Below are 57,671 nucleotides of genomic sequence, written 5' to 3' on the forward strand. Positions count from 1 at the left end.
CCAAACCGCTTACTTGCTCCGGCAACAACAAGCTCGTACACTGAACCGATGTCTGCTATCGGCCAAGAGCGGCCGTTCGCTTGGTCGCACATCTGAACAAAATAACCTAACGGTTACGAACACACGACAGCAGTGGCTTGCTTTCCGCAGACTCAGTATCTTAGCTGAGTGGACAGACCACTCCTAGTGTCATCGATGACCGCTCAAGATAATTTCATTCTGTGTCATGATTCGAAAAATTATACCGTTTGCTCTGCTTCCGCTGCTGAGCGCTTGCATACCCATGCCAATCCAGCAAAAACCAGGCGTTAGGGGGCAGGTGACGAACATCATCAGTCATAAGCCGATCCTAAACGCACGTGTGTGTATACATGAGGCCGAGGAAAGATGCGTTTTCTCTGATGCAGAAGGCAAGTTCGATCTTAGGCCCATCTCTAAGGATAGATGGCAATTTATCTTGATCGAACCTTTGGGCGTTCTAGAAGGACGATTTACTGTTGAGGCGGATGGATATGAAAGGCAGTCTATCGATGCTGGTTACAGAGAAATGGTCTTCGTCGACTTGAATCCTTTGAGGTAACTCTTCGTTCGAAATTTGCCAATGAAAGGGCCGGTTGCGATCGTTCAATGGAGAACGCTTTCGGCCATATGCGGCCGTTCGCTAACCAGGTACGCTAGCGGAAACCATGAATTACTCAACATTTGAAAAGAGCGGCGTTGAGGTCTTGCGATTAGGCATGCAACGCAGTGATGCTGCTGCATGGCCAATCGAACATTGGCAAACGCACAGTGAGCGGTGGCGGCTGTTCAGTCCCGCCATTGATGGCTATATGAATGAGCACTTGGCGGGAAAAGAATACGGTAGCCACGTTACCGGCCTGTTGCTTGTGCTTGAAGTGGCAGATTTTCGTGCATGGCCCCTTGGCCCGTTTCACTGGGAAGTAAGACCTGTATCGTTCGTGCGAAGCGCGCGCCAAATTCGCATTACTGCACAGTTAATGTGGCCGGAAATTGGTAAGCTGACGCTGGCCAATCAGCTTGAAGCTTACGCCGCAGCAGTGTTGGCTTCAGTTGACGAACTGACGAGCCACAAAAGAATTCCCAAGGATTTTAATGCCAAAGCATTTAGGGATGACCTTGTTCTGGCTTTTAAAGAGGCCAAGCCATCCCAGTTAACAAAGACTAGTTTCCTCAAGCGTAATATGTAAACGCATGACAGGAACGACCAGAAGCGGCACGCAGATCACGGGTCGCAATGGCCGCTTCGAGTCGGAAGCGGCCCCTCGTGACAGCCTGCGGCTTTCTCACTTCGGCAACCTGCTATGCTGACTCGACCGTCTGCTACCGGCCAGAAGCAGACACTGGGCCGCAACTGGTGGCGCCAGACGCTACCTCAAGTGCCGCGTTGCAAGACATAGCACATTGCGCAGACGGTATCTTCCGTTCAATGTCGAGCTCAAGCATTATGGCAATCTGTTCAACATTTCTTCCAATGCCATGAGCCACCTGACTTTTATAACTGCTGCCGGCCCGCGTATATGTCTGTTGCTGGCAGGGCTACTTCTCGGCTTGCAAGGATGCGGCGCAGTGCTCGTGGTGCCTTTCGTCGCCACCACACAAGAGTTGATCCGGGATAGAAAGGAAGAATTTGAAAAGGCACGGAACGCCGTCATCGGAAGAAACTTGTACAAGGCCTGCGATTCCCCTCGCTTGCCGGGCCAGCTCGACTTTTGCGGCAAGCACGTTGCGACGCGCAACCTGCAGAGTTGGAAAGAGTACGTCTTTGAGACCGTCCCGCGCAACTGTTCTTATTCTCTTCACGTCGACTCTGATCAGCAGATCGTTGGTTGGAGTTACGTCAGCGAACCCGCAGAATGCTGGAAGTTCTACCTTCCACCACCTTAGTGTACTGCTCAGAAGCGAGAGTCCGCTCCGGGTCGGTTCCGGCCAGTCGTGACCGTTCGTGACTTTTCCGCTCAGCCAAACTGCTATGCTGATCTGGATGGCCGAGATCGGCCAGAACCGGTCCTTCAACGGGCAAGGTCTAAGGGGGCAAATGAAGAATCTCATCTTGGAAAAGACCGACCAGGTCCGCTGGTACACCAACATGCGCGACGTGTTCGAGGCAGCCAACATTGCGCCGCAATACTATGACTGGTACGTCACCGACATCGAAACAAATTGGAGGCCACCAGGATTTGAGCCTCATGACCAATGGTTCACCGGCGACGAACTTGCCGCCTTCCTGCATACCCATGAGATTCAGTTTATCTGGGCAGTGTTTAGTGCAGTACCGAAGGGTCTTCGCCCGATACCTGCTTCGGCGCCACACGTCGAGGACAATCCACGGTATTGGGGTAGTACGGAACCTGAACCGCAGCTGGAAGGCGCATTGTTCGAAATCGCATGCTGGGACAGCAGTGGAACCATTCTGATCAACCTGCCCCCACAGGCCATCGATTCGTTCGTGACCCGATATCCAGACGCGAAGCCGTTGGCGACCGCGCGTTCTTGAGGGTTTCGCTAGGTCCGCTTCGGGTCGGTTGCCGCCGGTCGTGACAGTCGGTGAATTTTTCGGGCTGGCAACCTGCTATGCTGCACCGAACGGCCGAAATCGGCCAGGAGCGGACACTCGAAAAACCCTGAAACATATCTGAATTCTCAATAGGAATGGAAAAGCTGCATGAAAGAATTCGCATTGAAGGGTGATCAGGTTAAGCCTCTTGCAACTGGTCGAGGCGGGTGTATTGCCACGGACAGGATTACCGTTGATGGAATGCCCGTAGGATATATGCTCCGTGAGCCAACGACGTCTCAGCATGACAGCGGATGGTGGTTCATGGCGGGCGACGAGACGCAGGAATACATGGATGACCCATCCCATCATTGCATTTACGATGTGAACACGATCGCCAACTACTCTCCAGATATCACACCCTTGCTCGATGCGCCGCCATGCAGCGCTTTTGAACGTGATGCGGCAACGGGCAAACTAATTGCAGTTATGTATGAGGCACCGCTCGAATAAAGTGACGTTTTTGGCCTATGCGATCGTCCGCTATGGGTCGTAAGCAGACGCTACAATGAGTCTGCAACCGACCACCAGCAGACATTTGGCGGTACTTCATGAAGGGACGTGGTACGGAGCCACACTCTTCCAACGAGAACGAAGGTATGAACCTCAGAAGAAAAACTCAGGAAATTGTCGGGGGGCCGTACCGATACGCCTTGTTTTACAACTTCCCAGGTGGCCTGCGCTTTGAGTTGTCGGGCAGCGGTAGTCCGCTTGACCAGGCGTTGACGGCGCTGCGTAAGGCAACTGTCATTTGCGATGACATTTTTCGCGGAGAGGAAAGAATACTCGTCCACTTAGAAGCGTTCGCTCCCGCGTCCCCCTTTGGGGTGCGAAAGATGCTTCGTGAGCTTCGTATAGCTGGGCTTGTCATCCCAAAGGTCAGAGACGTTTGGCTGGAGGCAGAAGATCACGCAGACGACGCGGACGAAAGCATTTACTGGGTAAGCTGCGCTTTTGAACACTCCACGACCAAGCTGCAAAATCTTCTTTGGTGTGCAGTTGCCGCCGACTTCGGGTCATCGCTACGCCCAAATCCGCAATGCCGGGTCTATCTATTCAATCCGAATAAGGGAATTGTCGTTCATCCATACGACGACCGGGGCATGGACGTCATCAGTCGACGTACGTCGACATTAGCAGGATTGTACGAGCGGCACAAAGATCTATTGCTTGATTACGACATCGAAGCCATGCGCCAAACCTTTGCTTGGTCGCAGGTGCCGCGAACCGCGCAGCGCAAGGCCCATTCTAACGATCACATATCTAAGCTGCATGGGTCTTCCTGAGCATCCGCTTCGGGTCATAAGCGAACTCTACAACAGGTCTGCGATCGGCCGGCAGCAGTCGGTCGCTTAGAAATCAACACAACACTATTCTTCTTAATGACCATTTTAGACGCCGCCAGCAAGCGAACCCTCAAGCGGGAATTTGATCAGCTGTATTCTGTACTCGACTATTCAATGCACGAGTTGCCCGCGGGAGTTCTCTGGAATCCAGACGCAGCTACGCCCGCTCAATGTTTGGAGTTGATGGGTGATTTAAACCGATTTGCAGTGGTATCCGAGCAACTCAGCATAGGGATACACGCGTTCGTGGAAGCATGTCGTTGGCATCTTGAACACTATCCTCACTATCTTTCCCGGCGAAGACATTTTGTCGACTACGCCCGTTACATTTCATATAGAGGGGGGCCGCTGCGTGTCCCTTTGCTCGATAGCAGAGCGAAAGAACCTCGTTGAACGACTGCTTCGGGTCGAAAGCGGCCGATTCAAGGACAGTTGCGTGATCGACGAGCACCGAGCTTGTCACGACGTAGGCTGGCAAATCTTTGAGCAATTTGACGAGACCTTGATGAAGGTCAAACGCTTGTCATGTAGAGCGCGCAATGTAGTTTGATGAACCGCAGATCAGACCGCCTTACAGCTTTACTCATCGACGCCGCCATCCATGCTGCCGCTTCCCATGGCCCAGTTAGCGCAGCAAAAGAATTGGTGGACGCGGGCCTCACCTGGGCAGTCATTATGCGAGTACTTAACAGGCCAACTGAACGGCGAACCTATTCGAGGCCTGTAGCAGCGGATCTTTGATCAAACTTATCAGTTGCTTAGAATGCAACGTCGCGTCGAACTGATTTTGTTAACGGTCTGTTATCGACCCACAGCAGACGGTCAGTCACCGGAACTTCGCACGACATTAATTGCCACGCCTACTCCAGCAGACGGGTTTGAATTCCCCAGTTCGATGCCTATGCTCAATGCAGAGTTGCGGGATTGCGCGGACTCGAGTTCTGCTGCTGCCTTCAACATGAAATTACCAATTGCACGCAGTTCCTCGGGCGACGCGTGGAAATCCACATCAACGATCGTGACGGGATCAATGCCACCTTCTGAATCCGGTTCTTCTGGCCAGCCAACGATGCGCATGAATTTCCTCGATCAACAAATGTCCGCTCTTGGCCGATAGCAGACGGTCGGCACGGCTCAGTGTACTCGGCTGTTGCCTGCTGAGCAACTAGAGGGTTTTGTTGGGCGCTCTAAATGCCGGCGCCGCCGACATCATCGATCGGTATGCCAACCGCAACCCGACCCACTACACCAATTCGTTCACGGGGCTGGGCCAGTGACGCAGCAACGCGCGCTCCAGGCGCTGGGCCGGCTCAAGGTTGGCCAGATGAACAAGACGGAGGCCGCCTACGCCGCCACGCTCGCCCAGCGTCAGCACGCTGGCGAGGTGGCCGGCTTCAAGTTCGAGGGGCTCAAGTCCCGGCTGGCCGACAATACGTTCTACACGCCGGACTTCGCAGTGATGCTGGCCGACGGCGCGCTTGAGGCGCACGAGGTTAAGGGGCACTGGCAAGACGACGCCCGGGCGAAAATCAAGATTGCGGCCGACATGTACCCCTGGCGCTTCGTAGCGGTCCGGGTGAAGGCGAAGAAGGATGGTGGCGGCTGGGCGCTTGAGGAATTCTAGGCCCGCAAGCCGCGCGCCGATCAGCGCACGGCGATCTTGCTAGATTATGCGGACTTCTTGCTACGGCGCGCTACGCCGACTGCGCCGAGCGCGCCGACCGCCAGCAGGGCCAGGCTGCCTGGCTCCGGAACTTGCGTCGGGTCGTAATAAGGAACGTCATACGACAGGCGATAGTATCTCGGGTCATCCGCCCACATCAGTTCTTCATTGCTCACAGCAACCTGCTTTGCGGTGCCCGAATAATACACGTCGCGCGTAGGGATGGTGTCTGGACGGTACGCATTAAAGCCGGGCTTCGTGAATACGTGCATAGAGTAGTTAAACGTGTCATCGGTAGCCCCGGCGCTGAACATTAGCCACATCCGGCTTTCGCTCGACTCATTTATCCAGTTGTAGGCATACAGGTTCGTTGGGCCATATCCAATGAAACTCGTGGTGGTTTCGATTAGCGAGTTGCGGGTCCAGCTGTCGCCGACATCTTGAGTGTAAAACTGACCCTCGCTAGTCGTAATATTGTAGCGCGCTACGGACTTGTCCTGGTCGCGGATGATTATGTAGTTGCTTCCATAGCCGGCGGCAGAAGGACGGGAAAGCTCGTACTTAATATAGCCCGCGTGAGCGCTCATCGAAAACAGTGCAGTTGCGGCGAGAGCCAGAACTTTCTTAAACATGGCGAAACCCTAATTATTGGAAGTCTAGTCTTTCAGCAATTGCCATGCCATGACAAGGTTTGGCTTATTAATCAACAGGTTAAGAAAGCTGATCAGGATTCTCGTCACTGCGATGTAAAGTTATCCGGCGGCAACAGATAGTTAGGCGTATCCAATCTACATATTCACAAAAAACCACACGTTGCAATTTAGAAAACTTCGCGCAAGGCAATTTATTTTGTTGTGATTGGTAAACTTTTCTGTACTGGAACTCAGCTATATTACCGGAGATAGAAATGCCTTTCGAAGACCGCTACCTGAATGCACTGAACAGCACAAACCTGCTGGACGACGACAAGCATCACCAGACCGAAGCCCTCGCGGCGGCGGCGCTGGCGGACCTGTCGGGCGGGTCGGGCAGCATCTTCGGCAGCATGCTCGCGCCCGCCAAGATCGACGGCGTGCCGCGCGAGGCGATCGCATCCGGCAGCCATAGCCTGGCCGTCCTGCTGCGCGTGTGGAAAGAGGCTGTGTTCCAGAAGGGCAAAGACCGCAAGTGGATCCGGGTCGTGCAGCCGTGGGACGTCCCGGCGCTCGAAGGCATCTGCAACAAGATCGCGCTGCAGTCCCTAGCGCACTGGTTGGGCGGGGAGTGCTCGGTCTGCAACGGCATCAAGATCAACGCCGGCCGCGCGTGCGCGCATTGCACCGACACTCCCGGCCGTGAACCGGTCGAAGGCCTGTACCAATCGCACGCCGCGAGGGCCGGCGCAAAAATGCGGAAGGCGGCGTAGTTAAAGCGTTGTCGAAACCGTCAATACAGACGCGGCGCTGATCTGACATTCATATATGTCGGAATCTTTTACATCGCGTTGCTTATGACAACCATAACTCATTGTTTTGTAACCAGTCTCGGCACCTGGCCTGGAAATTGCTGTAACGCAAACTCCATCACACTAGGGATACAAAGCATGAATTGGAAAGTTAGCAGTGCAGTTGCAGCGCTCATTCTGGCAGTAACGCCGTTCGCTTCGGCTACGACTATCTCGATTAACTTCGAGGAGTTTGCCTATGGCGTGAATGTCGGCGACTATTACAACGGCGGACACGACAGTCTTGGCCGGGCGAGTGGCGCATATTATGGTGTCACCATCAATGGCACTGTACGATTCACCCCGCGGGGCGCTTATCTGTCTGGCCTGCCATGGAACCCGACGGCAATTAGTTTTGATACAGAGGCGATTCGTTCGATCTTGGGCACTGACCAGTATTACGTTGCGTTCAATGCAGGTCGCTCCGATATCGACGGCGGCTTCGCATACGTCCAATATGAAAATGGCAGGACTGACGCGCAGTGGATTGCTGGCAACGGCACGCCTAACTGCCAGAGTTTGCCAAGCGGCTGCTTCGACAGATTTTACGGCGCTATGGGTGCCTATAAGTTCGGCCCTTATGATGCGACCTCGCAGATCACCAGTATCACCTTCAATGCTGATCGCGTTGATAACATCTTGATTTCGTCTTCTCCAATCGGAGTATCTGCCATCGCCGGCGGATACGAGATGAACCGAGACATCCCGGAGCCGGCATCGCTGGCCTTGTTTGGTCTTGGCGGAGCGGCGTTGCTGGCGCGTCGACGTCGCAATAAAAATCCGTTGTAAACGAACGGGAACAGGCGTAAACTTAAGTCCTTCCCATTCTCTCGGTCCAATGTAATGTGCGCGAAAGCGCCACCATAACCCGAGGCAGACGAGTACCCAGCGTGCAGTAAAGGCGTCGCTCCTCTGCAAATAAGCCCACCGCTCTGGTGGGCATTGTCGTTTACGCGCCACTGTGCAGATAGCTCTGGGCGTAAGTAAGCGGCACCCTCGAAGCGCAGCGGCTTGGCTCCGCTGTGGTGATGCAGTCATTTACTGATTTCATGGGAGAAAACCCTGCATCATGGGAGCTTCGACGCCTCACCGGCGCTACCGGTGACCACACAAAGCCTTAGAGCGCCTAACAAAACCTCTCGACGTACCGCCAACAGATCAGCGAGCAGGCAAGCGACAAGAACGCCTGATTCATATCTGCTCGCCGCTCATGTCGAATGCGCAGTCTGCGGAAGCGATGTAGCAAACCCAAGGTGCGTTCGACGACCCAATGCCACCGGCCTAGCCTCTCGCGCGACTCCACGCCATAACGCGCGATACGAGCTGCGATGCCTCGACTGCGCAACCAAGCCCGATGGGCTTTCGAAGCGTACGCTCGATCAGCATGCAACTTACCTGGACGTTTGCGAGCTCGGCCTGCCTGTCCTTTAACTGCCGGGATTGACTCTACCAAAGGGATGAGGAAACGCGAGTCGTGTACCTGCGCGCCCGAAATTTGAGCTACTAGTGGAAGCCCACGCTCATCCACCAGCAAATAGTGTTTGCTTCCGAGTTTGCCGCGATCGGTTGGGTTTCGGCCTGTGTGCTCGCCTCCGGCAGGCGCCGGTACGCTTGCAGCGTCAACGCAAGCGCGATCCCACATGATCTGGTCGTGCTCTCGGAGCCGTCGAAGAATCGCCTCGTAGACGCGCTACCAAGCGCCGGCTCGCATCCATATTCGTGAAGGCGACGCCAGCATGTCATTCCAGTGCCGCAGCCGAGTTCGCGCGGCAGGTACTCCCAGGGTATTCCGGTCTTTGAGGACAAACAGAATTCCCGTCATAGGCGCGCGATCATCAATACGTTGCCGTCCGCCTTTAGGCGATCGGTGATGGATCGGCAGATGGGCTTCTATAAGCGACCACAGGTCTTTGGGAAGAAGTGCTCGGGCCATGGCATCAGTCCGTCTACGAACACGGACGCCATGTTAGTGCCCGGACTGAGGCACGTACGTCCGCTATCGGCTGCTCATTCAATGGGCCGACGCAACACAGTCAGCAAATGGATGTAGAGGCGTTTGGTAATCAAGGGTTTTCCTTGGGCGTTCGTTCAGTTGCCTTGCCACGTCATCTAATCGCTCCTGAGAGTACGTTGAGAGATCGAGCCCTTTTGGAAAATATTGCCGTAGCACCCCATTGGTGTTTTCATTTGATCCACGTTGCCGTGGATGGTGAGGATCACAGAAATACGCCTGGATATGGGTGGCTAAGATGAAGCGCCGGTGGTCGGCCATCTCTGTGCCTCGGTCCCACGTTAGCGATTTGTAGAGCTCCTGCGGTAGTTTCCGGGCATTTGCAATAAGCGCATTGATGACTGTCTCAGTGTCTTTGCCGGTGACCTTTACAAGCATCACGTAACGCGTTTGACGTTCGACCAGAGTAGCAATCTGACTGTTATGACTACAGAACACTAGGTCGCCTTCCCAATGTCCAGGTATTGCCCGATCCTCGACAGTGGCCGGACGTTCACTGATCGAAACCGTCTCGACAATTCGACCATGGTCATCCGTTTTTTGAGTGTGATGCCACGACCGACGCATATTCCGGGTACGTCGCAAATGCTCCAATAATTCCTTTTTCAGGGCGCCGCGCGCCTGGATATAGAGGCTACGATAGATCGTTTCGTGTGACACCTGATAGTCCTCGATGCCCAAGTAAATCTGCTTGAGCCAGCCGGCGATCTGTTCCGGCGACCACTGCAGCTGGAGCTTGCTGGCGACAATATCGGCCAGCGCTCAATTCTCTACCGGCTTACACGTCTTGGGACGCTTGGCTAGATCCCAAGCACGTTGGTCGGCGCGGCTTGCACGATAGCCATCCAGGCTGCCATTTCGCCTGACCTCTCGACTGATTGTCGATGAAGCGCGACCGAGAGACATGGCTATGGAACGAATTGATTTTCCTTCGACGACTGATCGTGAAATTTCTTCGCGCTCAACGAGCGTTAGCGCCAAGCGGGACCGGCATCGTTGAGCTGGACAAATGCCGCCGGTCTCAGCCAGAATCCTCTCTACTGATGAGTGGTTTCGGTCAAACAGCTGGGCTATCTTTTGAAGCGAATCGCCTTGCCGCCATCGTTCCCACATCAGTGCCTTTTGATTCTCCGAATAGTAAATGCGGGGTTTCCGTTTCATGTGAACACTCCTCCCTATGTCTTAGAGTGTTGCGTTCACCAGTTGAATCCAAGGTCAATAGCGGACGTACACGACCATCGTCCTGGCGCTAATATGGCGGCAGTGCAGCGCTGACCGGCATCCTGTTCGTCCTCGAGACTGGACTACCCCGGGAATATCTACCGCGTGAACTCGGCTGCGGCAGCGGCATGACGTGCTGACGCCGCCTTGACGAATGGATGGAAACAGGCGTCTGGCAGCGTGTCCATGAGGCGGTGTCAGGGCAGCTCGATCAGTGCGGCCTGAATGCGCTTGCGCTTACTTCTGTACGCATGATTCGATCCCGTGGTTGCCATCCTTGAATTCCGGTTCGAAGTAAAACTTCGTGAACGTCCACTTGCCGTTACCGTTCTTCTTGAAAGTCGCGATGCCGGTGCCGAAATCCCTGGTGCCTGGGTCGGTATTTGCGAAGTAGATCGCAGCGGTAGTCCCTTGTGTAGCGGCATGGCCTGGATAGGTGCCATAGCCGGGCACTTCCAGTTTGAACAGGTAGGCCCCGTTGCTGCCCGAACTGTGTTCCGATACTAACTGCAGGGTGGCAGTCGCGGTGTACTTGCCTTCGCGGGAATCATCGCCTTGACAATTGTATGCCCCGGATAGGTCAGGTCCGGTGAATGCTTCTTTGCCTTGCGCAAACCCGGAAACGACCAGAAAGAAAAGAGCGGTGGCGATTGTTCTCACGAGCGTTTCCTCCATTGATATTTGGTCGGATGTCTGCCCCGGGCATTGCATGCTGACTGAGCAAAAAGCTGTGCGGACTGCGTATGGCCGTAGAGTCCCATTGTCCGCATTCAATATGGGCTCTGTCGGTAGTCGGCGCAGACATGGTGTGTCAGCGCGACTTGCGCCGCAACGAGCCGGTCAGTAAGGCCAGGCCCAGTCCCAGCGTTGCAAAAGTCGCGGGTTCCGGCACGGTAGCATCCGCGTCGTCGATCAATATATTGTCGACCAGGCTGAAATAAGCACTGCCGTCCGGGTTATAGACCAGTTCCATCTCGAACGAGCTCAGGTTCGTGAAGCCGGCAAGCGGTGTCGTCGTCAAGCCATACGGATCGGCGTTTGCCGTTCCATTGATCGAGAATGTCTGGCTGGTCCGGGCACCGTTGATGTCCGTACCCGTGAATTTGACGGTGCTCGTTGCCGATGCAAATACAGTCGCCAGGTCGACGCTGGTGACAGAAAAAGGCTTGCCCGAGACGCTTGTGATATCGACGATGCCACCCAGGTCAAGACTGGTCGTCCCATTGGTGGCGTATCCCGAAGACGAACTCATATTCAAGAAATACACGAGGCCCTGCTGGAGATCGAAATGATAGCCATCGGTCGTGAATGTGGCGCCATCGGTCAGGGCAGTGGTATTGCTGGCAGGGTAATCGTCGAACGTGATGGTCGTCGCCTGCACGACATTGGTTGCGGTAGCTAACACTGCAGCCAGCAATGCGGCTTTCATCATGGACGGCATAACGATTTCCCCTAGTTATTATGTTAACCAATAGTACATTTTTATCGGGGGGAACGATATTTCTTTTTAAAGTGAATATAGGTAGTCGAAGCGGTTTCGCTCCAATCCCACGAAAGCTCTGTCAACCCCCTAAGCGACGTTGATAGCGTCAACCCGGTCAGGATAGAACGCCAGGTAAGAGGCTATCTGTGCTGCTGCAGGAAAGGGCTGCTCATAAGTCCATACGGCGTTCACGCTACGTTGTCCACCTGATGGGATATTGTAGTAAGCACAATCACCTTTGTATGGGCAATACGTTGCATGTGCGGTGCGCTCGAGCTGATCCATGCGAACGTCGTCGCGCGGGATGTACAGGACAGCCGGATAGCTTGCTTCTTTCAGGGATAGCGCTCGGGTGCTGTCCGCAATCACAGTGCCGCCCAGGGTGACGGTAACGCGGCGCGACTCGGGCGTGATCGTGATCGGATGGTCCGGCCCCGGCAGTTTCATTGTCTTGTTCATGCGACACACGTCCAAAGAATTGAAAGAAGAAGCGCGGCAAATAATGCACCTGCCGCATCAAACGTTGACCTCGATGTCACCGGAGCGACTGTCCCCGGTCAAAAACAGCCTACCACGGCCGCCCGCTTCCGATCCAGGTAGTCCCATTCAATCGCGAAATCCACTGGTTGGACAGCGCCCGGCTTTCATGTCGGATCAAGCCTTGTTGTCCAGTTCAGGGATGCCACTGCTACGGTCCGCATACGCGGCCTGGAAGCTCGGACGTTGCTGCCAGCGCTGCCAATAGGCATCCAGGAACTCGAAACGCTCGTCCAGCGGCGTAGCATTCACTGGGAATTTCGAGAACGCGATCGCGGTCGCCAGCGTGATGTCGGCGAAAGTAGGCTCGTCGCCTCCCAGCAGCCATTTGCGTCCGTCCGAAAGATGCTTGTCGACTAGTGCAGCGTGGGCCAACGCTTCTTTGCGGCAGTGTTCGCCCCAAGCTTCATTCTTCGTCAGTTCGAGTTTGAAGCCGAGGCCGGTATGCAGAACGTGAAAGGCCGTGACGATGCGATACAGGATGTGAACCCAGATGCGGTTGTCCCACATGTTGTCCAGGCCCTGTTCCAGCGGCGTGTCCCCCATGATCTTGCGGCCGGGGTAGGACTGGTCCAGGTAACGGACGACCGCTGCCGTTTCGGAGATGGTGCTACCGTCAGCGAGCTCGAGGGTCGGTGTTTCACCCCAAGCATTCATTTTCAAGTGACGCCAGCCACGCTGCTCACCGACTGGCGTCATGTCGTAAATGGTCTCGTGGAACTGATCAGCAATCCCTTTTTCGTGCATGAACAGGCGCAGGCGTTGCGGGTTGGGGAAAGCCGACGGCGAGGTGTAAACGTTCAGTTTGCTAGTCATTTTGAAAGTCCTTCAAGTATGTCGAGGTGTAGGTCGAACCGTGTACTGCTTGAGTAGCGAGGCCTTGGCGCGTTGTCGCTCAAGCAGTGGACGTACTTCAATGCGTTGTTCTACGCTGATAAACCGTGTGATAATCAATTCATTTATTACATGTGGTAATGAATATGGCCGCAGGCAACTCGCTCCAGCTTGGCAGCATTGAACAGTTTTGTAGAGCAGCGGAGACCGGGAGCTTCACTGGTGCAGCCGAGATTCTCGGTTTGACGCCGGCTGCGGTCAGTCGGTCCATCAGTCGACTCGAGCAGCGCCTAGGCGTACGTCTTTTTTTGAGGACGACCCGCGCCGTCAAGCTGACCACTGAAGGTGAGCTCTATTGGAAGGAATGTCAGCGAGCACTTGAGCAAATTGCCGAGGCTGAGCGTGCAATCACGGGCGCGCAAAACGTTCCAAGTGGGCCGCTACGCATTAGTGTCAGTGCTGCTTACGGAACGTTTCGGCTGCTACCTTTGATGCCCAAGTTCACGCAGCTTTATCCGCAGATTGACATCGAGATCAGTATCTCGGACAAAATAATCGACTTTGTCGAAGAAGGCTTTGACCTGGCGATCAGACTGGGCATTCTACAAGATTCACGTCTTGTCGCGTTCAAGCTCGAGGACGCAATGCTGGGGGTATTTGGTACGCCAACCTACCTCGCAAAAAAAGGCGTGCCTCGCGGTATTCATGATCTCAGTGAACACGATTGCATCCAATACATATCGCCGAATACAGGGCGCCCCCTGCAGTGGCTGTTCACCGATGAACAAGGTGCCTTGATCGAGAAACCGATAACAAGCCGGATGCGCGTACTTAACGATGCGCTAGGAGCTGTCGCTTGGGTGAATGCGGGCGGCGGCCTTTATCAAACCTACCGCTTTGCGGTGGGCGACGCCTTGAGGCGTGGTGACCTTGTAGAGGTCCTTCAAGAGTATGGCGGCCGCTCCCGCCCGTTTTCGATTCTCTACCCCCAGAACCGCCACCTATCAGCGCGAGTGCGCGCATTTGTAGAATTCTTGCGCTCGGCAGTGAAATCTTAGGTTGCAGGATGCGTGCAGGATCGAAGCGGTAGCTTTCCAGCCTGTTCAGCCGCACGGTGTACATCCTTCGTCAGCATGCCACACGTCTGCTCCTGGCCGGTTGCCGCCATCGGCTCAGTGTACGAGGTGCTTGTTGCAGCAGCAAGCAAGAGGTTTTGTCATGGCTCCTGAATCGGCACGTCCTTGCCGTGCTCCAGTGTCTCGGAAGCCTGCGTCCGCTGCCGGAACTCCTTTGGCGTAGTCCCGACCAGCTTCTTGAACAGCCGGCTGAAATAAGCCGGATCCTGGAACCCGAGTTCATACGCAATCCCGGCCACGCCGGCCGATACGTAGGTCAGCTTGCGGCAAGCCTCCAGCATCAGCCGCTCCTGGGTAATTTCGAAGGCCGACTTGCCGGCGATTTTCAGGCATAGCCGGTTCAGGCGCACCGGCGGGATACGCAGCCGCTCGGCGTACTGCGGCACGCGCCATTGCTCCTTGTAGTGGCGCTCGACCTCGGTGCGGAAGCGGCTGAACAGCTCGAAATCGTTGCGGCCGGTCTTTTCGGCGATGTGGCGCTCGGCCTGCACCCGCGCCAGCATCAGCAGGATGCAGCGCGCCAGCCAGTCCAGCATCAAGGTGTGGCCCTGGCGTGGCCAGGTCGCCTCGAGGATCAGGTTGCGCAGCAGCGTCTCGATGCGCTCGCGCGCCTCGGCTACCGGTCCGAGGCCGATCGCGAGCGGTTCCACGAACAGGGAGGTGAACAGGTTGCCGTCCTGGCCGGCGGCGGCGAACAGCAGGTTCTGGTCGATCGTCAGCACGTAGCCGTAGGCCTCTTCGGAGAATTCGAAGCCGTGGACCAGCGACGGGTGGATGGTGAGCGCGATCGGGCCGTCCAGCTCGACCACGGCGTCGCCGAGGGTGGCGCGGACCTGGCCGCCGAATAAAAAAAGTACCTGGAACAGGCCGGCGTGGGTATGCGTGCCGATGTGCCAGTCGTAGACGCGGCTGCGGGTTTCGATCAGCTCGATATGGACGCCCTCGACGTCGGCGCCCCAGGTGAGCTCGCCATACAGGGCGAATTGCGGGATGGCGGCAGCTGGCGGGAGAGAGGCGGAAGGCATGGGCAAGACCGTTGAGTCGGAAGCGGAATGAAAAAATAGTACAAGTTTTTTCGGATTTCATCCATTCATATCGGCCGCCGCACGCACTAGGATGGCATCAACAGAACATAAAACGGAGACATCATCATGCGTACCCAGGTCGCCATCATCGGCGCCGGTCCGGCCGGCCTTTTGCTTTCCCACCTGCTTCACCTGAACGGCATCGAGTCGGTCGTCTTGGAGTCGCGCAGCCGCGCCGACATCGAGGCCACCATCCGTGCCGGCGTGCTCGAGCAGGGCAGCATGGACATCCTGAACGAAGCCGGCGTCGGCGAACGCATGCAGCGCGAAGGCGCGCTGCACCACGGCATCGAGCTGGCCTTCGGCGGACGCCGCCACCGCATCGACCTGACCGGCCTGACCGGCAAGGCGATTACCGTCTACCCGCAGCACGAAGTCATCATCGACCTGGTGGCGGCGCGCATCAAGGCCGGCGGCGCGCTGCTGTTCGAGACCAGCAAGGTCGAATTGAGCGGCATCGACGGCAGCAGTCCCCGCGTGACCTTCGAGCACGACGGCCAGGCGCGCAGCATCGAGGCCGACTTCGTGATCGGGGCCGACGGCTTCCACGGCGTGTCGCGCCCGATGATCCCGGAGACCCAACGCCAGGACTACCAGCGCATCTATCCGTTCGGCTGGTTCGGCATCCTGGTCGAGTCGCCGCCGTCGTCCGATGAACTGATCTACGCCCGCCACGAGCGTGGCTTTGCGCTGGTCAGCACGCGCTCGCCGACCGTGCAGCGCCTGTACCTGCAATGCGACCCGCGCGACAGCGTGGACAACTGGTCCGACGACCGCATCTGGTCCGAGCTGCATGCGCGTACCGAGAGCGACGACGGCTGGAAGCTCAAGGAAGGCCGCATCTTCCAGAAGGGCATCATCGGCATGCGCAGCTTCGTGTGCGCACCGATGCGCTCGGGCCGCCTGTTCCTGGCCGGCGACGCCGCCCACATCGTGCCGCCCACCGGCGCCAAGGGCATGAACCTGGCGATCTCGGACGTCAAGCTGCTGGCCAATGCGCTCGACGGTTTCTATCGCCGTGGCAGCGAAGAAGGGCTGGACAGTTACTCGAGCGACGCGCTCAAGCGCGTGTGGCGCGCCGAATTCTTCTCGTGGTGGATGACGCGCCTGCTGCACACCTTCGAGGAGGCCTCGCCGTTCGAGCGCCAGGTGCAGCTGGCCGAGCTGGAGAACATCGTGGCGTCGCGCGCCCTGAGCACGGCGCTCGCCGAGAACTACGTCGGCGCATTCTGAGGCACCCGGCCCGTGCCCGACCCACGGGCTTCCGTATAAATAGTATTATCCAATAAAAATAAACGACCGGCCGCCTCCCGCGGACCGGCAATTTGGAGACACGCCATGCACCAGCAGACCCCTGCGCAAGGACGCGGACCGGGTACGCCCGCCGTCGACGTCCAGGATTTCCTCAACCAGCACCGCTTTTCGCCCTTCCAGTGGAGCATCTTCGCGCTGTGCTTCCTGATCGTGCTGCTGGACGGCTTCGACACCGCCGCGATCGGCTTCATCGCGCCCTCGCTATTGAAGGAGTGGGGCCTGAGCAAGGCGGCGCTGGCGCCGGTGCTCAGCGCCGCGCTGTTCGGGCTGGCCGCCGGCGGCCTCACCGCCGGCCCCTGTGCCGACCGCTTCGGCCGCAAGAGGGTGCTGGTGGTGGCGGTCGCCCTGTTCGGCGCCGCCTGCACCTGGTCGGCGTTTTCGGACAGCCTGACCGAACTGACCGTCCTGCGCTTCGTCACCGGCCTCGGCCTGGGCGCGGCGATGCCGAATGCCGTGACCCTGATGAGCGAGTACTGCCCCGACGGGCGCCGCGCCACCCTGACCAATGCGATGTTCTGCGGCTTCCCGCTGGGCGCCGCGCTGGGCGGCTTCCTGGCGGCCTGGATGATCCCGCAATGGGGCTGGCGCAGCGTGCTGCTGCTGGGCGGCCTGGTGCCGCTGGTGCTGGCCGTCGTCATGCTGATGCGCCTGCCGGAATCGGTGCGCTGGCTGGTCGCCCGCAAGGCGCCGGCCGCGCGCATCCGCGCTGCGCTGCAGCGCATCTCGCCGAGCGCGCGTGACGTGCAGGCCTTCACGATGGCCGAGAAGACCGCCGGCGCAGGTGCGGAGGTCAAGCGCACCGGCTTGCGCGTGATTCTGTCGCGTCCCTTCATCGTCGGCACGGTGATGATCTGGCTGGCCTATTTCATGGGCCTGGTGATCTTCTATTCCCTGATCAACTGGATGCCGATCCTGTTCAAGGAAGCCGGCCTGGATGCGCGCACCGCGACGCTGGCGGCCTCGCTGTTCCCGCTCGGCGGCGTCGGCGCCGTATTCCTCGGCGTGCTGATGGACCGCTTCAATCCGAACCGCGTGATCGCCCTGTGCTTCAGCCTGAGCGCGGTCAGCATCTATGCGATCGGCCTGTCGGCCGGCAACGTGGCGCTGTTGATGACGGTGGTGTTCGTGGCCGGCACGCTGATGAACACGGCCCAGTCCTCGCTGCCGGCGCTGGCCGCCAGTTTCTATCCGACCCAGGGCCGCGCCACCGGCGTGGCCTGGATGATGGGCGTGGGCCGCTTCGGCGGCGTCGCCGGTTCCTTCCTGGTGGCCGAGCTGGCGCGCCGGCAGGTCGGCTTCCAGGGCATCTTCGCGGTGGTCGCGGTGGCCGGCGTGTTCGCCACCCTGGCGCTGCTGGTCAAGCACTGGGCCCATCCGGACCGCCCGCAGGAAGGCTCGCAGGAGGGCGAGCCGGCCGGCCGCCACTCGGCCAGCCTGGGGCATTGACCGGTCAACGGAACGCGTAGTTCACGCTGGCATAGAAGCGGCGGCCGCGCGGGTCGGTGTAGGTGGGATCGTAGCCGGACAGGAAGAAGTAGGCCTGGTTCGAGTACGGCGGGCTGCGGTCGAACAGGTTCTGCACGCCGGCGCGCAGCTTCAGCGCCGGATCGAGCTGCCAGGCCGCCGACAGGTCCCACAGCGAATACGGCTTCACGCGGTTCTGCGCCACCACGCTGCCGTCGTCGATGTTGATTGCCGTGTTCTGGTCTTGGTAGCCGCTCGAATAGGTGTTCGACAGGCTGGCCGACAGCGGACCGCGTTCCCAGTCCAGGGTGATGGTGTGGCGCCAGCGCTGCACCACGCCGTCGGTGACGAACCTGCCCAGGTTGCTGACGTAGGTGTCGCCGGGGCTGTTCTGGATTTTCGAGTCGAGCACGTAGGTCCCGTTGACGCGCCCGCCGAAGCGGCCGACCGCGGTGTCGATGCCGCGCACCGTGACCGCCAGGTCCAGGCCCTTGGCGATCTGGGCGCCGCGGTTTTCCTTGCGCAGGTCGATATAGTCGATGTAGCCGTCTTCGTCGCGGTGCACGAGGTCACCGTACTTGGCCAGGTTGCCGAGGATGACGTCGTCGCCGATCTCGCTGATCAGGTCGGTGCGCTTGATGTTCCAGTAATCGAGCGAGGCGTTCACGTGACGGCCGGCGGCGACCACGGCGCCCAGCGAAAACTGGCGGCTGCGTTCCGGTTTCAGGTCTGGATTGCTGTAGCGGCGCGTGTCCCAGTTGTCGGCGCAGTCGGCATAGTTGTTGTCGACCGTGGCGCAGTAGACCGGGTCAGGCAGGGTGGCGGTGCTGCTGTAGACGGTGGGGCGATGCAGCTCGGTCATCGACGGCGCGCGGAAGCCGCGGCCGGCGGAACCGCGCAGCAGCACGCCGGCCGCCGGGCGCCAGCTCAGGCCGATCTTCGGGCTGGCGGCGCCGCCGACCTGCTGGTAATGGTCGTAGCGTCCGGACAGCTGGGCTTCCCACTGCCTGGCGAAGGGCAGCAGCAACTCGCCGTACACGGCCTGGATGTTGCGGCTGTCATGGGTGGCGCGGCCGCCTTCCGGCGCGGCATCGTTGTTGATGTTGTCGCTCAGGAGCAGGGCGGATGGCGTGAAGTCGTTCTTTTCGCGCCGCACCTCGCCGCCGACGGCCAGCGCCAGGTCGCCGCCGGCCATCTTCATCAGTGCGCGCGAGAACCTGACGTCCCAGGAATCCATCACCCCGCGCGCATGGCGCACGTCGTCGTGCACCTGGATGCTGTCGAGCAGGGCGCGGCCTTCGGCGCCGGACGGACCGAACGGGTTGATGCGGCCGTCGGCGATCCCTTCCAACAGCTCGTTGTACAGCACGTAGCCGTGGGTGTCTTCGTCCTTGACGGTGTTGATGCTGTGGTTGAATGCGGTGTCGTAGTCCCAGCCGCCGAGGTTGCCGCTCAGGCCGACCACCACGCGCACGCCTTCGCTGGTGAGGGTGCTGGTGCGGCGCCCGGCTTCGTTCAGGCGCATGCGCAGTTCGAGTTCGCCGGGCACGTCGTCGTCGGTGACCTGGTCGAGGCCGGTGCCCGCCAGTTGCGGCACCTTGCGGTAATCGATGTAGCCGGTCACGCGCGCCGACGAGCCGGCGTAATCGGTCTTCGCGCGGCTCAGGGCGAGTTCGGCATAGGCCTGATGGCCGGCGCCGAGCTTGATCACGCCGCGGCTCAGCAGGCTGGCCTTGTCCGACTTCGGATACAGCTCGGTGTCGTTCATGTAGTCGTAGGTACAGGCATCGACGCCGCCTGTCCCGGCCGGCAGGTACACGTTGTCCGGCGGCGCGCAGTTCGGCACCGACAGGTTGATCAGGCGGTTGGTGATCGGCTTGCCGTTGATGGTGAAGCCGTTCTCCTGCAGGTAGTCGCGCTGCGCCGTGCTCAATCGGATGTTGGCCGGGCTGGTGTAGCCGGACAGCAGGTGGCCGAGGCGCTGCTCGACCTGCAGGCCTTTGACAAAGCTGCGCTGCGCCGTGCTCAGGGCGTTGGTGCGCTGGAAGTCGGCCACCGCGAACACGTTGTAGCCGTCGCGATCGAGGTCGCCCTTGCCGGCGCCGATGCTGGCAGTGCGCTTGGCGGCGCCGCCTTCGCGGGTCTTGAGGCCGTAGGCATTCAGTTCCAGGCCCTGGAAGTCCTTGCGCGTGATGAAGTTGATGACGCCGCCGATGGCATCGGTACCATACAGTGCGGAGGCGCCGTCCAGCAGCACTTCGACCCGTTCGAGGGCGGCGGCCGGTATGTTGTTCAGATCGACGCCGCTGTCGTCGCCGGGCGAGGCGAAATTGGCCATGCGCCGGCCGTTCAGCAGCACCAGCGTCGACGAGGTGCCGATGCCGCGCAGGTTGGCGCTGTTGAAACCGCGCTGGTCGCCGCCGACGTTGATGCTCACGCCGTCGGTCAGGCCGCCGACGTTGGACGAGATCCGCGTCATCAGTTCGGCGGCGGTGGTTATGCCGGCCTTGTCGATCTCGGCGCGGGCGATGGTCTGCACCGGCAGCGCGGTCTCGGCCTGCACGCGGCGGATCGCCGAGCCGGTGACTTCCACGGTCGGCATCGGCGCGGCCTGCACGGCCTGCGCGTCCGGGGCGATTGGTGTTTCCTGCGCCATTGCGTGGCCGGCGAAGCCGCCGGCTGCCATCCACGTACCCGCCAGCACCACGCCGCGCACGGCGTGGGCAATCCCTGTCATCTTCGTCTTCATGCTGCCCCTTTGTTAATACATTGCATGTTTGACGATATTCAAGGCAGGACGGTCAGGCAAGCGGAACCACCTTGGTGCCGCAGAAACGTTGCAGAACTGATACGGGAGAGCGGTCGTGGCCGCATTGCCTGTCTCGCAACTGGGACATTTTGCCCCAATGCTTGCGCCGCGATTTCCGGTAGCATTAGCGTCCCCGAATACCGGGCCGCCCGCTTTCCGCGGCAGTCTCCGCCGCAGCGCGGCCCGACCTGAGTGCGCGCCGCACCCGTTGCAATGAGAGTTTGACCATGCGAAACCATCCCGCCGCCGAGCTGCGGCCAGAATCCGCTGCCGGCGCCGGCAGCGCCGCGCTGCGTGCGCTCGCCGTCCGTATCCCGCAGTACTGGGCGCTGACCAAGCCGCGCGTGACCCAGATGACGGTGTTCTGCGCCGTGATCGGTAGTCTTCTGGCGACGCCGGGCGCGCCGGACTGGGCGCTGCTGGCCTGGACCGCCGCCGGCATCTGGCTGCTGGCCGGCGCCGCGTTCGCCGTCAACTGCCTGATCGAAGCCGAGGTCGATGCCCGCATGGCGCGCACCGCGCGCCGCGCCACCGCAAGCGGCGCGCTGTCGCGCACCCAGGCGCTGCTGTTCTCGCTGGTGCTGGGCGGTGCCGGCGCGGCGCTGCTGTACGCGCGCGTGAATCCGCTGACCATGTGGCTGACGCTGGCCACCTTCACCGGCTACGCCTTCATCTACACGATCTTCCTGAAGCCGAACACGCCGCAGAACATCGTCATCGGCGGCCTGGCCGGCGCCATGCCGCCGGCGCTGGGCTGGGCCGCGGCCACCGGCAGCGTGCCGCTGCAGGCCTGGCTGCTGGTATTGATCATCTTCCTGTGGACGCCGCCGCACTTCTGGGCGCTGGCGATGGCCCGGCGCGACGACTACGCGCGCTCCGGCCTGCCGATGCTGCCGGTCACGCACGGCATGGCCCATACCGGGATGTGCGTGTGGCGCTACAGCCTGCTGCTGGCGGCCGGCTCGGCGCTGCCGTGGGCGGTCGGCATGAGCGGGCTGCCCTACCTGGGTGCCGCGGCGCTGCTGAATGCCGTGTTCCTGCGTTACGGCTGGCTGGTGCACAAGCGCTATAGCGATGCGATCGCTCGCAAGGCGTTTGCCTGGTCGATCGTCTATCTGGCGCTGCTGTTCGCGGCGCTGCTGGTGGATCACTACCTGCCGCGCTGAGACTTTCCTGGCGGCCGTCAGCGCACCGCTGCCGCCGTCCCCTGCCACTTGGCCGAGCGCTCGGGCGCCACGAAGGCCAGCGCTTCCTCGAACGAACGCAGCACGATGTCGACGTGCTGCTCGACCAGCGGCTGGCTGACGGTCGAGGTGTCGATCGACAGTCGGATCGTCGCCAGCAGCGCGTGCGGCACATTGTCGCGCAGGCGGGTGGCGGCGGCGACCCATGGGTCGAGCTGGTCTTCCAGCGGATAGGGCAGGAAGATCGTCGATACCAGTTCCGACTTGTCCGGGTCCGGGCGCTCGTCGTCGCCGTCGATGGTGGCGCTGCGGGCGTCGACGTCGGCCTCGCGCAGCGAACGCACCAGCAGTTCGCTCAGCACGGCGTCGCGTTCGCCCGGCAGGCCGGCGCACAGCACTACCGAACGCAGCGGCACGTCGAGCGAGCCCTGCCAGCGGCCCTGGCGCGCTTCGCGCATCTGGCGCAGGTGGGCGCCGAGATTGGCGTCCAGCAGCGAGACGTCGCGGCTGCGGCGGCGCCGGTTGAGCATCGGTCCGCGGCCGCCCTGGGTCAGCGCGGCGGCGACGGTGGCGGTCGTGCCCTGGATCGTGGCGACCTGGGTGGCGTCGATCTGGCCGCTGCGGCGGTCGGCCGCTGCAATCGACAGGCCCGGCAGCAGCACCTGGTCGCAATAGCGCGCAAAGCTGGCGCGGCGCAGGTAGGCCTGGGCGTCGCGCAGGATGGTGTAGGCGTCGCCGGTCAGGGCGCGCTGGTAGAAGCGCTGGCCGCCGCTGACGCTGGGGGCGTCGCCGAGCAGGATGGTGACCGGCTCCAGCCCGCGCACGTGGCGGCCGGCCACGACCAGGCACAGCGTCAGCGGGGTCGACAGCAGCAGGCCGACCGGCCCCCACATCGCCCCCCAGAACAGTGCCGACACGATCACCGCCAGCGGCGACAGCCCGGAGCTGTGGCCGTAGACTTTCGGTTCCACCACGTTGGCGACGATGACTTCCAGCGCCACGAACAGGACGATGCAGGACACCGCCAGTTGCCAGCCGGGGTCGATGGCGGCAACGAACATGGCGATCACGATGCCGGCCGCCATCACGCCGAGGTAGGGCACGAAGCGCACCAGGCCGCTGAGCGCGCCCCACAGCGCCGCATGCGGCACCCCGGCCACGCCCAGCACGATGCCGATCAGGGTGCCGAAGGTCAGGTTCACCACGAACTGCGAAAAGAAGAAGCGCGACACGCCCTGGGCGGCGTCGCCGAGCGTCCGGATGGTGCGGCTGACCTCGGTCTGGCCGGCGAGCCGGATCAGGCGGTCGCGCAGCGATTCGTGTTCGATCGAGATGAAGATCAATAGCACCAGCACCAGGCCGGCTTCGCCGATCGGACCCCAGGCCAGCGAGAACAGGCGCGCCAGCTGGTCGCGCGTGGTCAGGCGCGGCGGACGTACCTCGACCGGCAGCGGCATGGTCGGGCTGACCGTGACGGTATTGATGCCGCGCTTGCCGACCGGCGCCGAAGGTGCCTGCGGCGACACTGCGCTCAGTTCGGCCTCGATGCGCGCGAACGGGCGCTCGGTCAGCTCGCGCACGGTGGCGATCTTGGTGCGGATCGCGGCGCGGTACTTCGGCAGGTCGCCGGTGACGGCCACCAGCTGGAAGGCCAGGATGGTGCCGATACCGACCACGGCGGTCGTGACCACGACCACCGACAGCAGGGTCGCCGGGAGCTGGCCGATGCCGACGCGGCGCATGGTGCGGATCAATGGCGCGATCACCAGGCTCAGGATGGAGGCCAGGGCAAGCGGTTCAAGCACGTCGCGGCCAAAATACAGCAGGCCGAGAAAACAGGAAGCCGTTACGAGGGAGCCGGAGCTCAGGTGCTTGAGTAATGGAGAATCGCGCATCGCGGGGAGCGGCCGGGAACCGCCGGGCCACCCCATGTCAATAAAACCTCCAATGTAACGAAAAAATGGCAGCGGATCAATTCGGAAGAACCGCAACTACGCCGCATGTGCACTGCGACTGCGCTCCAAAGGCAGACCGGATACGGTCGAGCCAACCCGGCAGTGCTCCCGCGGCACGCTCGGGTCCGTTTCGGGGCGGGTTCAGGCCCGGCCCAGGGCGGCCGGCGCAGCCGCCGATTTCTGCGCCGCGGTGATGGTCCACAGGTAGATCGTGCGGCCGGACGCGTCCACGGTCTGCTCGGGCGGCCAGTCGGCGCCCATGTCGAAGGCGTGCGACACCACGCGGCTGCCCACGCGCAATTGCTTCCAAAGCTGGGGGCGCAGCTTCACGTTGATATTCGGTAGCAGGTACAGCGTAACCACCGAGGCCGGCGACAGGTCGATATCGAACAGGTTGGCCACGCGCAGATCGACCCGCTGCGAGACCCCGGCCTTTTTGGCATTCGCCCTGGCTTCGGCGATGCGTTCCGGATTGATGTCGATGCCGACCCCGCGTGCGCCGAACTGCCTGGCGGCGGTGACGACGATGCGGCCGTCGCCGCAGCCGAGGTCGTAGACGACGTCGTTCTTGCCGACCTTGGCCACGGCCAGCATGCGGTCGACCACGTCCTGCGGGGTCGGCACGTAGGGCACGTCGAGCCTGGGCGGCGCAGGCGCTATGGACGGCGCCGCCTGGGCCAACGGGGCGCGCCCCGGGACCAGGGCCAGCCCGGCGCCGGCGGCGGTGCCCAGCAGCAGGGTGCGGCGGGTGTGCGATGTCATCGTCGGTTCTCCTTGGCTTGGGTTTCGGTGGGCTTGTTCGTGGATGCGGCGGCGCGCCGGTCCTGCGTACCGCGGTCGGTGTGCGCACCGGCCTGCAGCGCCAGCAGAGCCGCCAGCACCAGCACGCCGGCGGCCAGCACGGCGACGCCGATCCAGGCGGCGTTCAGCCCGCCCAGCGACTGCGCCGACACATACGACAGGCTGGACCACAGCATGCCAGCGCAGGCGATGCAGAACACGGCCGGCAGCAGCGGGTACAGCGGCACCCGGTAGGGGCGCGGGCGTTCCGGCTCGCGCCGCCGCAGCACGAACAGGGCGATGCCGGTGAGCAGGAAGAACAGCCAGAACACCGGTGCCGTGAATTCAACCATGGCGCGGAAGCCGCCGCCGAGCGCGGTGCCGAGTCCGACCAGCGCCAGCGCGGCCGCGCACTGCAGCAGCAGCGCCACCCGCGGTGTGCCACGCGCGCTGTCCCAACCGCCCAGCCAGCCGAGCGCACGCCAGTCGCGGCCCAGCGCATAGCCGGTGCGGGCGCCGACGATCATGGTGGCGTTGATCGAGGTGAGCGCCGACACCGCCACCAGCAGCGCCAGGATGCGTTCGCCGGGTGCGCCGAAGGCCATCCGCACGACGTCGGCCGCGGGCGCGCCCGATGCCGCCAGGCCTCCCATGCCGAGTGCGTGCCAGCAGGCCCAGGCGACCAGCAGGTAGAGCAGGGTGATCAGGGTGACCGACAGCACCAGCGCGCGCACCATGTTGCGGCGGCCGTCGCGCACTTCGGCGCTGATGTAGGCGGCCTCGTTCCAGCCGCCGTAGGCCAGCAGCACGAACACCATCGCCAGGCCGAAGGAAGCCGGCGGACCGGTGCCGGCCGCGGCGGACGGGGCGGCTGGCAAGGGCGCACCGGTCAGCAGCGCGGCCGCGGCCGCCACCGCCAGCAGGGCCGCGACTTCGAGCAGCGTCAGCCCGGTCTGGGCCAGGCTGGCGCCGCGCAGGCCGGCCAGGTTGAGCACCGCCAGCGCCAGCACTGCCAGCGCCGCCCAGGCTGCCGCGCCCAGCGCCGGCGTGGCGGCCGGCAGCGGCAGCACCTGCTGCAGGTAGTCGCCGAACACGAAGGCGAGCAGGGCGATGGAGCCGGTGGTGATCACGGCGTAGCGCGCCCAGCCGAACAGGAAGGCCAGTCCGCGCCCGTAGGCCAGCTGCAGGAAGTGGTAGTCGCCGCCGGGATGGGCGTAGGCGGTGCACAGTTCGGCGTAGCACAGCGCCCCGGCCAGCGACACCACGCCGCCCAGCGCCCAGGCCAGGAACATCCAGGATGCGTCGGCGGTCATACCGGCCACCAGCGCCGGTGCCTTGAAGATGCCGGCGCCGACCACCACGCCGACGATCAGCGTGACCGCTTCGCGCAGGCCGAGCAGCGGACGCGGGCCATCGATGGCATCGAGGGCGTCGGCGCCCGGCCCGTGGCTGGCTGGCGTGGGTGGAATCGGCATTGGTGGCGGCGCATGGATTGTGTGTCCAGTTAGGCTGCCGCAGCCGTCGCGAGTTCCACATGCCGGCGGGCGCTAGACCGGGATCAACCGGGCGTCTGGCGGCGGGAACGCTGGCGGCGGACGCTGGCGGTGCCGATAACCAGGAGTAACGTGCGGCAGTGCAGCAAGAGGCGATGCTAGTCTGTTATCTCCCATGCCGGCCTGCGCCCGGCGTGCACTCTCATTGAAAGGACCACGATGAAAGCCGTTGTATTCCACGCCATTGGCGACATCCGCCTGGATGACGTTCCCGAACCGAAGATCGAGCAGGACCAGGACGCCATCGTCCGCATCACCACCAGCGCCATTTGCGGCACCGACCTGCACTTCGTGCGCGGCACCTTCGAAGGCATGAAGCAGGGCACTATCCTCGGCCACGAAGCGGTCGGCATCGTCGAGCAGATCGGCAACAACGTGCGCAACCTGTCGGTCGGCGACCGCGTGGTAGTGCCGTCGACCATCGCCTGCGGCTACTGTTCCTACTGCCGCGCCGGCTACTATGCCCAGTGCGACAACGCCAACCCGGGCGGCCCGAGCGCCGGCACCGCGTTCTACGGCGGTCCGCAGCCGGCCGGCGGCTTCAACGGCCTGCAGGCGGAAAAGGCCCGCATCCCGTTCGCCAACGTCAACCTGGTCAAGCTGCCGGACAACGTCACGGACGACCAGGCGATCCTGCTGTCGGACGTGTTCCCGACCGGTTACTTCGGCGCCGACATGGCCGACATCAAGCCCGGCCATACGGTGGCGGTGTTCGGCTGCGGCGCCGTCGGCCAGTTCGCCATCGCCTCGGCCAAGCTGATGGGCGCCAGCCGCGTGCTCGCCATCGACCACCTGCCGGACCGCCTCGAGATGGCGCGCCGCCAGGGCGCGGAAGTCATCAACTATGACGAGGAAGATCCGGTCGCGACCATCAAGGCGCTGACCGGCGGCGTCGGCGTGGACAGCGCGATCGATGCGGTCGGCGTCGATGCCCAATGCCCGCACCACGGTCCGGCTGCCGCCGAAGCCGCGCAAAAGAAGGACGAGTTCGCGGAAGAAGTGAAGAAGGTCGCGCCGCACCAGCATCCGCACGGCGACAACTGGGTGCCGGGCGACGCCCCATCGCAGGCCCAGCAGTGGGCCGTGCAGGCGCTGGCCAAGGCCGGGACCCTGTCGATCATCGGCGTCTACCCGCCGGCCGACAACAGCTTCCCGATCGGCGCCGCGATGAACAAGAATTTGACCATCCGCATGGGCAATTGCAACCACCGCAAATACGTGCCCGACCTGGTCGAGCTGGTGCGCGTCGGCGCGATTGACCCGACCGGCGTCGTCACCAAGCGCGAGCAGATGCCGTCGGTGATCGATGCCTATAAGGAGTTCGACCTGCGCCATCCGGGCTGGATCAAGGTCGAGCTGATCGAATCGCGCGAAGGCCGGGTGGGCTGAGCCTCGGCTCAGCGCAGGCGCGCGAGTTCCTGCTCGAGCGCGTCGAGGAAAACCTTGACGCGCGTCGGGACATGGCGCCGGGTGGGCGTCATCGCCCAGACCGACAGGTCTTCCATCGCCGCGTCCTCGAGATCGATGTCCAGCAGCGTGCCGTCGCGCAGCTGCTGCTGGACATCCCAGTAAGTCAGCATCACCAGTCCCAGGCCTTGCTCGGCCGCTGAACGTGCCGTGGCGACATTACTTGTCGTGATGCGTGCGTTCACGCGGATGCGTTGCAGCTGCCTGTCGATCACGAAGGGCCAGCGCGGCACTGCCTGCAGCACGACGCAGTCGTGCCCCTCCAGGTCGCCAAGCGTGCGCGGCCGACCCCGCCCTTGCAGGTATCTTGGCGAAGCCACCAGCACGCGCGGGTTGGCGGCGATCTTCCTGGCCACCAGTTCCGAATCGCCCAGCGTGGCGATGCGGATCGCCAGGTCGAGGCCCTGGCCGACGATATCGACGACGCGATCGGACACGTCCAGTTCGATCCGCAGTTCCGGATGCCGCGCGAGCAGCGTGGGCAGCAGGCCCAGCACGATGGTCTGGCCGAACACGCTGGGCGCGGTCAGGCGCAGCAGGCCCGACGCCTTGGTGGCCGACGGCCGTAGTTCGCCCAGCGCGCTGTTCTCGGCCTCGACCATGGTCGTGGCATGCGGCAGGAGCGCTTCGCCCTCGGCGGTCAGCGCGACCGAGCGCGTGGTGCGGTGGAACAGGCGCACGCTGAGCTCTTCTTCGAGCACGGCGATCCTGCGCGACACCTGCATCGGACCGATGTCCAGCTGCCGCGCCGCCGCCGACAAGCTGCCCGCAGACGCCACGGCCAGGAAGATGCGGAGATCCGCTATCTGCATTTATAACCTTTTTTGTTAAAGCGGTTTCACACTTGCAGCGCTTTTTCTGGCGAACAAGTGCCCCTATTATTGCATTCATGACTGCACCCGCAGCACAATCCTCACGAGAGAGTCGACCATGAACCAAGCACTATCCGCGATTTTATCCAGACATGATAAGAACGGCGTGTCCGTCAAGAACCGCCTGGCAGTGGCGCCGATGACGCGCGTGACCGCGACACCGGCCGGCGTGCCGACGGCGACGATGCGCGACTACTACGCGCGTTTCGCCAAGGGCGGGTTCGGCCTGGTCATCACCGAAGGCCTGTACACGGACAAGGCGTTTTCGCAGGGCTACCGCAACCAGCCCGGCATCACCGACGACGAGCAGGCCCAGGGCTGGAGCGCCGTGACCCGCGACGCCCATGAGCAGGGCACGCTGGTGTTCGCCCAGCTCATGCATGCAGGCGCCCTGAGCCAGGGCAATCCCTACCGCGATCACACGGCGGCGCCGTCGGCAGTCAAGCCGGCCGGCAAGCAGATGGGGTTCTACCATGGCGAGGGCGACTACGCCGATCCGGTCGCCATGACGGAAGAACAGATTGCCGAGGCCATCGACGGCTTCGTCCAGTCGGCGCTGCGCGCCGTGCGCGTCGCCGGCTTCGACGGCATCGAAATCCACGGTGCCAACGGCTACCTGCTCGACCAGTTCCTGACCGCGCACACCAATGTGCGTGAAGACCGCTGGGGCGGCAGCACGCAGGGCCGGGTCAGCCTGCTGGTGGAAGTGCTGAAGGCAGTAAAGGCGGCCTTAGGCGGCGAGGTGCCGGTCGGCATCCGCATCTCGCAGGGCAAGGTGAACGATTTCACCAACAAGTGGCCGGGCCGCGAAGCCGATGCCGCCATCATTTTCGGTGCACTGGCAGAAGCGGGCGCCGACTTCATCCACGTCACCGAATTCGAAGCATGGCAACCGGCGTTCGAAGGCGGCAGCCACAGCCTGGTCGCGCTGGCGCGCCGCCATGCGCCCGACGTCACCATCATCGCCAACGGTTCGCTGCACAGCCTGGAACGCGCCGCCGACATCCTGCAGCATGGCGCCGACATCGTGGCGCTGGGCCGTGGCGCGCTGGCCAACCCCGACCTGCCGCATCTGCTGGAGAAGGGCGAGGCGCTGCGCGAATTCGACGGCGCGATCCTGGGTCCGATCGCCGACGTCAAGGACAGCGAGCTGGCCATCGAGCTGGTGCGCTAGCCGGCGTCAGGCGGTTTCCAGGTCGAACATGGCCAGGATCGCCGCCTTGAGCCGGGCGGCTTCGGCATCGCCACGCGCACGCGGGCGCGCCAGCGCGACCGGCGTCTCGGCGCGCGGCGGGCCGGGCTGGCGGTCGAGCAGCACGATGCGGTCGCTCAGGTGTACCGCTTCGTCGATGTCGTGAGTGACCAGCAGCACGCTCAAGCCGCGCTCGCGCGCCACCCGCGCCAGCAGGTCCTGCAGCTTGATGCGGGTGAGCGCGTCGACCGCCGAGAACGGCTCGTCCAGCAGCAGCACGCGCGGCCGGGTGTACAGCGCGCACGCGATCGCCACGCGCTGGGCCTGCCCGCCGGACAGCTGGCGCGGCAGGTGGGCGCCATAACCGGCCAGGCCGACTTCGGCGAGCAGCGCATCGACGGCCGCCGCGGAGGGTGGCGCATCGCCGCTGCCGAAGGCGATGTTGCGCGCCACGTCCAGCCACGGAAACAGGCGAGGCTCCTGGAACACGAAGCCGATGCCTTCACCGTCAGAGGCGCCTTCCAGCCGCACCGTGGCCCGCGCCCCCTTGTCGAGTCCCGCCACGATCGATAGCAGCGTGCTCTTGCCGCAGCCGCTGGGACCGACCAGGCTGACGATCTCGCCGCGCGCCAGTGTCAGGCGCAGGTTCTTCAGCACGGTGCGTTCGCCGTAGCGCTTTTCGTCGACGACGATTTCCAGAAAACTCATGCCCGGCTTCCCGCGAAGTCGTCGCGCCAGGCCAGCAGGCGCCGTTCCAGGGCCACCATCCCCATGTCGCTCAGCTTGCCCAGCACCGCCAGCAGCACGATCGCCGCCAGTACGATGTCGGCACGGCTGGTCTCGCGCCCGTCCGACAGCAGGTAGCCGAGGCCGCGCGTGGCCGCGATCAGCTCGGCAGCCACCATGAACATCCATGCCAGCGACAGGCCGGTGCGCAGCCCGGTCAGGATCGCCGGCAGCGCCGCCGGCAGCAGCACCCGGCGCACCAGCGCCAGCGGCGCCAGCCGGTACAGCTGGGCCACCTCGACCAGCTTGCGATCCACCCCGCCAAAGCCCGACACCACGCCGGTGTAGACCGGGAAGAAGGCGCCGATCGCGATCAGGACCAGCTTCGGCAGCTCGTCGATGCCGAACCAGAGCAGCAGCAGCGGCACCCAGGCCAGCGACGGGATCGCGCGCAGCGCCTGCAGCGTCGGATCGAACAGCGCGGCGGCGCGGCGGTCCAGCGCCACCAGCGCGCCGGCCAGCAGCGCGGCGCCGGCGCCGGCCAGGAAGCCGATGGCGACGCGCGCCGTGCTGGCCGCCAGGTGGGCGCCGAGGCCGTTTTCGGCCAGCCACGCCAGCGTGCGTGCGACTTCGGACGGCGGCGGCATCAGGTTGGCCGGCAGTACACCGGCGCGCACGGCCAGCTCGGCGCCGCCCAGAAGCAGCGCCGGCAGCACGAAGGGCAGGACCAGCAGCAGGGGCACACCGCCACGGCGCCGCCGCCGTGTGCCGGCTGCGGGGACATCGAGCACGCGGGTCGTCACGTCAAGCCTTTGCGATGTAGGGGCGGGCGAAGCGCGTGTCGACCAGGTCGGCGATCGAACGCTCCAGGTCGGCGCCCGGCTTGACCAGCGATTCCGCGCGCAGGATCGGCGCCGCCTGGCGCAGCGCGGCCAGGTATTCGTTGCCGGGCAGGGGCTGGCTGAAGTCGCTGCGCAGCTTGATCTGCAATAGGGCCACCGGCAGCGATACCTTGGCTTCTTCCGACAGGATCTTCGCTGCCTCGGTCTGGTTGGCGCGTACCCAGGCGCGCGCCTTTTCATACGCCTGGATCACGCGCGCCGTCTCGTTCGGATGGCTGGCCAGGAATTGCTCGCGCACGTTCAGGAAGCCGTAGGTATTGAACGCGACATTCCGGTACAGCAGGCGCGCGCCGCTTTCCAGTTCGCTCGCGGCCATGTGCGGATCGAGGCCGGCCCAGGCATCGACCTTGCCCTGTTCCAGCGCCGTGCGGCCGTCGGCATGCTGCAGGTTGACGTGCTCGATGTCGGACCGTTTCAGGCCGGCCACCTGCAGGGAGCGCAGCAGGAACAGGTAGGGATCGGTGCCCTTGGTGGCGGCGACCTTCTTGCCCTTCAGGTCGGCCAGGGTGCGGATCGGGGAATTCTTCGGGACCACCAGCGCAGTCCATTCGGGCCGCGAAAAGATGTAGGGGGCACGGATCGGCGTGCCGTTGGCGCGCGCTAGCAGCGCGGCCAGGCCGGCCGAGGAACCGATGTCGATGCTGTTGCCGTTCAGGTACTCCAGGGCGCGGTTGCTGCCGGCGCTGAACACCCATTTGACCTTGGTGCCGTCGGCCTTGAAGGCTTGTTCGAGCCAGCCGAAGCGGCGCAGTACCAGGCTGGTAGGCGAATAATAGGCGTAGTCGAGGCGGATTTCCTCCAGCGGCGCGGCGGCGGCCAGGCGCGGCAGCGTGGCAGCGCTTATGCCAGCCGCGCCGGCGGCGGCGAGTTGGAGCAGGGTACGGCGTTTCACTCTTTTCCTTTCTTATTGGCTGAAAACCTGTTCAGGCGGCGGATTGCTGCGGTACGATGCTGACCCGCTGCCCGGGATGGTGCGGCGCCAACCGGTCGCCCCGGCCCAGAAGCTGGCTGCGCAGGGTGCCGCCGGGATAGTCGGTACGGTAGCGCCCGCGCTGCTGCAGCTCCGGCACCACCAGCTCGACCACGTCGCGCATCGATTCGTGGGCCACGGCAAAGGCGAGGTTGAAGCCGTCGGCGCCGGTCGCTTCCTGCCAGGCGTCGAGCTGGTCGGCCACCTGGCCGGGGTCGCCCACCAGCACCGGCCCGCGGCCGCCCAGGCCGATGAAGCGCGCCGCCTCGCGCACGGTCCAAGTGCGCTCCGGGTCGGCGGCGCTGAGCGAAGCCAGCGCAGTGCGGCCGGCGTCGGTGTCGATGTACTCGACGGTGGCATCCAGCGGCAGGCGCGCGAAGTCGACCCCGGTCCAGCCGGACAGCAGCGCCAGCGCCGCTTCGACGTCGACGTGTTCGAGGTAATCCTGGTACTTGGCTTGGGCTTCGGCGGCGGTCGGCGCGGTGACGATCAGCGCCTGCGCATATACCAGCAGTTCGTCGGAATCGCGGCCGGCGGCACGGGCCGCGGCGCGGGTGGCGTCGACGTATTTTTTCACCACCTGCTTGCTGGGGCCGGCCACGAAGGTCGCCTCGGCATGGCGCGCCGCGAACGCGAGGCCGCGCGGCGAGGTGCCGGCCTGGTACAGGAAGGGCGTGCGCTGGGGCGAGGGTTCGCACAGGTGGATGCCGGGTACCGTGTAGTGCGGGCCTTGGTGCCGGATGGCGTGGACCCGGGCCGGGTCGGCGTACACGCCTTCGACCTTGTCCGCCACCACGGCATCGTCGTCCCAGCTCTTTTCCCACAGCTTGTAGACCACCTCCAGGTAGTCGTCGGCGAGGTCGTAGCGTTCGTCGTGGCCCAGCTGGCGGGTCTGGCCCAGGTTGCGCGCAGCGCTGTCGAGGTAGCCGGTGACGATGTTCCAGCCGACCCGGCCGCCGCTCAGGTGGTCCAGCGTCGACATGCGGCGCGCAAACGTATACGGATGCTCGTAGGTGAGGGCGGCGGTGACGCCGAAGCCGAGGTGTTCGGTGGCGTGGGCCAGCAGCGGCACCAGCGCCAGCGGATCGGCCAGCGGCACCTGCACCGCGTTGCGCAGCGCGGCATCGGGACTGCCTTCGTAGACGTCGTAGATGCCCAGCACGTCGGCCAGGAACAGGGCGTCGAAGCGCCCGCGTTCCAGCAACTGCGCCAGTTCGACCCAGTGCGCGGCGGTCTTGTAGCGCGTGCTGGTGTCGCGCGGATGGGTCCACAGGCCGGGCGACTGGTGGCCCACGGTGTTCATCTGGAAGGCGTTGAAGCGGATCGGCTTGCTCATCGAGGTGTTATTTTGCGCGTTGGGCCAGCATGGCCAGCTGGTAGTCGGTCTTGGCGTAGCCGGCGTTGTGCTGCTCGGTCCAGGCCAGGAAGTCGCGCGAGCGGTAGGCCGCAGCCAGGTCGCGCGCGAAGGGTTTGTCCAGGTCGGCGCTGCGCACCGCTACCAGGTTGACGTAGTTGCGCGAGATCTTTTCGGTGCGCAGCGCCTCGGTCAGCTTCAGGCCCGAGGCCAGCGCGTAGTTGCCGTTGACGAATGCGTAATCGGCATCCTGCAGCGCGCGCGGCAGCTGGGCTGCTTCCAGCGGCAGCAGCTTCACGCCGCGGATGTTGCGCGCGACGTCGCGCTCCGAGGCCTTGACCGGATTGGTGTTCGTGCGCAGCTGGATCCAGCCCAGCTGCTCGAGCATGACCAGGGCGCGCGCCCCGTTGGTCGGGTCGTTCGGCAGCGCCACGGTGCTGCCGGCGCGCGCCTCGTCGAGGCTGCGGTGCTTTCGGCTGTAGATCGCGATCGGCGCGGTCGGGATCGTGACCAGTTCGGACAGCGCCAGCTTGTGGTCGCGCGAGAATTTATTCAGGTAGACGCTGTGCTGGAACACGTTGGCGTCGAGCGCACCCTCGGCCAGTGCGAAGTTCGGCTGAATGTAGTCGTTGAATTCGACCACCTTGACCTGCCAGCCCTGGCGTTCCAGGATCGGCTTGATGCCGTATTTGACCTGGTCGGCGTAGGGGCCGGCGCTGGTGCCGATCACGATCTGTTTCGGGTCTTTGGCCCCGGCCTGCAGGCTGCAACCGAGTGCCAGCAGGAGCGCCAGTGCGGCACGGCGTTGAATCTTCATGGGCTTCCTTTTTATTAGTATGAATGGGTCAGCGTTTGTCGAGCCGGCGCGCCACCCGCGTGCCGGCGAACTGGATCAGCTGCACCAGGACGATCAGCAGCGCCACCGTGAACACCATGACGTCGGTCTCGAAGCGGTAGTAGCCGTAGCGGATCGCCAGGTCGCCAATGCCGCCGCCGCCGACCACGCCCGCCACCGCCGAATACGACAGGAAGCTGATCGCGAGGACGGTCAGCGCCAGCACCAGGCCGGCGCGCGCTTCGACCAGCAGTACCCGGGTCACGATCTGCAGCTCGGAGGCGCCCATCGCCTCGGCCGCCTCGATCACGCCGCGCGGCACTTCGCGCAGCGTCTGTTCGACCAGGCGCGCGAAATACGGGATCGCCGCCACCGACAGCGGCACCGCCGCGGCCAGCGGCCCGATCGAGCTGCCGGCGATGATGCGGGTGAAGGGCACCAGCGCCACCAGCAGGATGATGAAAGGGAAGGAGCGCACCGTGTTCACAATCCAGCCCAGCACCGCGGCGAGGGTCCGGTTCTGCAGCGACTGGCCGTCGCCGACCAAAAACAGCAGGATGCCGAGCGGGCCGCCCAGCAGCAGCGCCGCCCCGAGCCCGATGCCGAGCATGGTCAGGGTCTGGCCGAGGGCGACCAGCAGTTCGGGGAGCAGCGCGATGAATTTGTCGAGGGTCGAGGCGTCAGGCATGCAGCGCTCCCTGCAGGGCGGCGCCTGCTTCGGTGCCGTGGAAGGCCAGTTCGCGCCCGAGCGCGGTCAGGCGCGGTGTGCTGGTGTCGGCCAGGTCGAACTGCTCGGCCACGCGGCCGTCTTCCAGCACCGCGACGCGCTTGCACAGCGCACCCAGCGCCGGCAGTTCGTGGCTGACGATGACGATGGTCACGCCGAGATTCGCGTTCACCTCGCGCAGCGTGGCCAGCAGGCCGCGCGTGGTCTCGGCGTCGAGCGCGGAGGTCGGCTCGTCGCACAGCAGGATGTCGGGCTGGCTGGCCAGCGCCCGCGCGATCGCCACACGCTGCTTCTGGCCGCCGGAAAGCTGGGCCGGATAGCTGGCCGCCTTGTCGCCGATGCCGACCAGGTCGAGGCATTCGCGCACCCGCCGTTCCAGGCGCGGCGCATTCAGCAGGCCGTGCAGGCGCAGCGGGAAGGCGACGTTGGCGTGCACGTCCAGGTTCTGCAGCAGGTTGTAGCCCTGGAAGATCATGCCGATGTTGCGCCGTGCCAGGCGCAGGCCGCGCCGGCTCAGGCGGGTCAGGTCCTGGCCGGCGACGATCACCGATCCGGCGTCCGGGGTTTCCAGCAGGTTGATCATGCACAGCAGCGTCGACTTGCCGGCGCCGCTGCGGCCGACGATGCCGAAGATGTCGCCACGCTCGACCTCCAGCGTGACGTCGCACAGGGCGGCGTAGTGCTCGCCGTCGGCCTTGGCGGTGGTGGCGAAGGATTTGGCGATGCCTTCGAGGCGGATCAGCGGCTCGGCTTCGGTGTGCATGGCAGTGCTCACGAATAGGCGGTCGGTTCCGGCAGGCGGCCTTCGAGGGCGTAGCGCCCCAGGTCGCGCAGCTTGTAGTCGACCGGATCGTGCAGCGTGTGCACACGGGCATTGCGCCAGAAGCGGTCGAAGCCGAAGCGGGCGGACGTCGAGCGGGCGCCGGTCAGCTCGAACAGCTGGCTGCCGATCTCGATCGAGGCGCGGTGCGCCAGCACCCTGGCTTCGGCCACGGCCACCGCCACTTCGCCACGCTCCGCCGCGGTCAGGTCGGCACCGCGCCGGAAGGCGGCATCGAGCTTGCGCGCCGCCTCGTCGGCCAGCAGCTGGGCCGGGCGCACCAGCAGGTGGAATTCGCCGAAGCGGTGCTGGATGAAGGGATCGTCGACCGCGTTTTCCACGCCGGACGCGAACCAGGGCCGCGCCTCGTCGCGCAGGTAGCCGCGCGCGGCCGCCAGCGCGCCTTCGGCCAGGCCGAGGTAGAGATTGGTCACGACCAGCTGGGCCACCTGCGAGCGCAGCGTCGCCTGCGGCGTGGCGGCGCGGCCGGCATGCTGCAGCACCAGGTCGTCGCTCAGCGTGACGTTGTTGAAGCGGACGTTGCCGCTGTCGGTCTGGCGCTGGCCGAAGGCATCCCAGTCGGCCTGTACCTCGATGCCGGCCTGGCGCGTCGGCAGTACGGCGATCAGCGGCGCGGCGGCCAGCGGGTCCCAGGCGGAGATGGTGAGCCAGTCGGAACCGACCGAGCCGGAGGCGAAGCTCTTGATCCCGTTCAGCAGGTAGCCGCCGGCCGAGGGCACACCGACCAGGCGCTTGTCGAGCGGGTTCAGGGCATTGCCCCAGAAGGCGTTGGTGGCGACGGTGTCGGTCAGCAGGCGCCGCTGCTGCCCGCTGCTGCCGTACAGCCGGATGCCGGCCAGCTGCAGGTGGTGGAAGCCGAGCAGGTGCGCCAGGGCGCTGTCGGCGCGGGCGACGATGCGCACGGCGCGGTAGACCGTGGGCCAGTCGGCGCCGAGGCCGCCGAATTCGGCCGGGATCGAGAGCGCCAGCAGGCCGGAGGCGCGGATCCATTCGCGTTCTTCGGCCGCATGGCCGCCGACGCGGTCGCGCTCTACCGCGGTAGTGGCCAGGCGTTCGGCCAGCCTGTCGGCGGCGGCGATCGGATCAAACTCGGTGGGCGCAGCGGGAAATGCCAGGTGCATGGTGAATATCCAGGTCAGCAATGGCAGCCAGTATTGCAAACGGCTGTCGGTGCGTGAACGAAGATATTCGGGCTTGCATATTTGCTAAACGCTAAAACGAAAAGCGTCTAAGCATGTGCGCGGCATGGGCGGAAACGGATCGAAGCGCTTGACAAAGCCCGTTCTTGCTCTGATGGCATGAAGGTCGTACAGTGAGCCATACTCACCGTCCGCTAGTGGCCAGGAGCGCACCAAGGCGAAGGATGAGGAACCGTTAAATGTGGTAAAGGACCCGATGAGCAGAACCGTGTTGCGCATGAAGTCGATTGCGTTGCGCTTTGTGAGTGCAGCCGGTCTCACCTACTTGTCGCTGGTTGCGCCAGGACATGTTGTCGCCGTCTGCGGCAATCTGGGCACGCCACTCTATTGCCCGGTACTCGCGTATGGGTTTCCGCTACCATTCCTTGCAGATAGTCGGACGACCTCACCGATTGGTTCAGTGGCTAGAGATCCCTTGTCGATAGCGACAGGTCTGGATGATCTTCTGTGGCCACGGCTGGGTCTTGCGTTATTGTTCTGGATGCTCGTGGTCGCGATCAGCGCATCAGGATGGCGGCGTTGGGTGCGCATACGAAAAAGCAGTACCAGTACATCTGCTTAGGATCGGTACTCCCCAGAACATATGTCGCACCTCGGCCAATGTAGAAGCCCATATCGAATGCCTAACTACCTCTTCAGCGTCTTTTTTGCACTACTTCTGGGCTTTGCGCTTACATCCGCTGACGCCGCGAGCTTCGACTGCAGGCGTGCTCAAAGCAAGGTCGAATCGATGATCTGTGCCGATAGCGATATATCGAGGCTCGATGAACAGCTTGACGCCGCCTACATGCACATCCGTACGATGTCTCGCGATGACAAAACGGAAAAAGCGATCCAACGTGCTTGGCTAAGGGCGAGAAACACATGCGCTGACTTGGCTTGCTTGCAGCGCGTGTACACATCGCGCATAGCGGAGTTGCGGGCCAGGTCCGCCAGTAACAGTCCGCTGGTCGGTGTCTGGACAAAAGAGTTTTCCTGTGACCCGCTCAGCGGAATTTATGCGGAAAGGTGCAAACAGGGCCAACGCGACAAATTCGAATTGTCGATCGTGGTTGAGGGGGACCATGTTTGCGCGCTCCACGTGGTCTGGGCGAACATGGGCAATCGAGTCGATGAAATCGAGGATGTGCAGCCGTCAATGACCGGTAAGACTGATGGCAATAGGGCCACGGTCCGCTTCACCAGCACTTGGGGTGGGACCGGAGCAGCCACTCTGCGCGTCGAAGGCGATTCCTTGCATTGGAAAGTGACGGGCAAGGATAACGGAGAAAGCTGGATTCCGGATGAAGCCGTTCTACAACGCATTCCCGCAGGTGCATACGATCGGATGCCGGAATGTGGACGGTGAAGGTGTGTTCGGGTCTGCAGCGGCCTGTCGTGACAGTCGGCGAGGAATCTCGACATCGACCGCGCACCAGGGCGTGAGAGATACGCCGAGACCTTCGTCAGGCACTCTCAGGCACCCAGCCTGTCGGCCAGTTCCCCGATATCGGCCACCAGCAGCTCGGGCGGCTCGGCCAGCGGGAAGGGCGCCTGGTCGTTACGGCGCACGAAGGCGTTGCGCAGGCCTGCCCAGCGCGCGCCGGCAACGTCCCAGCCGTGCGCCGCGACCAGCATGGCCCCCTCCGGTTCGACCCGCATGCGCCGGGCCGCGCCCTGGTAGACCGAGGTGTGGGGTTTGTAGACGCCCGTTTCCTGCACGCTGAACTGGGCATCGAAGCAGGCCGTCAGGCCGGCATAGTCCAGCTGGCTGCGCAGGCCGGTGGTGGTGGAGTTCGACAGTGCCGCCAGTTTGAAACCGGCGGCGCGCAGCCGGGCCAGCGCCGGCGCCACGTCGGGGTAGGCGGGCAGGCGCGTGATCGGCGCGATGGCGCTGCGGGCCTGCTCCTCGGACAGCGTGACGCCGCGTCCCTCGGCCAGCATGCGCAGCACGGCGGTGCCGATCTCGGGCAGGGTGGCGTACTGCTCCGCCAGCGACATCGCGGTGGCGTACTGCAGCATCGTGGTGAACCACAGCTTCGGGCTGTCGGCGCCCGGCAGCACGCGGCGGATGCTGGCCTGCAGCGGAGTCAGGTCGAGCAGGGTTTCATTGACGTCGAACAGCAGCAGGGTGGGTCGGGACATGGGCGCGTGCGTATATATAAAGACGCATCATCGCGCATCCCGGACGGCAGCGGCGCGCGCCAGAATAACTACTTCAGCGCGCAATGATCAAGCGCAGCCCCAGCCCGATAAAGATAATCCCGGCGGCGCGGTCCAGCCACACGCCCGCCTTGGGCTTGCGGTTCAGCCAGGCGCCGACGCTGCCCGAAAAGAAGCCCAGCAAGCCGAACAGCACCGCCGCCTGCACGGCAAAGGTCAGCCCGAGCAAGGCCGTCTGCAGCGTGACGTGGCCGTGCGCGGGCACCACGAACTGGGGCAGGAAGGAGAGGAAGAACAGCGCCACCTTGGGATTGATGGCCGCGGCGATCGCGCCCTTCATCATCAGCGCGCGCGGCGACTCCACCACACCTTCGACCCCACCGACCTTGCCGCCACCGCGGCTGCGCAGCGCGCCGAAGCCGAGCCAGGCCAGGTACAGGCCGCCGCACACCTTGAGCGCGGTAAAGGCCAGCGGCGAGGCGGCGATCAGGGCGCTGACGCCGATCACGGCCAGCAGGGTGTGGCTGAGCGTCCCCAGCGCGCAACCGAGGCCGAAGGCCATGCCGCGCAGCCGCCCCTTGGCCATGCCGAGGCTGAGCACCAGCATGTTGTCCGGTCCGGGGGAGAGCGTCAGCAGGATGACGGTGCCGAGGAAGGGGAAGAACTGGTCGTAGGTCAGCATCGGAGCGCGGGAAGGACAAGGGTCTGCCATCTTACACGGCCTCGACTGCCCGCACTAGCCACAGGGCCTGCCACGCCGTTGCCGGTATCGGGGACCGTGGGCCATGGTGTAAAGTGCGGCTTTGCCCAGGCCGCAGGCGACGACCATGACCAGGAATAAGTCCGACCGTCCGATCCGCAACGCCACCGAACGCACCCTCGACGCCTTGCTGCTGCAGGGGCGGGTAGCCAGGCTGAGTTACCGCCTCGGCGGGCTGGGCCGGATGCGGGTCACACGCCAGGCCGTTGCGCTCGGACCGCGACAAACGCTGCCGCGGCCGCTGCGCATCGGGTTCGCCTCCGACTTCCACGCCGGGCCGACCACGCATCCCGCCCTGTACGACGACCTGCGCGCCGCGATCGAGCGCGAGCAGCCCGACGTGCTGCTGCTCGGCGGCGACTACGTTTCCTTCCGCGCCGACTACATCGAGGCCCTGCGCGGCTTCCTGCACGGGGCGCGGGCGCCGCTCGGCACCTATGCTGCGATCGGCAACCACGATATCTGGAATGGCCGGGCGCCGGTGGAGGCGGCGCTGCGCGCGGCCGGGATCGAGGTGCTGGTCAACCGCAGCGTGGCCCTGCCGGCGCCGTTCGGCGCAGTCAGCATCTGCGGCATCGACGATCCCTGGACCGGGCAGCCGTCGGCCAGCGCCGCGTTCGCCGGTGCCGAGCAGGCCGCGGTGCGCGTGTTCCTGACGCATTCGCCGGATGGCGTGTTCCTGCTCGACGACCGGGAAAGCCAGCGCTACGACGCCGGTTTTGCCGGCCATACCCACAACGGCCAGATCGCCACGCCCGGCGGGCGGCCATTGTTCCGTCCCGGCGGGCCCGGCTCGCGGGAATACAGCTATGGCCGCTACGACATTCCGGGCAAGGGCCCGCTCTTCGTCAGTTGCGGCGTCGGCTGTTCCGGCATCCCGCTGCGCCTGAATGCGGATCCGGAACTCCTGCTCTGCACGCTGACGGCGCAGGACGACTGAGGCCGCGGAGACCATATTTCATCTTCCTCAAGCCACCCAACATTGTTTTTTGAGTATTTCCTTTGATTCTGGATAACAGAATAGCGATAATGTGACGCCACTAGGACCTGTCCGAAAGGAAAGGTCCTTTGCTTCCGCCTGGCATCCTTATTGCTTGCCAGAAGCGGTCGCAGGCCCGCGCCCGAGGAGGAGACATCCAAAGGTCGGCCGGCGATACCCTCGCCGTGTCGCAGCATCAAGCCCGACTAAGCACGCCCGACCATAAGAAAGGGCACGGGGTCTATCATCAATTGATTGGAGAAAGCAGTGAGTCTTTTCAGAACCAAGAATCTCGACCAGATGGTCGCCAGCAGCCAGAAGACCGGCGGGCTGAAGAAAGTGCTGGGCCCGATGGACCTGATCCTGATGGGCATCGGGGCGATCGTCGGCACCGGTATTTTCGTGCTGACCGGCACCGGCGCGCTCACGGCCGGCCCGGCGCTGACCGTGTCCTTCATCGTCGCCGCGATCGCGTGCGGCTTCGCCGCCATGTGCTATGCCGAGTTCGCCTCGACGGTGCCGATCGCCGGCTCGATCTATACCTACAGCTATGCGGTGCTGGGCGAACTGGTGGCCTGGATGATCGGCTGGGACCTGCTGCTCGAGTACGGCTTGGCGACCTCGACCGTGGCGGTCGGCTGGTCCGGCTATTTCCAGTCCTTCCTGCATGGCTGGGGTTTCGACCTGCCCACGGCCCTGACCGCCGCGCCGGGCGCGCGTCCGGGCGTGGACACCGTCATGAACCTGCCGGCGCTGTGCATCATGCTGTTCCTGACCTGGATGCTGTCGCTCGGCGTGCGTGAGTCGGCGCGTGTCAACAACGTCATGGTGGCCATCAAGATGACCATCGTGCTGCTGTTCATCATCTTCGGGTTCGGCCACGTGAACACCGACAACTGGCAGCCGTACGCGCCGTTCGGTGCCTCGGGCATCATGAGCGCCGCCGCGCTGGTGTTCTTTGCCTTCATCGGCTTCGATGCGGTGACCTCGGCCGCCGAGGAAGTCAAGAATCCGAAGCGCGACCTGCCGATCGGCATCATCGGTTCGCTGGCGATCTGCACGGTGCTGTACGTGATCGTCTCGGCGATCATGACCGGCATCGTCCCGTTCAAGCTGTTCGAAGGCGTTGACCACCCGGTGTCGCTGGCGCTGGAGCACGCGGGCGTGAACTGGCTGGCGCAGTGGACCAATGTCGGCGCCATCCTCGGCATGACCACCGTGATGCTGGTGATGGCCTACGGCCAGACCCGCATCCTGTTCGCCATGTCGCGCGACGGCCTGCTGCCGGCGCGCCTGTCGACCGTGCACCCGAAATACGGCACCCCGTACTTCGCCACCTGGCTGGTCGGCATCGTGTTCGGCGTGATCGCCGCCTTCGTGCCGCTGAACGTGCTGGCCGAACTGGTCAACATCGGCACCCTGGCCGCGTTCTGCCTGGTGTCGGTCGCCGTGATCGTGCTGCGCAAGAAGCGTCCGGACCTGAAGCGCGCCTTCCGCTGCCCGGGCGTACCGGTGGTGCCGGCGATCGCCGTGCTGTTCTGCCTGGCGCTGATGTCCTTCCTGAGCCTGATCACCTGGATCGCCTTCGTGGTCTGGCTGGTGCTGGGCCTGGTGGTGTACTTCGGTTATGCGCGCTCGCGCTCGGTGCTGGGCGGCGCCGTGTCGAAGACCTGAACGCTCGTCGTCACTTTCGTTAGATCTGGAAGCTGCCCCTGTTTGCGCAGGGGCGGCTTTTTTTATGCCCAGGGCATCGCTTGCCGCCCGTCGATGGTTGTCATTACGGTACTTCCTGCGGGCTTGAAATCGTAAAATTTTTGTAAGTTCTGTCCGACATTCATGTGGGATGCGTACCGATTACGTATAGACCGATGCGTCCGCATAATCATGGCAGAACATTTACTAGAAGATTCATTATGACTTCAAGCTTAGCCGTCGACAGCCCTGAACGCGCCGCTGCAACCGCCACGAGCGACACTGCAATCCCGACCGCCAAGGCGCTGTACTTCTCCATGCTCGACAACCCCGAGGAAGCCGCGGTGGAGGCCCGCGCTTTCCTGCACGCCCAGATCGAGCTGGCCCGTTGCGAACCCGAAGAATTGCCGGAATCGGTAACGCAGTTGTCGGGATGGGTCCAGGGCCGTTCCGAAGCGGTCGGCCTGGCCTATCGCGAATACCTGAACGCGCGCAAAAATGGTGCGGCGCGCCGCTACTTCACCAACAAGTCGCATGCGCTGGCCTTCCTGAAGGGCGCCGCACCGACCAAGCTGGCCGATGGCGCCTGGCTGTACGGCACCCTGCCGCGCTGGGAAAACCCGGATTTCCACCCGCTGATCAAGACCTATCTCGAGGAACTCGGCGACGGCGTGCCCGACAAGAACCACGTGACCCTGTACCGCCGCCTGCTGGCGGCGCATGGCTGCGAGCACTGGGAAGGCCTGTCGGACCCGCACTTCGTGCAGGGCGCGATCCAGTTCGCGCTGGCCTATAACGCCCAGGATTTCCTGCCCGAGATCGTCGGCTACAACCTCGGCTACGAGCAGCTGCCGCTGCACCTGCTGATCACGTCGTACGAGCTGAACGAGCTCGGCATCGACCCGTATTACTTCACGCTCCACGTCACCGTCGACAATGCCGGCAGCGGCCACGCCCACAAGGCGGTGCAGGCGCTGCGCAACCTGATGGCGCAGTCGAGCGACCCGGCCGCCTTCTACCGGCGCGTGCTGGACGGCTACCGCCTGAACGAGCTCGGTGCCAGCACCACCTCGATCATCGCCGGCTTCGACCTCGAAGCGGAGCTGGTCGAGATCTTCACCGCCAAGGCGGTGGTCGGCAAGAACATGCACTCGGATTACTGCCGCGTCGCCGGCCGCTCGATCAACGACTGGCTGGCCGAACCGGCCCAGATCCCGGCCTTCATGGCGGCGATGGAAGGCGCCGGTTGGATCAAGCGCGGCGAAGACGCCGAGAACAGCCGCTTCTGGCGCCTGATCCAGGGCGAGCGCGCCGAAATGTTCGGCGTGTTCTCGAGCTACGAACAGCAGGTGCTGCGCGACTGGATCCAGAGCTCGCGCGACGACAGCACGGCCGCGCGCACCGGCCGCGTGCTGAGCCACCGCGCGCGCCAGCGCACCCTGGACACGCTCAACCAGCACGCCGAGCGCGGCGCCTATCCGGAGCGTGGCCTGATCCGCCGCCGCCGCAGCGGCGCGGAGAGTGCCGGCGACGCCGAACTGCGCCAGCTCGAGCAAAAGGTGGCCGACGCCGCCGGCAAGCCGGAAGCGATGGCCATGCTGGCGCGCCTGATGTCGCCCGCCGTGCACCACACGGCGATCGGCCTGATGGCCACGCGCATGTATTCGCAGCTGCTGGACGCTTGAACCTGTTCAGGCAAGACCAACCCTAGAAAGATCCGGCACGGGCGCGGCATGACCGCGCCCGGCTCTCGTTCCGAACAAGGAAATCCTGTGCGCATACTCGAACAACGCTTCCTGCGTGGCCCCAACATCCACGCCGATACCCCATGCCTGCTGTCCGTGGTCGATCTCGAAGACATGTACGGCATCTCCACGCGCGACCTGCCGCACTTCAACGAAGCGCTGCTGGACCTGCTGCCGCTGCTGGCCGACTACCTGGTACCGACCGGCCAGCCGGGCGGCTTCGCTCAGCGCCTGCGCGAAGGCACGTATCTGGCGCGCGTGATCGAGCACGTGACGCTCGGCCTGCAATGCCTGGCCGGCGCCGGCGCCTCGTTCGGCCGCACCCGCCCGGTCACCGGCGTGCCCGGCCAGTACCGCATCGTGTGCGCCTACCAGCTGGAAAAGGTGGCGCAGCCGGCGTTCGCGCTGGCAGTGGACATCGTCGACGCGCTGTCTCATGGCCGCCCGTTCGAGCTGGCGCCGCGCATGGATGAACTGCGCGAGCTGGCCCGGCACTACGCCATCGGCACCTCCACCGCCGCGGTGCTGGCCGCGGCCCAGGAACGCAACATCCCGATCCAGCGCGTCACCGAGGACGCCAACCTGTTCCAGCTCGGCTGGGGCGCCAAGCAGAAGCGCATCCAGGCCACCATCACCGGCGAGACCAGCAACATCGCGGTGCGCATCGCCAGCGACAAGCAGCTGACCAAGACCCTGCTGGCGGAAGCCGGCGTGCCGGTACCGCAGGGCGAGACCGTGACCAGCATCGAAGACGCGCTACGCGTGGCGCGCCGCATCAAGGCGCCGGTGACGGTCAAGCCGCTCGACGCCAACCAGGGCAAGGGCGTCACCGTCAACTGCAGCACGGACGATGAAATCGAGCAGGCCTACGCCTTCGCGCGCAAGCACGGCCGCCGCATCATCGTCGAACGCCACGTCGAGGGCCACGACTACCGCGTGCTGGTGGCCGGCGGCAAGGTCGCCGCCGCCTCTATGCGGCGTCCGGCCCATGTGGCCGGCGACGGCGAGAAGACCATCCGCGAACTGGTGGAGATCGAGAACCGCAACCCGGCGCGCGGCGAAGGCCACACCAACATCCTGACCCAGATCGCCCTCGACGCCCACGCCGAGGAAATGCTGCGCAAGCAGGGCTACCAGCCCGATTCGGTGCTGCCGCCCGGCGACGTGGCTTACCTGCGCGGCAACGCCAACCTGTCCACCGGCGGCACCGCCGAGGACGTGACCGACCTGCTGCCGGAGACCACGCGGCGCCTGTGCATCCGCGCCGCCGCCAAGATCGGCCTCGACGTGGCCGGCATCGACATCGTCTGCCGCGACATCGCCGAACCGCTGGAAGCGCAGGGCGGCGCGGTGATCGAAGTGAACGCCGCCCCCGGCATCCGCATGCACCAGTACCCGAGCAGCGGCCAGCCGCGCGACGCCGGCGATGCCATCGTCGACGGCCTGATGGGCAAGTCCGACGGCCGCATCCCGATCATCGCCTGCACCGGCACCAACGGCAAGACCACCACCACGCTGCTGATGGCGCACACCGTGCGCATGGCCGGCCGCGTGACCGGCGTCACCACCACCCACGGCGTCATCATCGACGGCAAGCAGGTGGTCAAGGGCGACTGCACCGGCTACTGGTCGGCGCGCACCGTGCTGGCCTCGCCGGACGTCGAATTCGCGGTGCTGGAAACGGCGCGCGGCGGCATCCTCAAGCGCGGCCTGGCGTTCGACCGCTGCGACGTCGGCGTGGTGCTGAACGTGGCCGCCGACCACCTGGGCCTGGACGGCATCGACACGGTCGAAGACCTGGCCCAGGTCAAGGCGGTGGTGCCGATGTCGGCGTCGCGCGCGGTGGTCCTGAACGCCGAAGACCCGCTGTGCGTGGCAATGGCGCGCCGCGTGCACCCGGACGTCGAGATCGTGTACTTCTCGATGGAAGCCGACAACCCGATCCTGCTGCGCCACCTGGAAGAGGGCGGCCGCGCCAGCTACCTGCAGGACAACGCGATCGTGGTGGCCGACGCCACCTACCACCAGCAGCTGGTGCGCGTCGAGAGCATGCCGATCACCTTCGGTGGCCGCGCGCGCTACAACATCGCCAACGGCCTGGCCGCGGCGGCGGCGCTGATGGCGTCCGGCTTCACCAACCTGCAGATCGCCACCGGCCTTTCCACTTTCGTGAGCGACGGCAAGAGCAACCCGCTGCGCACCAACGTATTCGACGTGCGCGGCGTGACCGTGATCGTCGACTACGCGCACAACCCGGCGGCCTATGCGGCGCTGTCGGAAATGGCGCGCGGCCTGCTGCCGGGCCAGCTGGTCGGCATCGTCACGGCGCCGGGCGACCGCCGCGATGCCGACCTGGTCGAGACCGGGCGCGTGTGCGCGGCCGGCTTCGACGAGCTGGTGGTGTACGAGTCGGCCAGCCGGGGCCGGGCGGTCGGCGATGCGGTCGACCTGATCCTGCGCGGGGCCGAGGAAGTGGTCGGCGCGTCCGATACCCTGCACCGCGAGCTGGAAGTCGGCAAGGCGATCCGGCTGGGGCTGTCGCTGTGCCAGCGCGGCGACGTGCTGGTGTTTGCCTGCGGGACGTCGCTGCAGGTGTTCGTGGATGCGATCCGGGAGATGGATCCGGAGAGTGCGGAGCGGATTGCGGCGCAGGTGGGGTGAGGCGCGCACACGGTGCGGGTGTCCTACCCGCATCGTGATGCTGTCGGAATACCTTACATCCACCTTGCATAAACAATATTTTCTTTATTCTTCAATGGCTTATTGATCAGGCACAATAGTTGCTACGGTCGGTCTCCGGTACATTTGATCAACAATAACGGAGCCAACTAAATGAAATTGAAGACCCTGATCGCAACCGCAGCACTCGCCGCATCTGCCGCCACCGCCACCATGGCCCAGGCCACCAACCTGTCCTTCACCGGCAACTTCACCTTCGACAACGACGTGCAGACCTTCACCTTCGTCGTCGGCGACACGTCCACGGTGACGCTGCGCAGCTGGTCCTACGCCGGGGGCACCAATGCGGCCGGCAACGCGATCGCGCGCGGCGGTTTCGATCCGATCCTGGGCCTGTTCGACAGCACCGGGCATCGCCTCGGCACCCAGGACGACGGCGGTTGCTCGCGGGTCGCTGCCGATGCAGTCACCGGCGCCTGTTTCGACACCAACTTCAGCTTGGAGCTGGCTGCAGGGACTTACACCGCATCGATCCAGCAGTTCGACAATTTCTCGAACGGCGACCTGTCCGCAGGCTTCGTCTACGACGGCCCGCAGAACCAGAATTTCCGCGATGGCTTCGTCGACGCCACGGGCAACCGCCGCGACGGCCATTGGGCCTTCGATATCCTGAACGTGGTCAGCGCCGCGGTCGACCCGGTTCCGGGACCGGGCACCGATGTGCCGGAACCGGCCTCGCTGGCGGTGCTGGGCACCGGTTTGCTCGGCCTGGCGCTGTCGCGCCGCCAGCGCCAGCGCAGCAAGGCATGACAAAAAGACGGATGCGGCCTCAGGCTGCATCCGTCTTCATCGAAAACGTCAACGCGCAACGGCCACCGGACGGTGGCCGGACCGTCTCACACCGCCGCTTCCGCCTCGATACGCTGCGCGGTGTCAGGCGACGTCGGCCGGATCGCTTCCAGCAGCTCGCTGATCGAGGAACCGCAGCCGAACACCAGCACGTCGCCCGCTTCGCAGCGCGCCAGGCCCTTGCGGATCGCCTGGTGCACGTCCAGCTCGACCTGCAGGTGGTCCTGCTCGAACTTGCCGACCTGCGCACCCTGCACCAGCAGGCGCGCAACCTCGCCGGCGGCGCGGCCGCGGTTCTCGGTTTCGTACACGACCAGTTCGTCGAAGCCGGCGGCGCAGGTGGCGCCGATGTCGACCAGGTCGTCGTCGCGGCGGTCGCCCGGGGCGGCCACGACGCCGACCAGGCGGCCCGGGGTCAGGGCGCGCGCGGTCTCGGCCAGTGCCGCGTAGGCGGCGCTGTTGTGGGCGTAGTCGACGATCACGGTCACGCCGTCGACGTCGAACACGTTCGAGCGCAGCGGGTTGTGCTTCCAGTCGGAGACGAAGGTGCGCAGGCCGTCGATGATTTCGAGGTTGCCGAAGCCGCAGGCCGACAGCGCCGCGGCGGCCGCCAGGCTGTTGGCGATGTTGTAGCGCGCCGCGCCCTTCATCGTCACCGGCATGCTGCGCACGTTGAGCAGGGCTTCATGCTTGGCGCCGTTGGCCAGCACGATGCTGTTGTCCTGCAGGTAGACCGCGCGGCCACCTTGTTCCAGATGGCGCACCAGCACCGGATTCTCGGCGTCGAGCGCGAAGTACAGCACTTCGACGCGCCCGGCCAGCGTGCCGGCCATCGCGACGCAATGGTCGTCCTCGGCGTTCAGGACCACGGCGCGGCGCGCCCGCCCGGCCACCACGGCCTTGACTTTGGCCAGCTCTTCGATGGTGTCGACGCCGTCCAGGCCGAGGTGGTCGGCCGACACGTTCAGCACCACCGCGACGTCGCACATGTCGTAGGCCAGGCCGCGCTTGAGGATGCCGCCGCGCGCCGTTTCCAGCACCGCGAACTCGACCTCGGGCGACGCCAGCACCGCGCGCGCCGAACGGTAGCCGGTGCAGTCGCCCCGGGCAATCTGAGCGCCGTCGATGAACACGCCTTCGGTGGTGGTGCAGCCGGTGCGCAGGCCGGCGCTGCGTGCGGCATGCTCGATCAGCAGGGTGGTCGTGGTCTTGCCGTTGGTACCGGTCACGGCGACCAGCGGGATGCGGCCGTCGTCCTGGCCGAACAGGGCTTCGGCGATCGCATCGCCGGCATCGCGCGGGGTGCCGCGGCTCGGGTACTGGTGCATGCGGATGCCGGGCGCCGCGTTGACTTCGATGATGCCGCCGCGCTGTTCGCGCAGCGGTTGCGCGATGTCCTCGCACACGATGTCGATGCCGGCCACGTCCAGGCCGATGGTGCGCGCGGCGCGGATGCAGATGTCGCGGGTTTCCTCTGGCAGCAGGTCGGTCACGTCTTCGGCGGTGCCGCCGGTCGACAGATTGGCGTTGCCGCGCAGGTCGACGCTGACGCCTTGGGGCGGCACGCTGTCGAGCGTGTAGCCCTGCTTGGCCAGGGTGTCGGCCGCCAGCTCGTCGAGCGGAATCCTGGTCAGGATATTCGTGTGGCCTTCGCCGCGCGCCGGATTGCGGTTTTCCGCCTCCACCAGTGCGCGCACGCTCGAGACGCCGTCGCCGGTCACGTGCGGCGGACGGCGCCATGACGCGGCGGCGACCTTGCGGCCGGTGACCAGCACGCGGTAGTCGCGCCCGCGCAGGAATTCCTCGACGATCACGTGACGGCCGTAGTTCTGGGCGAAGGCGAAGGCGCGTTCGACTTCTTCCGGCGTCGATACCGCGGTCGTCACGCCCTTGCCCTGGTTGCCGTCGAGCGGCTTGATGGTGACGCTGCCGATGCGCTTGGCCACGCGCTGGGCCTGCGCCAGCGAGGTGACGGTGTCGCCGGCCGGGACCGGGCAGCCGGCCTGGTCGAGCAGGGTCTTGGTCAGCTGCTTGTCGCTGGCGATGCTGACCGCGATGTTGTTGGTGGCGCCGGTGATGGTCGCCTGCAGGCGCTTCTGGCGGCTGCCCCAGCCGAGCTGGAACAGGTTGGCGTGCTCGGTCAGGCGCAGGCTCGGGATGCCGCGCTTGTGGGCGGCGGCGATCACGGCGCCGGTGCTGGTGCCGATCGCATGGCGCTGGGCGATGTCATGCAGGCTGTCCACGGCCGCGGCCAGGTCGAAGTCTTCATGGCGGGCCAGCGCCTCGAACAGCGCGCGCGCTGTCTCCAGCGCGGCCACGGCTACCTGCTCGGTGGCGTAGCCGCAGGCCACGCGTACCCGCGCCGGGCCGGTGAGCGCAGGCACCGATTGGCTGAAGGCGCCGGGCGCGCCGGCCAGGCGCTGCAGCTCCATCACCACCGGCTCCAGCGCGTCCGCCGTGCTGTTGCAGTCGGACAGGCGCGCCGAGGCTTCGGGCGGCATGCCGGGCAGCAGTGCCAGCAGGCGTGCGCCCAGGCCCGGCAGCAGCTCGGCGCCGGCGCCGTCGACGACGGCCAGCAGGCAGGGGGTGGCCGCATACAGGTTGGGGCCGCGCAGGAGGCGTTGTTCGATGATTCTCATGAGATCGGATTCCGTTTCGTTACATTTTCCAAAAACTCGAGCAGTGGCTGGGGAATGCGGCGCTGTTCCTGGTCGCCTTCCCTGGGCAGCTGGTATTTGCTGCCCGACGGCAGCAGGTGCAGGCGCACGTCGATCAGTTCCGGCGTCTCGCGGTTGGCGATGTCGTGCAGGTTGGTGGTCATGCTGCGGCCGTCGACCACGGTGACCGCGCCTTCGCCCAGCACTTCGATGCCGACGCCGCGTTCGATCACCAGCGCGGTGTCCTCGTCGATGCCGATCCCTTGCAGGTAGGGGTTCTGGGCCACGATCGACAGCAGGCGCGACAAACGCTGGCGCTCGGAGAAGTGCTGGTCGATCACGACCTTGTGCAGGAAGCCGAGGCCGGCGCCGAGGCTGACCGACCCTTTTTCCGGGTGCAGTTCGGCGCGGCCCTGGGCCAGCATGTGGCCGGACATGGCCGAGGCGCCGGCGCTGGTGCCGCCGATGACGGCGCCGCGCAGCTTCAGCGCCGCGTGCATCTCGGCGTCCAGCGCGGTGCCGCCGATGATGGCGAGCAGGCGCTTCTGGTCGCCGCCGGTCATGAAGATGCCGGTGGCATCGACGATGTCGCGGATGTGGTCCTCGTCGTTGGCATCCTGGCGGCTCTGCAGGCCGAGGTGCACCCGGTTGGCGACGCCGAGCTCGCCGAAGGCGCGGTCGTAGGTCTCCCACATCTCGTCGGCCACCGTGCTGGCGGCCGAGATCACGACGATCTTGGCATCCTTGCCGCCGGCCAGCTCGACGAAGCGGCTGAGGATCTGCATGTCGTTGCTGCGGTCTTCGTGGCCGCCGATGATGACCAGGTGGCCGTAGCCGGTGCGCGGTTGTTCGTTGCCGATTTGCTGCTGTTCCTGCGTGCTCGTGGTGTTCATGCTTGGACGATCCTTGCGTGGGGCATGTCGCGGTTGCCGTGGGAGGCTGCTTCGGTTTTGGTGACGCCGATCAGGCCGACCACGACCTCGTTGGGGAACAGGTCGACGCCGCGCTTGAGCGCCTGCTCGAGCGGCATGCCGTTCTCGATCCAGCCGTAGACGGTGCGGGCCAGCATGTGGCGCACGATGTGTTCGCCGATACCGGTGGCGGCGATGGCGCCGTGCGGACCGGCAAAGAAGCCGGAACCGATGATCGGGGTGTCGCCGACACGGCCCAGCAGCGACGGCGCCGAGCCGCCGGTCGAGCAGGCCACGCCGAAGTGGCCGTCGGCGGCGCGTACGACGGCGCCGACGGTGTCGCAGGCGGCGCTTTCCGGCAGCGTGGCCGGGGTCTGGTAATTCCAGTAGCGCAGGAAAGCGTGGTTGGAGACGCCCGGCATGGCGGGCACCGAGCCGGCCAGTTCCTTCAGCAGCTTGCGGTGCGCTTCGCGCTGGCGCTCGCTGATGCGGTCGTGCACCGGATGGCCGATGGCGGCGGCGAAGCGGGTGGCGCCGTCGCCGGCCAGCAGCCAGTGCGGGGTCTCGGCCACGGCGCGCGCCAGCAGCACCGGATTGCGGATGCCCTGCACGCAGGCCACCGCGCCGAGGCGGCCGCGGGTGTCCATGATCGATGCATCCATCTCGACGGTGGAGCCGTCGAGGCACAGCACCGAGCCGCTGCCGGCGTTGAAACGGCCATCGTCTTCCATCTCGGCGACGGCGGCGATCGCCGCTTCCAGCGCATCGCCGCTGATCCCGAGTTCCTCGACGCCGCGCTGCACCGCGCGTTCGCAACCGTCGTCATACTCGCGCGGGCTGCCGACGCCGCCGTGTGCCACGATGGCAAAACCTTGTTCCGAACCGCTCATTCTTTTTTGTCTCCAACAATGCATGGGCTGCGCATGGCGATCCGCGCAGCACAGGAATATCGCATTATGCAAAACGTATATAAATTGAAACATCGGTACCCTAGCCGTGTGGTTGTAAGAGCCCGCTTACACGGCTAGGGAAGACAAGACAGGCGCCTAAGGCATCAGCGAGAGGCTGCGCAGGGCGGCGCGCAGTTCGGCCGCGACCTGGCGGCGCCTGGTTTCGGTAACGAAACGGCCGACTTCGACCTGCACGCCACGCGACTCCAGGCGCAGCAGCGCGTGGCGGCCTCTGGTGCCGCCATGTTCGAGGACCCGGGTGCGCAGCGGATCGAGGCAGGACTGGCGATGTTCGCCGGCTTCCACGCATTCGACCACCAGGGCCGAATCGGACAGGGCGATCCGTTCATGGTCGAGCGCGTGGCGCGCATAGACCAGCAGCGCCAGGCCGACCAGGGCCAGTTCGCAAATCGAGAAGGCAAGAATGATCCAGACGCCGCGCAGCAGGAAGGCGACGGCGACCGCGCCGGACGCGCAGCACAGCAGCGCGTACGCGCGCGCCACCTGGCGCGGCGACAGCGAACAGTTGCGGGCGAGCCTCCATTCCTGGTTCATCGCGCCATCCTAATGCGAGGATGGCGCGGCCGGCGCACAACTGGACTAGCCGATGCTGCTGCAGGGCGGACGCCCCTGGCTGGCGGCCGAGGCCATGTCGGACAGCAGCTGCTGCACCGTGGCCAGGTCGACCGGCTTGGTCAGGTGGTGGTCGAAGCCGGCGTCGCGCGAGCGCGCGCGGTCGTGTTCCGCGCCCCAGCCGGTGAGGGCGACCAGGCAGGGCCGGTCCAGTCCCGCCAGGCCGCGCAGCGCGGCCGCGGTCTGGTAGCCGTCCATGCCGGGCATGCCGATGTCGAGGAACACCACCGCCGGGCGGAACGCGGCGGCGGCTTCGAGCGCCTCGGGTCCGCTGTGGGCGACGTGGGTGGCGTAGCCTTCGATGTCGAGGATCATGGCCAGCGTCAGCGCAGCGTCGACGTTGTCGTCCACCACCAGCACGCTCAGCTTGGGCGCTGCGGTGTCCGGCTGTGCCGGCGCGGCGGCGCTGCCGGCGCCGTCGTCCCGGACCTGGCCCGGCGCCAGCGGCAGGCGCACCGTGAAGCGGCTGCCGCTGCCGGCGCCGCCGCTGTGGACGCCGACACTGCCGCCATGCATCTGCACCAGCTGGCGCACCAGCGACAGGCCGATGCCGAGGCCGCCCTGGGCGCGTTCGGCGCCGCTGCCGACCTGGCTGAACATGTCGAATACCGTATCGAGCGCGTGGCCGGGAATGCCGATGCCGGTATCGGTGACGGTGATGACGGCATCGCCGCCCTCGGCGCGCAGTGCCAGCGCGATGCGCCCGCCCGCCGGCGTGTACTTGGCGGCGTTGTTCAGCAGGTTCGAGACCACCTGCGCGATGCGGGTGGCGTCGCCGTCGACCAGCAGGGTGGCGTCGGGCAGGTCGAACGCCAGTTCGTGGTGGGCGGCCTCGATCAGCGGCAGGCTGGTTTCGACCGCGCTGGCCAGCACCCCGTTCAGGTCGATCCGTTCCATGCGCAGATTGAGCTTGCCGCCGCTGATGCGGGCCACGTCGAGCAGGTCGTCGATCAGATGCACCATGTGGGTGACCTGGCGCTCCATCATTTCGCGCACCCGGACCATGCCCGCGGGCAGGTCGCGGTTCAGGCGCATCACCCCCAGGCCGCTGCGGATCGGCGCCAGCGGGTTGCGCAGCTCGTGCGCCAGCGTGGCGAGGAATTCGGTCTTGCGGCGGTCGGCTTCGGCCAGGTCGTCGGCGAGGCGGCGCAGCGTCTCTTCGGCGGCCTTGCGTTCGCTGATGTCGCGGAACAGGATGGCGACCTTGTCGCTGCCGGTACCCCCGATGCGGGTGATGTACAGGTCGAGCCAGCGGCCGCCGGCGCGCACTTCCTGTTCGAGGCGGCGCGCCTGGCCGCTGCGGGCCACGGCGCCGAGTTCGTCCAGCCACCACGGTTCCGGATCGGCGACCCTGCTGCGCATGGTCTTGCCGACCACGTCCGACACCCCGGTCTGGACCGTGAACGCGGGATTGGTTTCGAGGTAGGTCCAGTCGACCGCCTGGCCGGCGCCGTCGAATTCGAGTTCGATGATGGCGAAGGCCTGGTCCATCGATTCGAACAGCTTGCGGTAGCGTTCCTGGCTGGCGCGCAGCGCCTCGGCCGCGCGCTTGCTCTCGGTGGTGTCGAGCACGATCGCGACCACGGCGCGGTACTCGCCGCCGGCGCCGCGCACCGCATTGACGCTGCTGGTGGCCGACATCAGAGTGCCGTCCTTGCGCCGGTAATGCTTGTCGATCTGGAAGCCTTCGCCGGTGGCCAGCAGGCCGCCCAGCGTCAGCGCCGTCTTCTCGACCGAATCGGGTGCCGTCACGTCGAGGATGTTGCGGCCGAGCAGTTCGCTTTCCTCGTAGCCGAGCATGTCGCAAAAGCGCTGGTTGACCAGCGTGACCATGCCGTTCACGTCCATCTCGACCACGCCGGTGGCGGCCTGGCTGACGATCTTCTGGAACCGTTCCCTGCTGTCGTGCAGGCCGATCTCGGCCAGCTTGCGATGGGTCTGGTCGACGCCGTGGCCGAGCAGGCCGGTGATCCTGCCGTCGGCATCGCGCAGGGCGATGAAGACCAGGTCGAGGTAGCGCCGTTGCGGCGCCTCGCCGGGGACGCGCTGGAGCATGACCAGCAGGTCGCTGGCGGCATAGGCCTCGCCGGTGGCGTACACGCGGTCCAGCATGGCGATCAGGCCCTGGGTCGCCAGCTCCGGGACGGCCTCCTCGTTGGACAGGCCCAGCAGGGGACGGTCGCCGACCAGTTCGCGGTAGCGGTCGTTGACGAATTCGAACACGTGCTCCGGGCCGCTCAGTACGCACATGAAGGCCGGGGCGCGCATGAACACTTCGCTCATGCGCTGGTGCGTGGCCTGCAGTTCGCGCAGCAGGCGCTCGCGGTCTTCGCGCATCGCGGCCAGCGCGGTGACGTCGGTATGCACGCCGATCCATTCGCGCACCGCGCCGGCGCCGGACTGCGCATCGGGGATCGGCACCGCCTTCACGCTCATGTGGCGATAGCTGCCGTCGGCGCGGCGCAGGCGGTGTTCGCCCAGGTAGGGAGCGCCGGACTCGATCGAGCGGCGCCAGGCGGCGGCGGTCAGGTCGCGGTCGTCCGGATGCACGGCATCGAGCCAGCCCCAGCCCTGGGCCTGGGCGAAGTCCTGGCCCGTGAAGGCGGACCAGGTCGGCTGTTCGCTGTCGAATGCGCCGTTCGGCCCCGCCTTCCAGACGATGGCGGCGGTGGCCGAGACCAGCGAGTCGTAGCGCGCATCGCTGGCGGCCAGCTCGCTGCGCATGCCGTGCGCCGCCGTCACGTCCTGCGACACGGTGACGAACCGCACCTGCGCACCCTCGGCGGCGGGCAGGGCGCTGACGCGCACGTCCCACCATTTCAGGGTGCCGCCGAGGGTCGGGCAGGCGGCGCTGAAGCGGGCGCTGCCGTCGCGGCTGGCCTGCGCCAGTGCGGCGTCGAGCGTGGCATGGGCTTCCTGCGGCCACAGTTCGCGCCACGCGCGGCCCTCCACCTGGGCGGGATCGGCGATGTCCATGGCGGCGCGGCCGCTCCCGTTGGTGGCCACGATGCGGCCTTCGCCGTCCAGCAGGTTCATGCAGTCGGGGCTGTGTTCGAACAGGTGCCTGCCGAGCATGGCCGCGCAGTCGGTGGGAAGGTTGTTCTTAATCTGGGGCATGATAAACGAGCAAGGCGGGCAAGAAGATACTGAACACATCGGGCCTGCGGGATTGTAGCACCAGTGTTCATTCCTTATCCGTTCGGCATTGCCATGAAGCAGCTTACTATTGTTGCGGAAATGCGGCGCCGGGGAATGCGGCGGCAGGTGTGGCCGAGGTCGGAATCTGGTAACATTTCGCCCCTCTTCACGAAAGGTATCCATGGCCAACGCTTGCGGCGTCGATTTCGGCACTTCCAATTCCACTGTCGGTTGGGTACGCCCCGGCCAGCCGAGCCTGCTTGCGCTCGAGGATGGCAAATCGACCCTGCCCTCGGTCGTGTTCTTCAACGCCGACGAGGATGCAGTGCGTTACGGCCGCGCCGCCCTGGCCGACTACCTGGAAGGCTACGACGGGCGCCTGATGCGCTCGCTCAAAAGCCTGCTCGGCACCAGCCTGATGGACGGCCAGACCGAAGTCGCCGGGCGTGCCTTGCCGTTCAAGCAACTGCTGGGCCACTTCATCGGCGAATTGAAGCGCCGCGCCGAGGCGCAGGCCGGCCGCGAATTCCCGAGCGCGGTGTTCGGCCGCCCGGTGTATTTCATCGACGACGATCCAAGCGCCGACCGCCTGGCCGAAGACACGCTGGCCGAGATCGCGCGCTCGGTGGGTTTCCGCGACATCGGCTTCCAGTACGAACCGATCGCCGCCGCCTTCGACTATGAATCGCGCATCGAGCGTGAGGAACTGGTGCTGATTGCCGACATCGGCGGCGGTACCTCGGACTTTTCGCTGCTGCGCCTCGGCCCGGACCGCGCCGGGCGGGTGGAGCGCCGCGACGACATCCTGGCCACCGGCGGCGTCCACCTCGGCGGCACCGATTTCGACAAGTACCTGAGCCTGGCGGCGGTGATGCCGCTGCTGGGCTACGGCAGTACGCTGTCGTCCGGCGCGGCGGTGCCGAACAGTTATTATTTCAATCTGGCGACCTGGCATACGATCAACCAGGCGTACACGCGCAAGAGCGCGGCCCAGCTCGACGAACTGGTGCGCGATGCC

Annotated in this window: 48 protein-coding genes and 3 pseudogenes (1 of these 51 only partly in view); 22 read left to right on the plus strand and 29 right to left on the minus strand. The window is 64.8% G+C overall.

From position 1 onward, the window contains the following. Positions 1–686: 686 nt before the first annotated feature. The 5 genes from FBX97_RS06650 to FBX97_RS06670 all read left to right on the plus strand — a co-directional run bounded on the left by FBX97_RS06650 (position 687) and on the right by FBX97_RS06670 (position 3,861). A complete protein-coding gene (locus FBX97_RS06650) occupies positions 687–1,208 on the plus strand; it encodes a hypothetical protein (RefSeq protein ID WP_141829715.1) in 522 nt (173 codons plus the stop codon). A 214-nt stretch (positions 1,209–1,422) separates the two neighbouring features. Continuing rightward, positions 1,423–1,905 (plus strand): hypothetical protein, encoded by a 483-nt coding sequence (locus FBX97_RS06655; RefSeq protein ID WP_141829717.1) that lies wholly within the window; start codon positions 1,423–1,425, stop codon positions 1,903–1,905. A gap of 58 nt (positions 1,906–1,963) precedes the next feature. Further along, positions 1,964–2,515: a hypothetical protein gene (locus tag FBX97_RS06660; RefSeq protein WP_221631752.1), complete on the plus strand. Its 552-nt coding sequence runs from the start codon at positions 1,964–1,966 to the stop codon at positions 2,513–2,515. Positions 2,516–2,683: 168 nt separating this feature from the next. Beyond that, entirely contained in the window at positions 2,684–3,028 is a 345-nt protein-coding gene (locus FBX97_RS06665; RefSeq protein WP_141829719.1) for a DUF2185 domain-containing protein, read from the plus strand. A 146-nt stretch (positions 3,029–3,174) separates the two neighbouring features. Then, on the plus strand, positions 3,175–3,861 hold the full coding sequence (locus FBX97_RS06670; RefSeq protein WP_185748492.1) for a DUF3885 domain-containing protein: 687 nt from the start codon (positions 3,175–3,177) through the stop codon (positions 3,859–3,861). 882 nt (positions 3,862–4,743) lie between these two features. Here FBX97_RS06670 and FBX97_RS06680 read toward each other — a convergent pair. Then, positions 4,744–4,998: a hypothetical protein gene (locus FBX97_RS06680; RefSeq protein WP_141829723.1), complete on the minus strand. Its 255-nt coding sequence runs from the start codon at positions 4,996–4,998 to the stop codon at positions 4,744–4,746. 196 nt (positions 4,999–5,194) lie between these two features. On the opposite strand from FBX97_RS06680, the gene FBX97_RS06685 reads away from it, so the two are divergent. Continuing rightward, positions 5,195–5,545, plus strand: a complete 351-nt coding sequence (locus FBX97_RS06685) for a DUF1064 domain-containing protein (protein WP_255517328.1) — start codon at positions 5,195–5,197, stop codon at positions 5,543–5,545. 44 nt (positions 5,546–5,589) lie between these two features. Here FBX97_RS06685 and FBX97_RS06690 read toward each other — a convergent pair whose 3' ends face one another. Further along, a complete protein-coding gene (locus FBX97_RS06690) occupies positions 5,590–6,216 on the minus strand; it encodes a PEP-CTERM sorting domain-containing protein (RefSeq protein WP_141829724.1) in 627 nt (208 codons plus the stop codon). A 275-nt stretch (positions 6,217–6,491) separates the two neighbouring features. Here FBX97_RS06690 and FBX97_RS06695 point away from each other — a divergent pair, with 275 nt between their 5' ends. Both FBX97_RS06695 and FBX97_RS06700 read left to right on the plus strand, forming a co-directional pair. Beyond that, positions 6,492–6,989 (plus strand): hypothetical protein, encoded by a 498-nt coding sequence (locus FBX97_RS06695; RefSeq protein ID WP_141829726.1) that lies wholly within the window; start codon positions 6,492–6,494, stop codon positions 6,987–6,989. 177 nt (positions 6,990–7,166) lie between these two features. Then, complete coding sequence (locus FBX97_RS06700; protein WP_185748493.1) at positions 7,167–7,856, plus strand: PEP-CTERM sorting domain-containing protein; 690 nt, start codon at positions 7,167–7,169, stop codon at positions 7,854–7,856. A gap of 337 nt (positions 7,857–8,193) precedes the next feature. Here the strand turns inward: FBX97_RS06700 and FBX97_RS06705 are convergent. Together FBX97_RS06705 and FBX97_RS06710 are read right to left on the minus strand one after the other, a co-directional pair. Continuing rightward, positions 8,194–9,000, minus strand: a pseudogene (locus FBX97_RS06705) (IS5 family transposase). Positions 9,001–9,078: 78 nt separating this feature from the next. Further along, positions 9,079–10,239, minus strand: a pseudogene (locus FBX97_RS06710) (IS30 family transposase). Between the two features lie 104 nt (positions 10,240–10,343). Between FBX97_RS06710 and FBX97_RS30460 the strand changes: the two are divergent. After that, positions 10,344–10,508: pseudogene (locus tag FBX97_RS30460) on the plus strand (transposase); the annotation flags it as partial. Positions 10,509–10,536: 28 nt separating this feature from the next. On the opposite strand, the gene FBX97_RS06720 reads toward FBX97_RS30460, so the two are convergent. The 4 genes from FBX97_RS06720 to FBX97_RS06735 form a co-directional block, all read right to left on the minus strand. Continuing rightward, positions 10,537–10,959: a hypothetical protein gene (locus FBX97_RS06720; RefSeq protein WP_221631754.1), complete on the minus strand. Its 423-nt coding sequence runs from the start codon at positions 10,957–10,959 to the stop codon at positions 10,537–10,539. Positions 10,960–11,110: 151 nt separating this feature from the next. Next, on the minus strand, positions 11,111–11,740 hold the full coding sequence (locus FBX97_RS06725) for a PEP-CTERM sorting domain-containing protein (RefSeq protein WP_141829730.1): 630 nt from the start codon (positions 11,738–11,740) through the stop codon (positions 11,111–11,113). Between the two features lie 129 nt (positions 11,741–11,869). After that, on the minus strand, positions 11,870–12,241 hold the full coding sequence (locus FBX97_RS06730) for a DUF427 domain-containing protein (RefSeq protein ID WP_221631756.1): 372 nt from the start codon (positions 12,239–12,241) through the stop codon (positions 11,870–11,872). 195 nt (positions 12,242–12,436) lie between these two features. Next, positions 12,437–13,135, minus strand: a complete 699-nt coding sequence (locus FBX97_RS06735) for a glutathione S-transferase family protein (RefSeq protein WP_141829732.1) — start codon at positions 13,133–13,135, stop codon at positions 12,437–12,439. 164 nt (positions 13,136–13,299) lie between these two features. Between FBX97_RS06735 and FBX97_RS06740 the strand changes: the two genes are divergently transcribed. Then, positions 13,300–14,211 (plus strand): LysR family transcriptional regulator, encoded by a 912-nt coding sequence (locus FBX97_RS06740; protein WP_141829734.1) that lies wholly within the window; start codon positions 13,300–13,302, stop codon positions 14,209–14,211. Positions 14,212–14,369: 158 nt separating this feature from the next. On the opposite strand, the gene FBX97_RS06745 is transcribed toward FBX97_RS06740, so the two are convergent. Next, complete coding sequence (locus FBX97_RS06745; RefSeq protein ID WP_141829736.1) at positions 14,370–15,320, minus strand: helix-turn-helix domain-containing protein; 951 nt, start codon at positions 15,318–15,320, stop codon at positions 14,370–14,372. Positions 15,321–15,440: 120 nt separating this feature from the next. On the opposite strand from FBX97_RS06745, the gene FBX97_RS06750 reads away from it, so the two are divergent. Then, complete coding sequence (locus FBX97_RS06750) at positions 15,441–16,607, plus strand: 4-hydroxybenzoate 3-monooxygenase (RefSeq protein WP_141829737.1); 1,167 nt, start codon at positions 15,441–15,443, stop codon at positions 16,605–16,607. A 105-nt stretch (positions 16,608–16,712) separates the two neighbouring features. After that, positions 16,713–18,134 (plus strand): MFS transporter, encoded by a 1,422-nt coding sequence (locus FBX97_RS06755; protein WP_141829738.1) that lies wholly within the window; start codon positions 16,713–16,715, stop codon positions 18,132–18,134. A 4-nt stretch (positions 18,135–18,138) separates the two neighbouring features. Here the strand turns inward: FBX97_RS06755 and FBX97_RS06760 are convergent, their stop codons facing one another. Then, entirely contained in the window at positions 18,139–20,901 is a 2,763-nt protein-coding gene (locus FBX97_RS06760; RefSeq protein WP_141829740.1) for a TonB-dependent receptor, read from the minus strand. A gap of 287 nt (positions 20,902–21,188) precedes the next feature. On the opposite strand from FBX97_RS06760, the gene cyoE reads away from it, so the two are divergent. Then, positions 21,189–22,127, plus strand: coding sequence for a heme o synthase (gene cyoE, locus FBX97_RS06765; RefSeq protein ID WP_141829742.1), 939 nt, complete (start codon positions 21,189–21,191; stop codon positions 22,125–22,127). 17 nt (positions 22,128–22,144) lie between these two features. Here cyoE and FBX97_RS06770 read toward each other — a convergent pair whose 3' ends face one another. The 3 genes from FBX97_RS06770 to FBX97_RS06780 form a co-directional block, all read right to left on the minus strand. Next, the gene (locus FBX97_RS06770; protein WP_255517329.1) at positions 22,145–23,950 is read right to left on the minus strand and encodes an AI-2E family transporter; all 1,806 of its coding nucleotides are present in this window, start codon (positions 23,948–23,950) and stop codon (positions 22,145–22,147) included. A gap of 291 nt (positions 23,951–24,241) precedes the next feature. Beyond that, a complete protein-coding gene (locus tag FBX97_RS06775; RefSeq protein WP_141829746.1) occupies positions 24,242–24,862 on the minus strand; it encodes a cyclopropane-fatty-acyl-phospholipid synthase family protein in 621 nt (206 codons plus the stop codon). Further along, a complete protein-coding gene (locus FBX97_RS06780; protein ID WP_141829748.1) occupies positions 24,859–26,355 on the minus strand; it encodes an APC family permease in 1,497 nt (498 codons plus the stop codon). Before FBX97_RS06780 ends, FBX97_RS06775 begins: the two co-directional genes overlap by 4 nt. Before the next feature lie 237 nt (positions 26,356–26,592). On the opposite strand from FBX97_RS06780, the gene FBX97_RS06785 reads away from it, so the two are divergent. After that, positions 26,593–27,822, plus strand: coding sequence for a zinc-dependent alcohol dehydrogenase (locus FBX97_RS06785; RefSeq protein WP_141829750.1), 1,230 nt, complete (start codon positions 26,593–26,595; stop codon positions 27,820–27,822). Positions 27,823–27,830: 8 nt separating this feature from the next. On the opposite strand, the gene FBX97_RS06790 is transcribed toward FBX97_RS06785, so the two are convergent. Beyond that, positions 27,831–28,712, minus strand: coding sequence for a LysR family transcriptional regulator (locus tag FBX97_RS06790; protein WP_141829752.1), 882 nt, complete (start codon positions 28,710–28,712; stop codon positions 27,831–27,833). A gap of 118 nt (positions 28,713–28,830) precedes the next feature. Here FBX97_RS06790 and FBX97_RS06795 point away from each other — a divergent pair, with 118 nt between their 5' ends. Then, on the plus strand, positions 28,831–29,946 hold the full coding sequence (locus FBX97_RS06795) for an NADH:flavin oxidoreductase (RefSeq protein WP_141829755.1): 1,116 nt from the start codon (positions 28,831–28,833) through the stop codon (positions 29,944–29,946). A 6-nt stretch (positions 29,947–29,952) separates the two neighbouring features. Here FBX97_RS06795 and FBX97_RS06800 read toward each other — a convergent pair whose 3' ends face one another. Genes FBX97_RS06800 through FBX97_RS06835 form a run of 8 tightly spaced genes read right to left on the minus strand, consistent with a single transcriptional unit; the run spans position 29,953 to position 37,440 of the window. Further along, positions 29,953–30,672: an ABC transporter ATP-binding protein gene (locus FBX97_RS06800; protein WP_141829757.1), complete on the minus strand. Its 720-nt coding sequence runs from the start codon at positions 30,670–30,672 to the stop codon at positions 29,953–29,955. Beyond that, entirely contained in the window at positions 30,669–31,493 is an 825-nt protein-coding gene (locus tag FBX97_RS06805; RefSeq protein ID WP_370457167.1) for an ABC transporter permease, read from the minus strand. The genes FBX97_RS06800 and FBX97_RS06805 overlap by 4 nt, the downstream gene beginning before the upstream one ends. A gap of 1 nt (position 31,494) precedes the next feature. Next, a complete protein-coding gene (locus FBX97_RS06810; RefSeq protein ID WP_141829759.1) occupies positions 31,495–32,484 on the minus strand; it encodes an aliphatic sulfonate ABC transporter substrate-binding protein in 990 nt (329 codons plus the stop codon). A 31-nt stretch (positions 32,485–32,515) separates the two neighbouring features. Continuing rightward, positions 32,516–33,898, minus strand: coding sequence for an LLM class flavin-dependent oxidoreductase (locus tag FBX97_RS06815; protein ID WP_141829761.1), 1,383 nt, complete (start codon positions 33,896–33,898; stop codon positions 32,516–32,518). A gap of 7 nt (positions 33,899–33,905) precedes the next feature. Next, positions 33,906–34,733, minus strand: a complete 828-nt coding sequence (locus tag FBX97_RS06820; protein ID WP_141829763.1) for a MetQ/NlpA family ABC transporter substrate-binding protein — start codon at positions 34,731–34,733, stop codon at positions 33,906–33,908. 28 nt (positions 34,734–34,761) lie between these two features. Then, the gene (locus FBX97_RS06825) at positions 34,762–35,439 is read right to left on the minus strand and encodes a methionine ABC transporter permease (protein WP_141829769.1); all 678 of its coding nucleotides are present in this window, start codon (positions 35,437–35,439) and stop codon (positions 34,762–34,764) included. Then, positions 35,432–36,241 carry a methionine ABC transporter ATP-binding protein gene (locus tag FBX97_RS06830; RefSeq protein WP_141829771.1) on the minus strand — a complete coding sequence of 270 codons (810 nt, stop codon included), beginning with the start codon at positions 36,239–36,241 and terminating at the stop codon, positions 35,432–35,434. Before FBX97_RS06830 ends, FBX97_RS06825 begins: the two co-directional genes overlap by 8 nt. Positions 36,242–36,249: 8 nt before the next feature. Next, positions 36,250–37,440 carry an acyl-CoA dehydrogenase family protein gene (locus FBX97_RS06835; protein WP_141829773.1) on the minus strand — a complete coding sequence of 397 codons (1,191 nt, stop codon included), beginning with the start codon at positions 37,438–37,440 and terminating at the stop codon, positions 36,250–36,252. Positions 37,441–38,137: 697 nt separating this feature from the next. Here FBX97_RS06835 and FBX97_RS06840 point away from each other — a divergent pair. Then, positions 38,138–38,866 (plus strand): lysozyme inhibitor LprI family protein, encoded by a 729-nt coding sequence (locus FBX97_RS06840; RefSeq protein ID WP_141829775.1) that lies wholly within the window; start codon positions 38,138–38,140, stop codon positions 38,864–38,866. A gap of 107 nt (positions 38,867–38,973) precedes the next feature. Here FBX97_RS06840 and FBX97_RS06845 read toward each other — a convergent pair whose 3' ends face one another. Both FBX97_RS06845 and FBX97_RS06850 read right to left on the minus strand, forming a co-directional pair. Continuing rightward, positions 38,974–39,642: a haloacid dehalogenase type II gene (locus FBX97_RS06845; RefSeq protein WP_141829777.1), complete on the minus strand. Its 669-nt coding sequence runs from the start codon at positions 39,640–39,642 to the stop codon at positions 38,974–38,976. A 73-nt stretch (positions 39,643–39,715) separates the two neighbouring features. Next, the gene (locus FBX97_RS06850) at positions 39,716–40,342 is read right to left on the minus strand and encodes a LysE family translocator (protein WP_141829779.1); all 627 of its coding nucleotides are present in this window, start codon (positions 40,340–40,342) and stop codon (positions 39,716–39,718) included. A 145-nt stretch (positions 40,343–40,487) separates the two neighbouring features. On the opposite strand from FBX97_RS06850, the gene FBX97_RS06855 reads away from it, so the two are divergent. From FBX97_RS06855 to FBX97_RS30010, 5 genes are all read left to right on the plus strand, one after another. Further along, on the plus strand, positions 40,488–41,360 hold the full coding sequence (locus FBX97_RS06855; RefSeq protein WP_141829781.1) for a metallophosphoesterase: 873 nt from the start codon (positions 40,488–40,490) through the stop codon (positions 41,358–41,360). Between the two features lie 306 nt (positions 41,361–41,666). Next, positions 41,667–43,073, plus strand: coding sequence for an amino acid permease (locus FBX97_RS06860; protein ID WP_141829782.1), 1,407 nt, complete (start codon positions 41,667–41,669; stop codon positions 43,071–43,073). A gap of 239 nt (positions 43,074–43,312) precedes the next feature. Then, entirely contained in the window at positions 43,313–44,776 is a 1,464-nt protein-coding gene (locus tag FBX97_RS06865) for an iron-containing redox enzyme family protein (RefSeq protein WP_141829784.1), read from the plus strand. Between the two features lie 87 nt (positions 44,777–44,863). After that, a complete protein-coding gene (cphA, locus tag FBX97_RS06870) occupies positions 44,864–47,497 on the plus strand; it encodes a cyanophycin synthetase (RefSeq protein ID WP_141829786.1) in 2,634 nt (877 codons plus the stop codon). A gap of 171 nt (positions 47,498–47,668) precedes the next feature. Continuing rightward, positions 47,669–48,325, plus strand: coding sequence for a DVUA0089 family protein (locus FBX97_RS30010; protein ID WP_255517330.1), 657 nt, complete (start codon positions 47,669–47,671; stop codon positions 48,323–48,325). 86 nt (positions 48,326–48,411) lie between these two features. Here the strand turns inward: FBX97_RS30010 and cphA (FBX97_RS06880) are convergent, their stop codons facing one another. From cphA (FBX97_RS06880) to FBX97_RS06900, 5 genes are all read right to left on the minus strand, one after another. Beyond that, positions 48,412–51,003, minus strand: coding sequence for a cyanophycin synthetase (gene cphA / locus FBX97_RS06880; RefSeq protein ID WP_141829788.1), 2,592 nt, complete (start codon positions 51,001–51,003; stop codon positions 48,412–48,414). Next, positions 51,000–51,914, minus strand: a complete 915-nt coding sequence (locus tag FBX97_RS06885) for a cyanophycinase (RefSeq protein ID WP_141829790.1) — start codon at positions 51,912–51,914, stop codon at positions 51,000–51,002. Before FBX97_RS06885 ends, cphA (FBX97_RS06880) begins: the two co-directional genes overlap by 4 nt. Then, positions 51,911–52,822 (minus strand): isoaspartyl peptidase/L-asparaginase, encoded by a 912-nt coding sequence (locus FBX97_RS06890; protein WP_141829792.1) that lies wholly within the window; start codon positions 52,820–52,822, stop codon positions 51,911–51,913. Before FBX97_RS06890 ends, FBX97_RS06885 begins: the two co-directional genes overlap by 4 nt. 156 nt (positions 52,823–52,978) lie before the next feature. After that, entirely contained in the window at positions 52,979–53,437 is a 459-nt protein-coding gene (locus FBX97_RS06895) for a DUF2244 domain-containing protein (RefSeq protein WP_141829794.1), read from the minus strand. Positions 53,438–53,482: 45 nt separating this feature from the next. After that, positions 53,483–56,632 carry a PAS domain S-box protein gene (locus FBX97_RS06900; protein WP_185748494.1) on the minus strand — a complete coding sequence of 1,050 codons (3,150 nt, stop codon included), beginning with the start codon at positions 56,630–56,632 and terminating at the stop codon, positions 53,483–53,485. Positions 56,633–56,834: 202 nt separating this feature from the next. Here FBX97_RS06900 and FBX97_RS06905 point away from each other — a divergent pair, with 202 nt between their 5' ends. Then, on the plus strand, positions 56,835–57,671 hold the 5' portion of the coding sequence (locus FBX97_RS06905) for an Hsp70 family protein (protein WP_141829798.1). The gene runs 414 nt beyond the window's last position; only the first 837 of its 1,251 coding nucleotides appear in the window; the start codon lies at positions 56,835–56,837; the stop codon falls past the right edge of the window.

Source organism: Herbaspirillum sp. SJZ107 (genome assembly GCF_006715485.1).
GTDB lineage: Bacteria > Pseudomonadota > Gammaproteobacteria > Burkholderiales > Burkholderiaceae_D > Telluria.

Excerpts from the sequence above, each read along its gene's own strand:
- FBX97_RS06740 (WP_141829734.1), top strand. The coding sequence starts at position 13,300 with ATGGCCGCAGGCAACTCGCTCCAGCTTGGCAGCATTGAACAGTTTTGT.
- FBX97_RS06885 (WP_141829790.1), bottom strand. The coding sequence starts at position 51,914 with ATGAACACCACGAGCACGCAGGAACAGCAGCAAATCGGCAACGAACAA.
- cphA (WP_141829788.1), bottom strand. The coding sequence starts at position 51,003 with ATGAGAATCATCGAACAACGCCTCCTGCGCGGCCCCAACCTGTATGCG.
- FBX97_RS06815 (WP_141829761.1), bottom strand. The coding sequence starts at position 33,898 with ATGAGCAAGCCGATCCGCTTCAACGCCTTCCAGATGAACACCGTGGGC.
- FBX97_RS06855 (WP_141829781.1), top strand. The coding sequence starts at position 40,488 with ATGACCAGGAATAAGTCCGACCGTCCGATCCGCAACGCCACCGAACGC.
- FBX97_RS06695 (WP_141829726.1), top strand. The coding sequence starts at position 6,492 with ATGCCTTTCGAAGACCGCTACCTGAATGCACTGAACAGCACAAACCTG.
- FBX97_RS06780 (WP_141829748.1), bottom strand. The coding sequence starts at position 26,355 with ATGCCGATTCCACCCACGCCAGCCAGCCACGGGCCGGGCGCCGACGCC.
- FBX97_RS06760 (WP_141829740.1), bottom strand. The coding sequence starts at position 20,901 with ATGAAGACGAAGATGACAGGGATTGCCCACGCCGTGCGCGGCGTGGTG.
- FBX97_RS06800 (WP_141829757.1), bottom strand. The coding sequence starts at position 30,672 with ATGAGTTTTCTGGAAATCGTCGTCGACGAAAAGCGCTACGGCGAACGC.
- FBX97_RS06895 (WP_141829794.1), bottom strand. The coding sequence starts at position 53,437 with ATGAACCAGGAATGGAGGCTCGCCCGCAACTGTTCGCTGTCGCCGCGC.
- FBX97_RS06845 (WP_141829777.1), bottom strand. The coding sequence starts at position 39,642 with ATGTCCCGACCCACCCTGCTGCTGTTCGACGTCAATGAAACCCTGCTC.
- FBX97_RS06690 (WP_141829724.1), bottom strand. The coding sequence starts at position 6,216 with ATGTTTAAGAAAGTTCTGGCTCTCGCCGCAACTGCACTGTTTTCGATG.
- FBX97_RS06665 (WP_141829719.1), top strand. The coding sequence starts at position 2,684 with ATGAAAGAATTCGCATTGAAGGGTGATCAGGTTAAGCCTCTTGCAACT.
- FBX97_RS06840 (WP_141829775.1), top strand. The coding sequence starts at position 38,138 with ATGCCTAACTACCTCTTCAGCGTCTTTTTTGCACTACTTCTGGGCTTT.
- FBX97_RS06835 (WP_141829773.1), bottom strand. The coding sequence starts at position 37,440 with ATGCACCTGGCATTTCCCGCTGCGCCCACCGAGTTTGATCCGATCGCC.
- FBX97_RS06670 (WP_185748492.1), top strand. The coding sequence starts at position 3,175 with ATGAACCTCAGAAGAAAAACTCAGGAAATTGTCGGGGGGCCGTACCGA.
- FBX97_RS06865 (WP_141829784.1), top strand. The coding sequence starts at position 43,313 with ATGACTTCAAGCTTAGCCGTCGACAGCCCTGAACGCGCCGCTGCAACC.
- FBX97_RS06785 (WP_141829750.1), top strand. The coding sequence starts at position 26,593 with ATGAAAGCCGTTGTATTCCACGCCATTGGCGACATCCGCCTGGATGAC.
- FBX97_RS06795 (WP_141829755.1), top strand. The coding sequence starts at position 28,831 with ATGAACCAAGCACTATCCGCGATTTTATCCAGACATGATAAGAACGGC.
- FBX97_RS06730 (WP_221631756.1), bottom strand. The coding sequence starts at position 12,241 with ATGAACAAGACAATGAAACTGCCGGGGCCGGACCATCCGATCACGATC.
- FBX97_RS06900 (WP_185748494.1), bottom strand. The coding sequence starts at position 56,632 with ATGCCCCAGATTAAGAACAACCTTCCCACCGACTGCGCGGCCATGCTC.
- FBX97_RS06890 (WP_141829792.1), bottom strand. The coding sequence starts at position 52,822 with ATGAGCGGTTCGGAACAAGGTTTTGCCATCGTGGCACACGGCGGCGTC.
- FBX97_RS06790 (WP_141829752.1), bottom strand. The coding sequence starts at position 28,712 with ATGCAGATAGCGGATCTCCGCATCTTCCTGGCCGTGGCGTCTGCGGGC.
- FBX97_RS06700 (WP_185748493.1), top strand. The coding sequence starts at position 7,167 with ATGAATTGGAAAGTTAGCAGTGCAGTTGCAGCGCTCATTCTGGCAGTA.
- FBX97_RS06775 (WP_141829746.1), bottom strand. The coding sequence starts at position 24,862 with ATGACATCGCACACCCGCCGCACCCTGCTGCTGGGCACCGCCGCCGGC.
- FBX97_RS06830 (WP_141829771.1), bottom strand. The coding sequence starts at position 36,241 with ATGCACACCGAAGCCGAGCCGCTGATCCGCCTCGAAGGCATCGCCAAA.
- FBX97_RS06725 (WP_141829730.1), bottom strand. The coding sequence starts at position 11,740 with ATGCCGTCCATGATGAAAGCCGCATTGCTGGCTGCAGTGTTAGCTACC.
- FBX97_RS06680 (WP_141829723.1), bottom strand. The coding sequence starts at position 4,998 with ATGCGCATCGTTGGCTGGCCAGAAGAACCGGATTCAGAAGGTGGCATT.
- FBX97_RS06820 (WP_141829763.1), bottom strand. The coding sequence starts at position 34,733 with ATGAAGATTCAACGCCGTGCCGCACTGGCGCTCCTGCTGGCACTCGGT.
- FBX97_RS06750 (WP_141829737.1), top strand. The coding sequence starts at position 15,441 with ATGCGTACCCAGGTCGCCATCATCGGCGCCGGTCCGGCCGGCCTTTTG.
- FBX97_RS06755 (WP_141829738.1), top strand. The coding sequence starts at position 16,713 with ATGCACCAGCAGACCCCTGCGCAAGGACGCGGACCGGGTACGCCCGCC.
- cyoE (WP_141829742.1), top strand. The coding sequence starts at position 21,189 with ATGCGAAACCATCCCGCCGCCGAGCTGCGGCCAGAATCCGCTGCCGGC.
- FBX97_RS06650 (WP_141829715.1), top strand. The coding sequence starts at position 687 with ATGAATTACTCAACATTTGAAAAGAGCGGCGTTGAGGTCTTGCGATTA.
- FBX97_RS30010 (WP_255517330.1), top strand. The coding sequence starts at position 47,669 with ATGAAATTGAAGACCCTGATCGCAACCGCAGCACTCGCCGCATCTGCC.
- FBX97_RS06825 (WP_141829769.1), bottom strand. The coding sequence starts at position 35,439 with ATGCCTGACGCCTCGACCCTCGACAAATTCATCGCGCTGCTCCCCGAA.
- FBX97_RS06735 (WP_141829732.1), bottom strand. The coding sequence starts at position 13,135 with ATGACTAGCAAACTGAACGTTTACACCTCGCCGTCGGCTTTCCCCAAC.
- FBX97_RS06850 (WP_141829779.1), bottom strand. The coding sequence starts at position 40,342 with ATGCTGACCTACGACCAGTTCTTCCCCTTCCTCGGCACCGTCATCCTG.